Consider the following 56,029-nt stretch of genomic DNA (forward strand, 5'->3'; position numbering starts at 1 on the left):
TTTTATGAAAATCATTTTCTTTGTTATTTCTATTGGAGTCACTTTTAGACAGCAAAAAGCCGCCTCTTCCGAGAGCGGCTTCCTTCATGAGCAGATGCTTCAGATTCTGTTCCGGTCCAACACGTTTCTTTTTCCCATTTCCAGGATGATGAAATAAGCCATTCCCGCTCCGATGGCGGAACTGAGCGCGAAGCTCGGCAGGAAGAGCATCAATGCGGCTTCCATACCCATAAAAAACTGCGCAAGCAATGTACTCGCCAACGATCCCAGGATTCCGGTGCCTATCCACTCACCCAGTGCCGCGAAACCGATTTTTTGCGTTCTGGCGTAGAACAGACCTGCGCAAATAGCCCCGATCATGCTGCCCGGAAAGGCAAAGACGGTCCCTGTTCCCAACAGGTTGCGCAGCAAAGAAACACTGAAGGCCTGCAGGACGGCATACCCCGGTCCTAACCAGACAGCGGTCAATACGTTCAAAAGATGCTGCACCGGCGCTACTTTTGCAATGCCGATCGGAATGACGAAGATGCTGTTGCTGACCACCCCCATGGCGATGATCAAGGCAGTGGTGACTAATTTTTTTGTGTTCATAATGTTTTCCCCTTTTCAGTTTGATTTGTTCTTTTTGCAGCCTGATCTTTCCGAACCGTTTCCCTCCTCCAGAATTGAATGAAAATAAAAAGACACCTCCCCTGAGATGTCTTGGATATACGTACGGACTCCAGACCAAACTCAGTTCCCTCCGCCAGTACGAACTGGATCAGGTTTGAAGGGTTCCGACAGTGTCGGTCTCAGCGCTCGCGCGCACCCCTACTGAAATTAAAAAACGTTATATGATCTGATGCGAAAATCAGAAAATACAACGTTTTGATGTCTATTTATGCGAATAGTCAAACGCCACATTCCCTACGCTAGCATGAACTAGATCAGGTACAAAGAGTTCCGACAATGTCGGTCTCAGCGCAGTTGCGCACCCCCAGTGTTTCTCACTCAATTCTAACCAATAAGCTGCGGAAACGCAACCCTATTCTGAAGCTTGCTCTCCCGCAGCGCTCGGATCCAGCACGATGACTTTCCCGAAACTGTCCTGGCTCTGCAAAAAGGCATGGGCTTGGGCAACCTCTTCGAGCGTGAATACTTTCTCGGGCTCCACTGCAACGCCTTTCCCCTCAATGTAAGCCAGCAGTTCATTCAGCTTTTCGCCGGAGACGTCACTTGAATGGAAAGTAGTCAAATAGCTATTGTGCTTCAATTCCATGATGGGATCGAAATCCTCCAGGAACCATTTCCCGCCCAGTTGACCGGTGCTGCAGACAATGCCGGCTTCCCTGATATGGGAAAGGCTGTCCTTGAGCGTCGCAGGCCCGATCAATTCCAAAATCTTGTCGAAAGTCTCTTCCGTTTCCAACACGCCGTTGCGGTCTTCGATGTAGTCGGTGAAGCCGGCTTCCTTCAGTCGCTGACCTTTGTCGGCTTTCCGCGTGCTCCCGTAAATCCTGATATCCGGGAATTGGGCCCTGACCAACTTGGCAAAGGCAACCCCCACACCACTCGTTGCCCCCCGAACCAAAATTTGATCGGATGTTTGGATCCGCAGATTCTTCATGGAACCGAAAGCCGTATAGTAGGTTTCCGGAATGGCCGCCAGTTGGGACCAAGGTAAATTGGTGTGGATGGGGTAGATTTGGTCATTCGGCAACAGGACATATTCCGCATAACTCCCGTCGAAGGCTCTCCCCATCTCACCCATGATCGACACCACTTTTTGACCGAGCGGCAATTTTTCTTCGTCGCTCGTCCGTTCCACTATCCCTACACATTCAATCCCTAAAATACGGGGAAACGTGACCGAAGGGGATTTCCCCTCCCGCGTAAAGATTTCCGAATGGTTGATGCCGAAGCCCATGACTTTCACGAGCGACCAGCCTTCCCGTATTTCCGGAAGAGGAACTTCCTGATGCACCAGTTTTTCCGGTCCACCCGCTTCGTGCACTACGACTGCCTTCATTTCTCCGACATCCTTTCTTGTATTCACAACGACAGCATGCAGTTGGGTCTTCCCGATTGCATACCGCAAAATTTCTTGTAGGCACAGGAATCGCACAAAGTCACGGCATCGGTTTGAAAAAGCGGCACCGATTCGCCCTGGGCAACCCCTGTCAGGTGAACCGAAACCGCACGCCCTTCATAAAACAGTCCGGATTTCTTTGCTTGCTCCTGCTGCTTTCTTTTGTCCAAAATTTCATACTTCCGTCCGTTTTTCACGAATTGATTCCCGGTTTCGATGAATTCGAAATTCACATCATTTTTCACACAATCTTGATGCATCCTCTGCACCCATTCATAATGGCATTCCCTTGCCCCGTCATAGTTTTCCCCGCCGACGATGACGCGTTCGATTTTTCCGGAAGACAAATGCTGCGTCAAGTCGATTTCACCGATCAGCGGTGCCGCCATGATGCCTCTGTGTTTGAAAGGCAGATCCAGAAGTACCGGAATCCGCCTGTCGGCCATCTTTTGGTTTTCGGCTGAGACATTCATCCACACGTTCTCCCAACCATCCCCCCAATTTTCAGGCAGGCACTCTTTCACGCGCTTGATCCGTTTCGTCAGCAAGTAGAACAGCACGTCCGACCGCTTCTCGATCATCTTCCAGACTTCGCCGCGCCACTCGTCCGCTTCCTCAAGAAAGAAGTCCGAAGTCATGCAGACGCGTATCGTGGAACCGGGCGGTATGACGTAGTCGCCGCGCCGGTTCCTTTTCAGCGGCCGATCGAAGCTGCTTTGGACTTTATAAATATTCGCGCCAGCTTTCCCTCGTTGACTGTCCAAATGAAACATATAACAATTTTGGCATCCCGGGCTGACCTTTTTGCAGCCATGCCACGGGTTCCAGATATCACTCAAGCGATCACTCCTTTGAAAAGATCAGGCGTATCTCCGCCGCAAGGCATTTTCAAGAAAATACAAGACGACATTGACAAGCAGACACAACACCATCGACAGCACAGTGCCCCACAAAAGTTTTACGACGCTGAATGTCCGCAAGCCATCGAAAAGGACGGTTCCCAACCCGCCCGCATTGATCGTTGCGGCGATGGTTGCGATGCCGATTGTCGAGGTCGCGGCGATCCGTATCCCTGCGATGATGGAGGACATTGCCAATGGAAGTTGGATTTTTCTGAACATTTGATTCCTCGTCATGCCCATCCCGACAGCGGCTTCGATGATTGTCGGATCGATCTCTTTGATTCCTGCAGAAAAACTGCGCAACAGGACATATTGGCAATAAATCACCAATACGATGATGGCCGTAGTCCTCCCCAGTCCCGTCAACGGGATCAAGATGGCAAAAAGGGCCAGGCTTGGGATCGAATAAAGCAAAGAAGTCAGGTAAATCAAGCCGTTCATCACGCGTTCCTGATGCATGCAGGCCAAGATTATGCCACTTGCGATGAGGATGGCGATCGTCAGCGTCGTCCCCACTAGTTCGATATGCTGAAGCGTGGCGGTCAGCAGTTTTTCATAATAGGTATTCCAGTATGCAATCATTTCAACTCACTCCAAAATGCCTCTTGTTCCTTTACGGTGGCAATCAAATCCGCAACAAACTCTGTTTTCGGATTTCGCATGATTTCCCGCGGCGTATCAAATTGACAAATCTTACCTTTGTCCATTATCAGCACTCTCGTCCCCAGCTTAAACGCCTCATTGATGTCATGCGTGACCAACACAAAGGTTTTGTCGCCCAATTCTTTATGGATCTTTTGCAGTTCATTCTGCAGTTGCAGGCGCGTGATTGCATCGACCGCTCCAAACGGTTCATCCAACAGCATCACTTTCGGATTGGCGGCAAGTGCCCTTGCGACGCCGACACGTTGTTGTTGCCCGCCGGATAATTGTTTCGGCTTTCTGCCGGCAAACACTTCCGGGTCCAATTGAACAAGCTCCAACAATTCTTTGATGCGGGCTTGGATCGCCTTCTTGTCCCACTTCAGCAGTTCCGGTACTGTCGCGATATTTTGGGCAACAGTCATATGCGGAAACAGGCCGATTTGTTGGACGACATAACCGATTTTCCGCCTAAGATCTACTTCGTTCATTCCGCTGATGTCCTCCCCGAAGAAGGTTATGTTTCCTGTATCTTCGCGGATCAAGCGGTTAATCATTTTTAAAGTCGTCGTTTTGCCGGAGCCTGAAGACCCCAGGACAGTGATGAACTCGCCTTCCTTAATCTCAAAGGAGATATCATCGACTGCCTTCGTGCCCCCTTCCCCGTAGAGCTTCGTCACATTTTTGAATTCTATCGCGGTTTGCTCCATGCGGCCTCAACGCCTCCTTATTTTTTCGAATCAAAGTACTCTTTCGCTACCGCTTCATATTCTTCTCCATCGACATCCACTTTGGCATTCAATCCGGTCACCGTTTCTGTATCCAGCGTGCTGCTGATGTTGTTCAAAATTTCTGCAATCTCAGGATTTTCTTCCAACACTTCATTCCGGATCACTGGAGCCAAATTGTAAGGCGGCCAGAATTTCTTGTCATCCACCAAAACCGTGAATTCTTCTTTATTGGTCAGTTGTCCTTCTGTCGTATAGGCCGGGGCGACATCCGCTTCATCATTTTTTAAGACTTCGTATTTCAAACTGTTGTCGTAGACTGTCGAGCTCTTCCAGTTGAATTCACCGTATACTTTTGTCAAGCCAGGCAGGCCATCTTCCCGCTGATCGAATTCACCTTGGGAAGCAAAACGCAGCTCAGTTGCATGTTCCTGCAGATCAGAAACAGTCTCGATGCCGTATTTTTCGGCTACGCTCGTTTTGATGACCAGCCCCGCACTGTCATTGGCTTCGGCATAATCCAACCAAGTCAGATTAAACTGCTCTGCGTATTCTGCCTTGATTGTATCATAGACTTTCTGCGGGTCGGTTTCCATCTCCATTTCCAATATTACCAACAGACCTGTACCTGTATACTCCGGATAAAGATCGATTTCATCATTGGTGATCGATGTATGAACGACCGAACTGGCGATATTCGGGATCCGTTCAACCCCATACCCGGCATCTTCCAGAGCCAACGCATAAATTTCCGAAACAACCAAGTTTTCTGTGAAATCCTTCGATCCCACGCGGATGACTGTATCTTCCGTGCTGCCATCGCTTCCGCCAGTCAGGCCTGAACAACCTGAGACTATAAGTGTTACGGCCAACATTGCAATCGTACTGATGATATTTTTTCTTTTCATTTAATTTATGCTCCTTTTAATTATGTAATCAAGAAAGATGCTTGTCGTGAAGGCAATCATCGCTACTGATACCCCTCCAATGAGAAGCAGATCCATCCTGTTCAAACCCAATCCTGTAAAAATCAATGTTCCCAAACCGCCAGCACCGATGTATGTAGCCAACGTCGCACTCGATATGATTTCCACCAACGCCAGCTTCACACCGGTCATCACAAAAGGAAAAGCCAGCGGAATCTTCACCCTTTTTAAGAGCTCCCAATCGGTCATCCCCAAACCCTTTCCCGTTTCGATCATCACAGCAGAAACTTCCAGGAATCCGACCGTTGTATTAACCAAAATCGGCGGAATTCCCAATAACACTAAAGCGATCAACGCTGGAGCCCTTCCGACGCCTATGAAAGAGATCAATAAAAAGAGGACCGCCAAACTGGGGATAATCCTCAAGGCTTGAGAACTGAGGGTGATTATCTGACTGAGCTTCCGGTGCTTGTGGCTGATGTATCCTAGCGGAATGCCGATCAAACAAGAAATCCCGATTGCTTGGATACTCAATCCAAGGTGCTGATAAACGTAAATCCAATATTGACTAAAATTCTCTTGAAAGTATTGCAGTATGTCATCAACTAGCATTTTTGACCTCCTCTCATTTTAAGCAACGATCCGAAAAATCTGCTATCTCACTAAACACCTTCAAACTGGCTGTGCCGCTGCTCATCAAGGAGTAATAGCACTGTCTGTCCCCCTTCATCTGTTTGATGACGATCGTATCCGCCTGCAGCCGCCACAGACATCTGACCACATTTTCTTTTTTCTCGCCAGTCAATCGGACGATATCATTGCAGCTCATTGTCGGATAGTAAAGGAACAGGTACATAATGGCAATCTTAATGTCTGTATCAAAGATTGTTGCAAATACCAATACAGGATCTATCATTACACGCGTTCCCCCTCCTTCAACACATGCGCACCGAAAATCACCGCCGAGACAGCTTCTTCGTACAAGCAACGTAGTCAGGAATGGCATTCGTGCTGGCCTGACTTGCTTAACGCCTCACTGATATTTCTCCCTTTCCATACTTATGGACAGATTTCCATACTCTGACTATATCGTTAAAGATGCCCTTACAATAGTACGCACTTTTTTATCAGGTACTTACCTTTTTGTAACCTGCTGCTAGAAGGATACTTACACAAGGGAATGCAAAAAAAACTCCCTTTTGAAGCATTATAACGCTTCAAAAGGGAGTATGAAAATGATACAACTTTTGGCAGCCGCATCGGATTACAAAAAAGAGCGGATGCGCAATCCGGCCCCCTCCTTCCTATGCTGGCTTATTTTTGTTCCAATAGATTATTTTTGATATAATCCGTTCCCCAGTCACTCATGCTGTTGATGATAGGTCTTAAGGAATCCCCAAGATCGGTTAATGAATATTCCACTCTGGGGGGCACTTCAGCAAATACTTCCCGTTTCACAATCCCATCCGTCTCCATCTTCCGAAGATTTTCAGTCAATACTTTTTGGCTAATACCCTCAACCAATCGGTGCATTTCATTAAAACGCTTGGTTCCTGTCAACAATTCACGCATTATCAGCAGTTTCCATTTATTTCCGATCAGATCGACGGTTGTCGCAACCGGGCAAAATGGCAATTCTTCTTTAGTCAGCATCTTTTTCACCTCATAGATAGTAGGTTTCTTTTTGTAAGTTACCACGAATTATATACCTAAAAAGCGCTTATTTCAAATATTCCTTTCAGTTTCGTGTATAACTATGCAAAAAAACAGGCTCTCAACGATGATGTGATCGTTGAGAGCCTATTTTGTGTGATACCGGCGGCCGGGGTCGAACCGGCACGCCCTTGCGGGCACTGGATTTTGAGTCCAGCGCGTCTGCCAATTCCGCCACGCCGGCATGATATGAAGAATGCAATTTTCCATCTTACTTGTACTTATGGAAAGGCGGTAACCGGATTTGAACCGGTGATAGAGGTTTTGCAGACCTGTGCCTTACCACTTGGCTATACCGCCGAGGTGTTACTATTTGAAAAAACTGGGCTAGCTGGATTCGAACCAACGAATGACAGAGTCAAAGTCTGTTGCCTTACCGCTTGGCGATAGCCCAATAAAGAGGGCGACCGATGGGAATTGAACCCACGAATGCCGGATCCACAAACCGGTGCGTTAACCACTTCGCCACGATCGCCATAATAATAAGAATGGAGGGAGGCAGATTCGAACTGCCGAACCCGAAAGAGCGGATTTACAGTCCGCCGCGTTTAGCCACTTCGCTATCCCTCCATCATATAAAAAATGGTCCGAGACGGATTCGAACCGCCGACACCTTGAGCTTCAATCAAGTGCTCTACCAACTGAGCTATCAGACCAAAATAAAATTTAAAAAAACGGCTCCGACGGGATTTGAACCCGCGATCTCCTGCGTGACAGGCAGGCATGTTAACCCCTACACCACGGAACCAATGGAGGTTGACGGGATCGAACCGCCGACATTCTGCTTGTAAGGCAGACGCTCTCCCAGCTGAGCTAAACCTCCATAATGCTGGAAACAATGATCCGTACGGGAATCGAACCCGTGTTACCGCCGTGAAAGGGCGGTGTCTTAACCGCTTGACCAACGGACCATGCTTTTATTCTTTGCGATAAAGCTACGGAGAAGGAGGGATTTGAACCCTCGCGCCGCGTTAACGACCTACACCCTTAGCAGGGGCGCCTCTTCAGCCACTTGAGTACTTCCCCATAACAAGAAATTTTCTGTTAATATTGTTGCTTTATCAATGGGCCTAAATGGACTCGAACCATCGACCTCACGCTTATCAGGCGTGCGCTCTAACCAGCTGAGCTATAGGCCCTTCTTTAAAAAAGCGGGTGAGGAGAATCGAACTCCCGACATCAGCTTGGAAGGCTGGGGTTTTACCACTAAACTACACCCGCATGGCGGCTCCGACGGGATTTGAACCCGCGATCTCCTGCGTGACAGGCAGGCATGTTGACCCCTACACCACGGAACCATGCGTTAAAATTTTTTGAGGTTACACTGTGGGCTTGCGCCCAAGTGTATCATGCTTGTAAGCTGCTGAAGCAGCGACAATCATGACAATTGCGGGGACAGGACTTGAACCTGTGACCTCCGGGTTATGAGCCCGGCGAGCTGCCAACTGCTCCACCCCGCGATAATAATACAATGGCCTGAGGCCACTAAAGGAGGATAAGGGATTCGAACCCTTGCGCGCTTTTACACGCCTGACGGTTTTCAAGACCGTTCCCTTCAGCCGGACTTGGGTAATCCTCCATAAGCTGATAATTTTTTCATGGACCTTGCAGGACTCGAACCTGCGACCGGACGGTTATGAGCCGTCTGCTCTAACCAACTGAGCTAAAGGTCCGAAGCAAGGTATAATAGCGGCGAAGGGGGTCGAACCCATGACCTTCCGGGTATGAACCGGATGCTCTAGCCATCTGAGCTACACCGCCAAAAATGAAAATGGAGCCTAGCGGGATCGAACCGCTGACCTCCTGCGTGCAAGGCAGGCGCTCTCCCAGCTGAGCTAAGGCCCCGTGAAGATTGTTGAATCGGGAAGACAGGATTCGAACCTGCGACCCCTTGGTCCCAAACCAAGTGCTCTACCAAGCTGAGCTACTTCCCGGTGATAATTATGTGAAAAATGCACCCAACAGGAGTCGAACCTGTAACCGCTTGATTCGTAGTCAAGTACTCTATCCAATTGAGCTATGGGTGCAAAAGACAGTGCAAAGCACTATCTAAATTTGAAGCGGAAGACGGGGTTCGAACCCGCGACCCCCACCTTGGCAAGGTGATGTTCTACCACTGAACTACTTCCGCGAATGGTGCCGGCTAAAGGATTCGAACCCTCGACCCTCTGATTACAAATCAGATGCTCTACCAACTGAGCTAAGCCGGCGTATTAAATTATGCGGGTGGAGGGACTTGAACCCCCACGCCTTGCGGCGCTAGATCCTAAATCTAGTGCGTCTGCCAATTCCGCCACACCCGCAAATGAGTTATGCAGGGCTCGAACCTGCGACCCTCTGATTAAAAGTCAGATGCTCTACCAACTGAGCTAATAACTCATCTTAAGAAAAAACTCCGCAAGTAGGACTCGAACCTACGACATCATGATTAACAGTCATGCGCTACTACCAACTGAGCTATTGCGGAATAATTCTGTATACAAAAAAAAGCGCGGCAACGTCCTACTCTCACAAAGGGAAACCCTTCACTACAATCGGCGCTAAGAAGCTTAACTTCTGTGTTCGAGATGGGAACAGGTGTGACCTTCTTGCCATCGTCACCGCACATTTTTCAAGAGAACGTTGTTCTCTCAAAACTGAATCTACAAATTTAAAGGGAACCCGAAAACACCGCTTGAGTTTTCATCTTTTAAAAATTGGTTAAGTCCTCGACCGATTAGTATTGGTCCGCTCCATACATCGCTGTACTTCCACTCCCAACCTATCTACCTGATCATCTCTCAGGGGTCTTACTCACTTAAAGTGATGGGAAATCTCATCTTGAGGGGGGCTTCACGCTTAGATGCTTTCAGCGTTTATCCCGTCCACACATAGCTACCCAGCGATGCTCTTGGCAGAACAACTGGTACACCAGCGGTGTGTCCATCCCGGTCCTCTCGTACTAAGGACAGCTCCTCTCAAATTTCCAACGCCCGCGACGGATAGGGACCGAACTGTCTCACGACGTTCTGAACCCAGCTCGCGTACCGCTTTAATGGGCGAACAGCCCAACCCTTGGGACCGACTACAGCCCCAGGATGCGATGAGCCGACATCGAGGTGCCAAACCTCCCCGTCGATGTGAACTCTTGGGGGAGATAAGCCTGTTATCCCCAGGGTAGCTTTTATCCGTTGAGCGATGGCCCTTCCATGCGGAACCACCGGATCACTAAGCCCGACTTTCGTCCCTGCTCGACTTGTAGGTCTCGCAGTCAAGCTCCCTTCTGCCTTTACACTCTACGAATGATTTCCAACCATTCTGAGGGAACCTTTGGGCGCCTCCGTTACATTTTTGGAGGCGACCGCCCCAGTCAAACTGCCCGTCTGACACTGTCTCCCTGCTCGCTAAGAGCAGCGGGTTAGAGTGGTCATATCACAAGGGTAGTATCCCACCGTTGCCTCCTCCGAGACTGGCGTCCCGGTATCATTGGCTCCTACCTATCCTGTACATGTGATACAAACACGCAATATCAAACTGCAGTAAAGCTCCATGGGGTCTTTCCGTCCTGTCGCGGGTAACCAGCATCTTCACTGGTACTATAATTTCACCGAGTCTCTCGTTGAGACAGTGCCCAAATCGTTACGCCTTTCGTGCGGGTCGGAACTTACCCGACAAGGAATTTCGCTACCTTAGGACCGTTATAGTTACGGCCGCCGTTTACTGGGGCTTCAATTCAAAGCTTCGCTTGCGCTAACCTCTCCTCTTAACCTTCCAGCACCGGGCAGGCGTCAGCCCCTATACGTCATCTTTCGATTTTGCAGAGACCTGTGTTTTTGATAAACAGTCGCTTGGGCCTATTCACTGCGGCTGACCTTGCGGTCAGCACCCCTTCTCCCGAAGTTACGGGGTCATTTTGCCGAGTTCCTTAACGAGAGTTCTCTCGCACACCTTAGGATTCTCTCCTCAACTACCTGTGTCGGTTTGCGGTACGGGCAGTTACTTTCTCACTAGAAGCTTTTCTTGGCAGTGTGACATCAGGAACTTCGCTACTAAATTTCGCTCCCCATCACAGCTTGTCCTTAAGAGAAAAAGCATTTCACTCGTTCTCAGACTTGCTGCTTGGACACACATTTCCGATCGTGTGCATTCCTTAGCCTCCTGCGTCCCTCCATCGCTCAAACAAAAGCAACTGGTACAGGAATATCAACCTGTTGTCCATCGCCTACGCCTATCGGCCTCAGCTTAGGTCCCGACTAACCCTGGGAGGACGAGCCTTCCCCAGGAAACCTTAGTTATTCGGTGGACGGGATTCTCACCCGTCTTGCGCTACTCATACCGGCATTCTCACTTCTAAGCGCTCCACCAGTCCTCACGATCTGGCTTCGATGCCCTTAGAACGCTCTCCTACCACGGAACCCGAAGGTTCCATCCACAGCTTCGGTGATCTGTTTAGCCCCGGTAAATTTTCGGCGCAGGGTCACTCGACTAGTGAGCTATTACGCACTCTTTAAATGATGGCTGCTTCTGAGCCAACATCCTAGTTGTCTATGCAACCCCACATCCTTTTCCACTTAACAGATACTTTGGGACCTTAGCTGGTGGTCTGGGCTGTTTCCCTTTTGACTACGGATCTTATCACTCGCAGTCTGACTCCCGGATCTAAATCAATGGCATTCGGAGTTTATCTGAATTCGGTAACCCGAGAAGGGCCCCTAGTCCAAACAGTGCTCTACCTCCATGATTCGCATATCCGAGGCTAGCCCTAAAGCTATTTCGGAGAGAACCAGCTATCTCCAAGTTCGATTGGAATTTCTCCGCTACCCACACCTCATCCCCGCACTTTTCAACGTGCGTGGGTTCGGTCCTCCAGTGCGTATTACCGCACCTTCAACCTGGACATGGGTAGGTCACTTGGTTTCGGGTCTACGACCTCATACTTATTCGCCCTATTCAGACTCGCTTTCGCTGCGGCTCCGTCTTTGCAACTTAACCTTGCATGAAATCGTAACTCGCCGGTCCATTCTACAAAAGGTACGCCATCACCCATTAACGGGCTTTGACTACTTGTAGGCACACGGTTTCAGGTACTGTTTCACTCCCCTTCCGGGGTGCTTTTCACCTTTCCCTCACGGTACTGGTTCACTATCGGTCACTAGGGAGTATTTAGCCTTGGGAGATGGTCCTCCCGGATTCCGACGGAATTTCTCGTGTTCCGCCGTACTCAGGATACTGGTAGAGCTGATTTGGATTTCGCATACGGGGCTATTACCCTATTTTGCGCAACTTTCCAGTTGGCTTCTGCTATCCATTGCAGTCTCATGTCCCAGTCCTACAACCCCAAAGAGCAAGCTCTTTGGTTTGGGCTTTTCCCGTTTCGCTCGCCGCTACTAAGGGAATCGAATTTTCTTTCTCTTCCTGCAGGTAATGAGATGTTTCAGTTCCCTGCGTGTTCCTCGATACACCTATGTATTCAGTGTAACGTAATATCCTATCAAAGATATTGGGTTGCCCCATTCGGAAATCTCCGGATCAAAGCTTACTTACAGCTCCCCGGAGCATATCGGTGTTAGTCCCGTCCTTCATCGGCTCCTAGTGCCTAGGCATCCACCGTGCGCCCTTATTCACTTAACCTATGGTTAAGCTCGCCATTGCTGGCTTGCTAACTTATTTCGTTAAAAACTCATTTAAGTTAACTTAAAACGCGGTAAAATGTTTAGGTTTCTTACTTTATTTTTGTAGTATTCAGTTTTCAAAGAACAAATTGTCTTGCTTGAGAGATTGATCTCTCAAAACTGAACAAAGAATGATTGAACCAAGCAAGGATTCCATTATATTCCTTAGAAAGGAGGTGATCCAGCCGCACCTTCCGATACGGCTACCTTGTTACGACTTCACCCCAATCATCTGTCCCACCTTAGGCGGCTGGCTCCATAAAGGTTACCTCACCGACTTCGGGTGTTACAAACTCTCGTGGTGTGACGGGCGGTGTGTACAAGACCCGGGAACGTATTCACCGCGGCGTGCTGATCCGCGATTACTAGCGATTCCGGCTTCATGCAGGCGAGTTGCAGCCTGCAATCCGAACTGAGAATGGCTTTAAGAGATTCGCTTGACCTCGCGGTCTTGCTGCTCGTTGTACCATCCATTGTAGCACGTGTGTAGCCCAGGTCATAAGGGGCATGATGATTTGACGTCATCCCCACCTTCCTCCGGTTTGTCACCGGCAGTCTCATTAGAGTGCCCAACTGAATGCTGGCAACTAACAATAGGGGTTGCGCTCGTTGCGGGACTTAACCCAACATCTCACGACACGAGCTGACGACAACCATGCACCACCTGTCACTTTGTCCCCGAAGGGAAAGTCCTATCTCTAGGATTGTCAAAGGATGTCAAGACCTGGTAAGGTTCTTCGCGTTGCTTCGAATTAAACCACATGCTCCACCGCTTGTGCGGGTCCCCGTCAATTCCTTTGAGTTTCAGCCTTGCGGCCGTACTCCCCAGGCGGAGTGCTTAATGCGTTAGCTGCAGCACTGAAGGGTGGAAACCCTCCAACACTTAGCACTCATCGTTTACGGCGTGGACTACCAGGGTATCTAATCCTGTTTGCTCCCCACGCTTTCGAGCCTCAGCGTCAGTTACAGACCAGAGAGTCGCCTTCGCCACTGGTGTTCCTCCATATATCTACGCATTTCACCGCTACACATGGAATTCCACTCTCCTCTTCTGCACTCAAGTTCCCCAGTTTCCAATGACCTTCCACGGTTGAGCCGTGGGCTTTCACATCAGACTTAAGGAACCGCCTGCGCTCGCTTTACGCCCAATAAATCCGGACAACGCTTGCCACCTACGTATTACCGCGGCTGCTGGCACGTAGTTAGCCGTGGCTTTCTGGTCAGATACCGTCAAGGCTGGAGCAGTTACTCTCCAACTTGTTCTTCTCTGACAACAGAGTTTTACGATCCGAAAACCTTCTTCACTCACGCGGCGTTGCTCCGTCAGACTTTCGTCCATTGCGGAAGATTCCCTACTGCTGCCTCCCGTAGGAGTTTGGGCCGTGTCTCAGTCCCAATGTGGCCGATCACCCTCTCAGGTCGGCTACGTATCATCGTCTTGGTGAGCCATTACCTCACCAACTAACTAATACGCCGCGGGTCCATCCATAAGCGACAGCACAAAGGCCGTCTTTCCTTTCTCGATCATGCGATCAAGAAAACTATGCGGTATTAGCACCCGTTTCCGGATGTTATCCCCCTCTTATGGGCAGGTTACCCACGTGTTACTCACCCGTCCGCCACTATCTTCTCAGTGGAAGCAAGCTTCCATAGAAAAGACCGTTCGACTTGCATGTATTAGGCACGCCGCCAGCGTTCGTCCTGAGCCAGGATCAAACTCTCATGTAAATGTGGACTCTTGTACAGAAATCCTACACGTTAAGCTGATTGCTCTTGTTGTTTTGCTGACTTTATGTTTGCGATACTAAGTATCGTCTTCGTTTGCTTCGACCGAAGTCTAAGCTCCTTGCACATTTGGTTCGTTCATTCTTTATTCAGTTTTCAAAGGTCAATCGTATATCACTCGGTACGTGATAGCTTATTTATAATATCGCAACTTTCCGATTTCGTCAAGAACTTTTTTGAATTATTTATTCTTATTATTCCTGAATCAAAATCGCTCGAGCAGCAACTTTTATATGCTATCATTACGAAGCCTCACTGTCAACACATTATTTGCGTTTAATTGTTCGGCGCTTCAGATAACTTATTAATACTAACACTTGGCCCCAACCTTTGTCAATGCTTTTTGAACACAAAATTGACCAAAAAGAGATCGTCTCTCTCAGTATCATCGGATGCCCCATGTACACTCCTGAGAAAAAGGTGATCAGCTCTAGCGCATTCGACAAAAAAACTGCATCAGCAAGGCTTTCAAGGAGTCAGGAAGACTTGCTGATGCAGATGCTAAAGGAATATTCACACTGATAGAGGCACTTTCCTTGTCAACAGAAAGGCCCGGAAAGACGACTCGCCGGCATTTGCGATCAGTTTTTCTGTTTGCGAAATGGCTGTATCCAAATCCATCGGTTTGTTGATGATGTCCAAAATCAGGTCGATGCCTGTCGCATAGATTGGTCTGAGGTCATCATCGCTGCTGCCGACAACCGCGATGACCGGCAAGTGATATTTCTTCGCCAGTTGGGCGATGCCCACCGGCGCTTTTCCGTTCAATGATTGCGAATCCATTCTGCCTTCGCCAGTGATGACCAAATCTGCATCTTTGAAATGGGATTCGATTTCGAGGATGGACAGGACTTTCGAGATGCCGCTGTAGCTTTTCGCTCTACAAAAAGCCATCAAACCGGCTCCTAATCCTCCTGCCGCACCTGCTCCAGGCGCTTCAAGAACAGCTATCCCTAAACATTCTTCGATTTTTTCTCCATAGTGATGCAATAACTGGTCCAATTTACGGACATCCTCCGAGGGCGCCCCCTTCTGAGGCCCATAAATATAGGATGCTCCATTCTCCCCGCATAAAGGGTTCGTCACATCGGACAGGATCGTGAAGGTGACGTCATGGATGCGTGTATCCAAACCACTGTCATCTATAGAAGCAATGTCTCCCAACTTGCCTGCACCGAACGGAATTTCTTTCCCTTCGCTGTCCTTGAAAGAGACCCCCAGCGCCTGCGCCATTCCGACTCCCCCGTCATTTGTGGCGCTTCCCCCGACGCCGATGAAGATTTCTTTGACGCCGCAATCCAAAGCAGCACGGATCAATTCGCCGGTTCCATAAGTCGTCGCGCGATAAACGTCGTTATCCGCGAGGTCAACCAAGGTCAATCCCGACGCTTCAGCCATTTCGACGACAGCGATGTTGTCTTTGATGATGCCGAATTTCGCCTGGACTTTGTCACCCATCGGTCCCGTGACGTCAGCATAGCGGTATTCCCCCTTGCATCCGATCACCAAAGCATCCACGGTCCCTTCACCCCCGTCAGCAACAGGAACCTTGACGATTTCCACGTTGCGGTTCAGGCGCAGGATTCCTTGTTCGATATAGTCCTCCACCTGGATGGTTGACGCGCTGCCCTTAAAAGAATCGGCAGCAATGACTATTTTAAATTCCTTCTCCATTTATTTTGCCCCCTTTCATTCAGCCTCCGCAGCTGACTTAATATATACTATATCAGCTCTTGTTTACCCATAGGCTGCGCTGCATTAACGGTGGCTATATAGTGACAAAAAATTTATCAGTGTTTCTCCAAAGCGATTTCAACTTCTTCCACACTCAGCAAATCGCCAGGGATGCCCAAAGCCTGCGCGATTTTCATGGCTTGAGGCTGATCCAGATAGGCTTGCTGCAGGAGGTCTTTTTTGCTGAAGACTTCCCTCGCCTCGCCTTCAAGCAGCAATAGCCCTTGGCTGAAGACGACGACTCGTTCAAAAACTGCCGCCGCAAAGTCCATGTCATGCAGAATGCACACAACGGCTTTCCCTTCTTCTTGCAGGTTTTCGATTACTTTTTTGATGATTGCTTTTCCGGCCGCGTCCTGCCCCATCGTGGGTTCATCGAAAATGACGATGGGCGTGTCCATCGCCAAAATCGAAGCCAACGCCACCATCTTTCTTTGCGCTAAATTGAGGTCGTACGGATTCACCTTCTCGACGTCAACCAATTCTACTTGGGCCAATGCCGCGCGGGAACTGGCCCTCGCCTCATCCAAGGACTGTCCGATATTCAACGGACCGACCATCACTTCATCCAAAACCGTATTCTTGAAAATCTGATCATCCGGGTTCTGAAAAACCAGACCGATCTTCTTGGATATCTGGGCAACCGTCAAAGTTTTTAAGTCGATCCCGTCTAGCAGAATCCTGCCGGAATCGGGGCGCAAGAGTCCCTTCAGCAGTTTCACGAAGGTCGTTTTTCCTGATCCGTTCTGCCCGATGATGGCAGTTTTCCGGTCATCCAACCTCAGATCGATGCCTTTTATGACGGGTGTCGCTTTATCGTAGGCAAAATGCAGCTTCTCTATTTCCAGTTTATTCATGAGGGACACCTTCTTCCGCAAGCAAGCCTTTCAGCTCATCCAATTCCACAGGATAATGCCCATTGGCCTTCCGCCTGTTCAAATGGCGGGCGATCGCGGTCACAGCTGGCGATTGCACTCCTAGAGACGCCAGATCCTCGCGTGAAAAAACAGCTTCAGGTGTGTCATAAGCGATCAATTTGGCGTCATCCAAAAGCAGGACCCTGTCTGCGTACTGCGCGATCTTTTCCATCTTCTGCTCGGCCATGATGATTGTGATGCCTTCTTTCGTGAGGTTCTCCACCACTTTGAAGACCTCTTCCGACCCTTGCGGATCCAGTTGGGAAGTGGGTTCATCCAAAATCAGCACTTTCGGCTTCATCGCGACCACGCCGGCGATCGCAACACGCTGCATTTGCCCGCCGGAAAGATCGAACGGGTTCTTGTCCTTCACTTTGCGGATGTCCAGCAAGTCCAAGCTTTCTTCGATCCGCTTGATGATTTCTTCGCGCGGCAGTCCCATGTTCTCCAGACCAAAAGCGATTTCTTCATATACGGTAAAACGCGAGCCGGTGATCTGGGAAAACGGGTTTTCGAACACCAACCCGGCTGTTGCAGTGACTTCGCTCACATCCGTCGTGCGCACATCCAAACCGGCTATCATTACCGATCCGCCGTAGGCCCCTTTGAAGAAGTGAGGCACCAAACCGCTCAGCGCATAGCATAAAGTCGATTTGCCGGCGGTGTTCCTTCCGATCAGGCCGATGAATTCGCCCTCTTCGACCGAAAAGCTGATGCCGTCCAACGCCAATTTGGTCGTGTCGGGATAGCGATATTTCAGATCCTTCACTTCTATGATGCTCATCCCATCACCCTCCAAACGATCAAACCGGCCAGAATCAACAAGAGTAAAATATTCAACAAAGTACTGTAACGATAGGACTTCGCTTCATTCAGATAGGTTTTCGGCGTATCCCGATCGAAGCCGCGCACATCGAGCGCAATCGCTCTCTCCCGGGTATCGTTCAGGGCGTTCAGTATGACGGGTCCCAGTAACGGGAAGAATGCCTTTATCCGGACAAACAGGCTGCCCTCAGTCTCCATCCCGCGCGACCGTTGTGCATCCTGGATTTTGCCATAGGTGGCCCGAAGCTGCGGGATAATCTGCAGGACCGAAAGGATGACGTAACCGATTTTCGGCGACATGCCTTTCTGCTGCAGCCGTTCAACCAGTTCCGTCGGCGAAGTCGTCAGTACCAATACCCCAAAGGCGCTGACCATATTGATGACGCGCATGGTCAGACGCAAGGCAATAACCAGGCCCTCTTTGTAGAATTTTATCGGGCCCAATTCATAAAGCAACGTTTCATTAGCAGGATTGAAAAAACCCTGCACCACGACAATCGACAAAATCAATAAAAAACTGAGCGCGATTACCGGCAAAATATTGCGGAAAACTTTCCCCACCAACAAGATGCCCAAACTGGTCAGCATGACTGCCGCGACTTCCCACAAATTATCCAGTAAATAAGCAGCGGCAATACTCACGACGATATAAAGCATCTTCGTCAGTGGATCCAAACGATGGATCGGCGAGTTGCGCGGTACATACAAAGTCATAGCATCCATTCAAATCAGCCCCTATAGTTCTTCTATCGCGCCATCCTTCAGGAAGGTGTTCGTAAGTTTCTTCGGCAAGCCCCTGAAGATAAAATAACTGATCAGCACCGTCACTAGTTTATCCGGCACGTCCACAACGATGCTGTCCAGGAAAGAAGCCAGCCATTGCGGTTGCCCATTCGAAATCAGCACAGCATAGAGGGCATCCCCCCAGACATTCCCGGTCTGTCCGCCCCAAAAAAGGATGTTCAAAGGCGTCGAGACGGTGGCCGCAACCACACCGATGATCAAACCTGCCAACAGCACGGTCTTGATGTCCTTGAACCAGCCTTTAGCGGCAAACAGACCCGCCATCAAACCGATAACTGCGCTGGTGATCGCATACACTGTAGAAATCGGGTCGGCCGTCACACCATAGATGACGTTGTTGATGATCCCGGAAGCGGCACCGATCACCGGACCCGCCAACATACCGGACAATACCGTACCGATCGAGTCCAACCAAAGCGGCAGACGCAATACGCCCGCGATGTATTTGCCGAGATAATTGATCCCGATTGCGATCGGGATCAAAACGATGGAAGCCGTAGATAATTTGTAGCTCAGTTTGTTTTTTGTTTCTGCATTCATTTTATTCTCCTCCTTTTACCTGATGCCATGCATGGAAAGCGGATAATGCCAGTTTGATTTGATTCTGCTCCCCTTGCTTGGTGGCTGCTTCTCCGGAAACGAATTGACGGACGCCTTCTTCCATCCCTTCATCTGGACCAACGACGACATTCAGCAACGAAGCGGTCTTCAACCCCCTCAGTGCCCCAACAACGAACAAAGTAGCTGTTTCCATATCCGACCCGATGATGCCATGGCCGCTCCAATAAGCAGTAAGTTGCGCTTCACGGGCGGTGTAGAAACTGTCGTGGCTGCGGACAATCCCCAAACGGTGAGGGATCCGCTCCGTTTCCGCAATTTCCCGCAGCTGCATCAACAAATCCAGATCGGCAACGGCGGGATATCCGGAATCGACATAGGCCTTGCTGGCGCCATCATCCCGGACCGCTGCTGTCGCGATGATCACATCGCCCAAATGCACTTCCGGATGCAAGGAGCCGCAACTGCCGATCCGGATGATGCCTTCTATTCCGATCCTCGCCAACTCTTCGATGGCTATCGCTGTTGATGGCCCGCCGATCCCAGAGGAAATGACTAGGACTTTTAGCCCTTGATAGGTCCCCAGAACACTCTTGTACTCGCGATTGAACGCTAAATCCACAGCGTCCTCCAACAGCAGTTTCACTTTTTCCACGCGGGCTGGATCACCCGGCAACAGCGCATATTTCACATCCAAATCGGCTGGCAATTGAATGTGCGCCTGTAGTGTTTGTTCCATTTCTCCACCGTCCTTTTCGCAATGATCAACTCCGGAATGGCCCGACAAAACTTCAAGATACTGATACCCATTATGAGTTCAGTATAGCATAGAGCCCAACGTCTGGCATTGGATAACCCTTGATGGAAATACGGCTTTCCCGGTACACAAAAAGAAGCAGTCTCTTTTTTAATTAGAGCTGCTTCTTAGGTTTTCTCTTAGTTATTTGATTTACTGGACGAACAGCGCCGCAAGCGGGATCAACCCCACCATCATGACGCCCGATACGACCATCGCCAGGCTGCTCATGGCACCCTGCAGCTCGCTTGCTTTCAACGATTCCGCCGTCCCCATGGCGTGGGAAGCCGCACCCAAAGCCAAGCCTTTGGCAATCGGTTCTTCGATCCTGAAGATTCTGAAGATAAGCCCGGAAACCACAGTCCCGAAAATACCGGCGAAGATGACCCCAGCCACTATGATCCCTGAGACTCCGCCGATCAGTTCGGTCGTGTCCAGAGCGATGGCCATCGTGATCGAACGAGCCAAAGTGGAAAGGGTCGTGATTTCGCTCATCTGAAGAAACAGAGCCAAGCCGATGATCGTGACCAGACCGCTGATCATCCCCGCCAGACAACTGATCAGGACGACCCAGCTGTTCTCGCGCAAAATCTTGAACTGCCGGTAGACCGGAACGGCCAGGCAAATCGTGGCCGGCGTAAGGAGATCGGACAATACTTGCGCGCTTTTTTGAAAAACCGCGACTTCGATGTCCAGCCCAATGATCAAGACCATCACCAGGATCGTCCCGATCAGCAAGGGGTTCATGAAGGCGTAGGGATATTTTTTGTTCAGCTTCAAGCCGATCATGAAGGCGCCCAAACTGATGAACAGTCCGAGATATTTCGTCGTTTCCAGCAGATGATCAATCATTCCTGTCAGCCTCCTTCGCTTTCTTCCTTCTTATCATTCCTTGCGCCAAAAGCCCGGTCGTCACCAAAATCACGATGGTGGATCCGACGTTGACGGCTACCCAACTTGTAAAGTTTTCGGCGATCTGCCCATAGGAAGTGATGAGCCCTGCTCCGCTCACGACGAACAGCGCAGGCATGATGCCCAACAACAGATTGGCAGCATTTTCCACTTGTTGGAGTTTCAGCGCGCCCGTCATCAACAACAGGAACAGCAGCGACATGCCGTAGATGCTGGCTGGAATGGGCAGCGGAATGAAAAGGGCCAGCAATTCGCTTACGGCTGAAATAGCGATGATGACGGTAAATTGTTTTAAATAGTGCATGACGATAGGATGACTCCTTCCTTGTCCAAAGTAATCCGGACTTTCTCACTATCCAGTATACCGGCTTCCGATCCGAAACGATATATCCCACAACCCAAAATCCCGCTTTTCGATTCGGTTTAATCCTGTTACACGATACAGACGGCGGCTTAATGATGTATAATAAGCCGTGCAGCAAATGAACAAGAACAGAAAGAAGGCGAAAATAAATGAACTTAGAAAAATTGATTGAAAAGATTGCAGCGTTCAAAGCAAGCCATCCCGAAGGTACGTTTGAATTCTTCGTGCAACCGCAACGGGATTTGGATGATCTTTATGCCGAATTGCTGATACTGGATGTCGAAACAGATGCAGAAGGCAACGCAACAGCCCGCGCTGAGGAAGCATTGATTACATTGGAAAACCCGTCAAATGATGAATTGGCTATGCTTGAAGATATCGCTGAGTCCTTAAAACAATATCTATAAAAAGAAACTCCCTGAAGGAGCCCTGCATTTTGCAGGGCCTTCAGGGAGTTTCTTTATCTTCAATTAGTTATTCGGCTGCTACTGTTGCCGGTACTGCTTCAGCGGAAGCAAACGTTCCGATCGGCAGATGATCGTTCAACAGTTCCGATTCCGGATCCAATGCAGCTTTCTGTTTCACGCCGGTTGTCCAGTAAAGTGCCATGATCGCAACGGTTGAAATCAGTCCGACCAGGTAAGTGGCCGTCTGCAATCCCATCCGGAATCCGATCGGCTCGCTCAGGATATAGACGACACAGGCATATAGCATGAATGTTGCAGGCAATAAGGTAACCAAGTAATTTTTGTTTTTCAGATACAAGTAACGCGTCGACATCAGCAAAGCGATAACGGCTGTGACTTGGTTCGCCCAGTTGAAGTATCTCCAGATCAGGTTGAAATCCACTTTCGTCAAGAAGAACGAGATGACAAACAACGGAATCGTCATCATCAGGATCTTTTTCATTGAATCCTGTTTTATGTTCAGGTAGTCTGCCAAGATTGTGCGCAGGCTTCTGAAAGCGGATAGTCCTGATGAGATCGGCAAGACGATGACGCCGATGATGGCGACCGTACCGAAGACATTCCCTAATAACATAGTAGAAACTTGGTTGACGACGACTGACGGCGTACCGGCATCGATCATTTGGCTCAACGTTTGGCCGTCGAACAAGGCCATGGAAGCGCCAGCCCAGATCATGGCGATGACGCCTTCGGCAATCATCATGCCGTAGAAAAGGAAGCGGCCTTCCCGCTCGTTCGTCGACGTCCTAGAAACCATCGGCGCTTGGGTCGCATGGAAACCGGAAATGGCGCCACAGGAAATCGTAAAGAAGATTGCCGGGAAAATCGGTGTGCCTTTCGGATGGAAATTCTGCAAAGTGCCCATCGTCAATTCAGGCAGGTTATGTCCGCCCGTCAGCAAGCTGATTCCGATAGCGATCGTGCTGATGATCAGAATCGCGCCGAACCAAGGATAGACTTTCCCCATCGCCTTGTCAATCGGCAGGATGGTGGAGATGAGATAGTAAGCGAAAATCAGCATGGTGATGATGCCGATCGTCATCCAATCGGGTGTGATGCTGGCAATCAGATTGGCGGGTGACGTGACGAAGACAGTGGCTACCAGCATTAACAGCAGCATGGCGAAGATGTTGACGACGTGCTTGACCGGTTTGCCTAGGTATTTGCTGGCCAATTCCGGCAAGTGCGCGCCATCGTTCCGCAAGGAAATCATCCCGACCATGTAATCGTGGACAGCTCCTCCGAAGATGCAGCCGACGATGATCCAGATGTAGGCGACCGGACCGTAAAGCGCTCCCATAATCGGTCCGAAAATAGGACCCGTTCCGGCAATATTCAATAGTTCAATGATGGCATTTTTTGATTTTGACATCGGGACAAAGTCATATCCGTCCTTCAGTGCTTCAGCGGGAGTCGTTCTTTCCGGATCGATGGAAAAGTTCTTTTCGATGTAGCGCCCATAAGTAAAGTAACCTAGAATCAGTAAGGCGATTCCTCCAAGTAAAGTAAGCATCTAGTTTCCTCCTTCAAAATAACTGTGCGGCCAACACGTTCGTTCTATGGCTTTACTTTACTGGAGAAAGGAAGACTTTTGGGTCATTTGCGCCCGAAACGACAAAACTGCAGGCCGAGTTGCACGCCTGCAGTCCTGAAATTCATTCACTTTTTGATCAGATGCCTACTTTTTCTTTGAAGTCCTTCATATAAGAACGGCTGACGGGTATCTTCAAGCCGTTGCTCATCGTCAGTTGAAATGTATTGTTGAACCATGGCTGGATTTCCTTTATTTCCTTCAGATTGATGAGGAAGGCGCGGTGGACCCGCAGGAAAGGATGGCCGCCGATTTTTTTCTCGAGCGCACTGAGCGGCTCGTGGATGATGTACTCCATATTTTTCGTATAGATGGTCGTTTCGCCGTTCTCGACTCCGATGGCGATGATTTCCGGGACCTGCAGCATATAAATCCGCTCGTCCATCTGGATGGGCAGCACCTGCAATCCCGCATCCTGTCGCTTCGGTGGTTCCGGCTCTCCAATACGCTCTTGCTTTTGATGCTGTCCGTAGGCTTTTTTGACCGCTTGCTGGATCCGTTCCAGTTCAAAAGGCTTCAGGACGTAATCGGTCGCATTCAGTTCAAACGCTTTGATGGCATAGTCATCATAGGCCGTCGCAAAAATGATCAGCGGCGGGTTCTTCAGTTTATTGATTTTGCCGGCCAGCGAGAGGCCACTTTCATTCGTCAGGTGGATGTCCAAAAAAATCAGATCCACCGGGTCCGCGAGCATCGCTCCCAGCGCTTCTTCGATCGAATCCGCTTGGGCAATGGCGCTCACGCCTTCGCATTTCCCCAGCAGGTAGGCCAGTTCATCCCTTGCCAATGGTTCATCATCCACAATCAATACCCGCATTCTCATCCCTGCCTTTCTTGATAAGGTACCGTGCAATAGACGGTTGTTCCTGTTGGTGAAGATACGAAATGCAATTTGGCCGATTCGCCGAACAGGCTGATCAGCCGTTTATTCAGATTTTCCAATGCCGAGCCGGTCCCTTCAACCGAAGGCACAGCTTCTTTGCCCAATTTCTCCAAGCGACTGGAGTCGATGCCTTCGCCGTTGTCCCGGACGGAAATGAATACCCCGTCAGGACTGTTCTTCACATCGATCCATACCCGATTATCTGTTTTCCGGCTGCCAAAAGCATGCTTGAACGCGTTCTCCAATAGAATCTGGATCAGGAAAGGCGGCAATAGCACCTCTTCCATGCCTTCCTCGATGGAAATGTCGACTTGGTAGCGGTCCGGGAAACGGGCTTGCTCCAATGAACGGTAAGCTTCCACCTGCGTGAGTTCCTTCATCAACGGAATCAGGTTAGTGCGGGCGCCCTGCAGATTGGACCGGAAAAAATTGCTGAGTTGGATCAGCAGCCTGCGTGCCTGTTCGCTGTCGACCCGGATCAGTGCCGAGACGGTGTTGATGGCGTTGAAGAAGAAATGCGGATTCACTTGCGCCTGCAAGGATTTGATTTCCGCATCCTGGAGCAGTTTGCTCTGCAATTCGATTTCGCCCAATTCGATCTGGCTGGAAAAGATATTGCCGAGGCCTTCCGCCAACTGCCTTTCCACAAAAGTCAATTTCGCCGCATCCGTGAAATACAGCTTCAATGTGCCGATGGTTTTCCCTTGCGCTTTCAGCGGGATGACGAGCGCCGCTTGCAAAGGACAGTCCGGATGGTTGCAGCCGATTTCGTCATGGGAATGGACTTCCCTGATTCTCCCTGTCCGCAGCACTTCTTTTGATAATTCGGTCAATATTTCGTTCGAGGCGATGTGGTGGTCGCTTGCTGCGCCGACATAGGCTAAAATCCTTTCGGTGTTCGTGATGCTGACGGCGGATACCTTCATCAATTGTTGGATGATTTTGGCCGCTTCCGTGCACGAAGCTTCGTTCATGCCGGAACGGAAATAAGGCATCGTTCGGTTCGCCAATTCGAGCACATCATGCGTCTGCACCGCTTTCGTCTGTTCGACTTGGCGCAGCGTGGAGCCGATGATGGAAAGGAAAATGCCGGTCCCCATGCTGTTGACGAGGATCATTGGAAACGCAATGAATGTCACCAGATCCCAAGCTGCCTGAAGATTGCGGCTCAACACCAGGATGCTGAGCATTTGGACCGCTTCCGTCGCGGCTCCGATCATAAAGCCTTCCTTTATCGTCGGATAAGTATTTTTCCGCATCGTTTTGGTGCCGTACAGACCGGAAATGAGCCCGATCAAGATGGAAGAAATCACATAAATATAAGCCTCTTCTCCACCTTGGAAGAAACGGATGACGCCCGAGATGATGCCGACGGATGTGCCAACCAACGGCCCGCCGATCAGCCCGGCGACGCCGATTGTCAGCACTCGTGTGTTCGCCAAGGATGCTCCCTCAGAAAGCTTCATCAGCACTTGGTCGGATACGATGCGGTCCTGGCTGATCTCAACGCCCGTATAGTTCGAGATGACCGCGAAGAGGCCGAATACGACAATCAGCGCCACTTTAGTGCTCAAACGTTGGCGTTCCCTTAATCTGTCCCTGAAATAGTGGATATTCATCAGCAGATAAGCCAAAATGATGATCAGCCCGACCCGCTCCAATATCAAAATGAATAAATTAAACATGACCGCTCCTTTCAAGATAATGATTATCTTTAGTTTACACCAGAAATAACAAATTTGTGCACAAAAAACGATAGCCCAAGCTTCGCGCTTCAGGCTATCGTTCCTTTATCAAGCTATCAGAAATTATCCGCAATCCTCTGGAATTGGTGATGCAGCTCGTCCATCACGACGAAGCGGGCTTCGCGGATCATCTCTTTGCCTTCAACGAACAACAGCAATGCCGGAACGGTGAAGACGGTGAATTCGCCCGCGACTTCCGGGATGTCATCGGCGTTCGCTTGGATCGCTTTGATTGCCGGGAATTCTTCCAGCATCTCTTGCACTTGCGGTTGGACCGCGTGGCAGACACCGCAGTTCGTCCTGGAAATATAAACAAACGCCAATTTGTTATCAGCGATGAAATGACGGATTTCTTCTATTGAAGTTGCTTGTTGAAAATTATTTGGATAAAACACAATTTGACCTTCTTCCTCTTTCATTTTTTCGTCATTATAGCACGTGAATCGGAATAAGTCCGTTTTGCGGATTGGACAAGGAACGTCAAAAACCTGACCATTCAAAGATGATCAGGTTTCTTAACAGCATTTGCCTCACGTATTTTTCGGTCCTGGTGTCGACGCAATCAATTCCATTTCGCCAGACAATACCCACGCCTCGACCGGAGCAGGAAGAATGAAATGATCCCCTTTCTTCAAAGAATACACCTTATCGGCAACGGTGAGTTCCCCCGACCCTTCGATGACGCTGACAAGTGTATAAGGGGCTTCCTTCTTGAATTCCATGTGCGTTTGGATATCCCACTTATGCACGGTGAAATAATCGCTCTTGATAAAAGTTGTCAGCGTGTTGCCGTCTGTCGACTTGACTTCAAAATGATTGACAGGATCCCGATGAGGAATCATGGACACTTCAAGGGCTTGCTGGATATGCAGCTCTCGTTTGCAGCCGGTGTCATCCAATCGGTCGTAGTCATAGACACGGTAGGTCGTGTTGCTGCTTTGCTGTGTTTCCAGTGTCAGGATACCCGCACCGATTGCGTGGATGGTTCCGCTCGGCACATAATAGAAATCGCCCGCTTTCACCTTCACATTGCGCAGCAAGTCTTGCCAATCGCCCTCGTAGATCATTGTTTTGAATTGTTCTTTCGTCGTGGCATTGTGGCCGTAGATAATTTCGGCGCCTTCATCCGCATCAATGATATACCAGCATTCCGTTTTGCCCTGCTCCCCTGTATGCTTCAAGCCATAGTCATCGTCCGGATGCACTTGGACAGATAACTCTTGTTTGGCATCGATGATTTTGGCCATCAGCGGAAATACTTCCGCTGATGGATTTCCGAACAGTTCTGGGTGCTTTGCGTAAAGGGTATCCAACGGCATCCCTGCGTATGAGCCGTCCGCAACGGTTCCGGTTCCGTCCGGATGTGCGCTGATCGCCCAACATTCCCCAGTGTGTTCGGAAGGTAGCTCGTAACCATAGATATCCCTCAGTTTCGTACCTCCCCAAATTTTTCCCTGCAATTTTGGGTTCATGAATAATGGTTCCTGCATCTTCTTCCTCCTAAATTCATTCACTGTTCTTCCATTTTGAAATAGCTTAAAAATTTTAATCGATCCTGTTCCTTCAGCATTTTTTCATACAATAGCGGGTTCTCCATCAACCGATTCATAAACACGAAAAACTGCTTCATGTTCGCATTTTTCAGTTCCTCTTTTTTCACTGCCAATAAAAAGACCAACGAAACATTTTCGTTTCCCCATTTGATTGGCTGTCTGAATGTGAGACAACTGATGCTGGACTGACGGATGTAGCGCGGATCCCCGTGCGGCAATGCGATCCCCATTCCGATCCCGGTTGAAGAGTGGCTTTCCCGCCCCAAAACTGTCTCCAGGTATTCTTTCTCGACATATCCCTTACTGAATATTTGCTGCACAATGAAAATCAAAGCAGCTTCTGGAGTCGTAAAGGATTGCCCCAAATGCACCAGAAACGGCTGGGTATAACGCAGGATGTCCCATTGCTCGTTTTTTTCTGCCTGCTTTGCCGGTTGTTTTCTGATGAAACGGGCAATTTGCCGTACTTCTTCATCGTTCAGCAACGGGGAAATGAGCAATGTTGTTACACCACTATCCGGAAGCGGTTCTGTCGTCACCACTAGATCAAGCTGATGACTTTGCAGATACGTTTTCAATTCAGCCGCAGAAAGGATAACGGTTTCCTCAATTTCGGGGAAATGCCGTTCGATTTTTGCTTGTAAAAATGCAGAAACGCCTATGCCGAAATGGCAGACGATTCCGACAATGAGCTTCTTGGGCAGCTGCATATGCACCCGCTCCAAAGCTGCTTGGAAATGGACCGTCAGATAACCGACTTCGTCTTCCGGGATGGAAATCCCAATCCTTTCATTATATTCCTCGACTACTGTCAGGATGAAATAAAATAGATGGGGGTATTCCTTCTTTATCTCGCTCAGAAGCGGGTTGGAAACGGCAAGTCCCCCTTCGATCCGGTTGGCGGTCGTCCGAAGATGGATCTGCAGATTGGTCAGCAATGCTTTATCCTCCACAAGCGGAAGATTTTCAAAATCACTGACTTCCTCCAGCAGCTCCCGCACCAATTCATCCACCCAATCAGGCCCTGCTTTGAGATCCGTCTCCGCTGATTTCAGTTGATGTTCTATTCTGGATCCATGGAAATGAAGCGCCAGATAGGCCTTTTCATTGACCGGAAAAACAAGATTCAGACGTTTTTCGACCCAACGCGAAACCGTTTCGCTCCAATCGAAAGATTCGGTTCCGTCGATTGCGCGAAGCTCCTTATCCGAGAGTTCGATAGGTTGATTCAAATAGATCCGTTTGATCGTAAAAAGGATATGGATGACCAGACTTTCCAGTGTTTCGGGATTGATACTGATTTCGTATGTAGCCTGCAGAGCTTTCAAAGCATCTTGGACAATCTTGATTTCACTGGGATCAAAAAATTGGAGTAACGCTTTTTCTTTTGTCGATAGATCTTTCAATCTTTTCGCTGTCTTCGCCAGAACGCCTCTTTTATCTTTTTCCCTACCTTCAACGACCGTTCCGTAATTCTGCCTCGTCATGAGTGTCAGACCGTAAGGCGCAATCTCTTTGTCCAGCCATTCCAGATCCTCCTTGATGACTGCTTTATTGACATAGTATTTCTCTGCCAACGAAGTAAGTGTAAGTGGTGCATCAGCCATCAACAAGTGATAGAGAATCAGTAGCCGGCGCCCCATGTCCTCCTTATAAGAGCTGTCCGAATCAGAAGCATGGACAATCTCCATCAGTTTTTTGACATTCCGTTTTTCTGCTCTCAGGCTGACACCGATCCCCGGTCTTCTTTCCAATTTCCCCTCATGGAGTCGCCCTTCCAGCAGTTGCTCTATTTTATCCAAATCATTCCGGATAGTCCTTACCGAACAATCCTGTTCCACCGCTAATTCTCCGATTGTCCGAAACTCATTCAAGTGGGCCAGCAGGCTTCGCAATAAGTTCAATTGCCGCTCATTCATTTTTTCACCTCCTAAAAAAACCATTCCTCGCATCCGAAAGCCTTTCCATCCATTATACGGGGAATGATTCTTAGGTTCAATTTATGCTGCTATTGCCATGATCCATTCAAACTAGGAGACCGTTCTAAGCATCTCATATGCCTTTTCTGTTGTCTCGACTGACATAAGGTCGTTTCTGAATGCATCATCCATCAATCTTCTGGATAACATTTGCAGAATCTTCAGATGCGCATCGTTTTGATTTTCGGCAGGTACCGCAATCATGAAGATCAGTTTTGCGGGGCTGCCGTCCAGGCTGTCCCAGTCCACGCCTGCTTTTTTTCTGCCGAATACGACGCAAGGCTCTGAGACCGCCGCTGACTTTCCGTGAGGGATTGCAATGTTCATGCCGATGCCGGTCGTGCTTTCTGCTTCCCGTTCCAGGATGGCTTTCTTGAACTCGCTGCGTGACGTTACATTGCCGTGTGTTGCCAGTGCATCAACCAATTCGTCCATCGCACTGTCTTTTGAGTCGCTTTCCAAGTCCAAAATGATCAAGTCTCTTGTCAAAATATCCGTCAGTTGCGAAACTGGCTTACTGCCCGTTGCTTTCTTAACCACAACTGGAGCAGCCTCAGGCATTTTTGTCGTGGCTGGCGCAACAGCAACTGCGATCAGTTCCCCAATTATCACATCTTTTTTCAGGATTTTCAGCATCATGACCGTTACAGCAACACCCACCGCAACCGCAACGAAGAACATAAGTACATTATCGACTGCACCAAGGAGGGCAACAATCGGTCCTCCATGTGCCACTCGATCGCCTACATTCCCTAGTGCCGCAACAACTGAACCGGCCATCGAACCAACGACGATGCTCGGAATGACACGCAACGGATCTTGCGTTGCAAATGGGATAGCTCCTTCAGTGATTCCGAACAATCCCATCGTGAAGCTGGCCTTCCCTGTTTCTTTTTCCGTCTGCGTAAACTTATCTTTCAAAAGGAACGATGCGACTCCCAAACCGATGGGAGGGATACAGATAGCGACAGCGATTGGCCCCATGATTTCATAATTGCCTTGCGCAATCATACCCGAACCGAAGAGGAAGGCTACCTTATTGAATGGGCCGCCCATATCGACAGCTATCATCGCACCCATGATCAATGCCAGGACGATTTCACTGGACCCTTGCATTCCTGCCAGCCAGTTTGTCAACATCTCAAAAAATGATGCAACCGGCTGTCCGATAACGAAGATGAACAATAATCCCACTACGAGTGTGGCTATGATCGGGATGAAGATGATCGGCATGACTGCCTGCATCGCCTTCGGAACCTTCACTTTTTTCAGCGCCAGCGCCACATACCCTGCCAGGAAACCGGTGATGATACCACCGATGAATCCAGCATTCGCTTCGCTTCCGTAGAAACTTCCGTTGGCTGCAACAAGTCCACCAATCATACCCGGAACAAGACCCGGTCTGTCGGCGATGCTGTAGGCGATGTATCCGGATAGGATCGGGATGATTAAGCCCATCGCCGCACCACCCAGAGCGATTACGGTCGACCAAATGGAATCTTCCGGAATGACGATTCCTGTAGCGGTTGGCTCACCGCCCAACGTCAAGGCGATCGCAATCAGTAATCCTCCGACGACAACGAACGGAACCATATAGGAAACGCCGTTCATCAAACTTTGATAGATTGGATTTTTCCTTTTCTCGGAGTTGCTCTCTGAGCCCGTCCGAACGGCTGAGGCGCTGCCATAAACAGGTGCATGCCCATCAATGATCTGTTGGATCAATTTTTCGGGATTACGGATACCTTCCTGCACGCCTACAGTCACCATCGGTTTGCCTTGGAAACGTGATTTGTCCAATACGGTATCTGCAGCTATGATGACGCCATCCGCTTCACGGATTTCCGCATCGGTCAATGCATTTTCAATACCGATCGATCCATGTGTTTCGACTTTGATTTCCACTCCCATTTTTTCCCCGGCTTTTTGGATATTCTCTGCTGCCATGTAGGTATGGGCTATGCCGACAGGGCACGCTGTTAAAGCGATGATTTTCTTTTTCCCAGTATTCATTTTTTTATCCACCTCTGTAGTTATTTGTTGTCCTTATTGTATCCCCTTTCCTGAGGAAATAAATCCCGATTTTTTTCTGGGATGTGGCAAAAATCAGATTATTTGCCGCATAACGTCCTCGCCCAACCCGTAGCACCCCTTCTTATTTGAACTCGCCCTATGAAACCGTTATACTGAAAATAAAAAAGGTGGTTTTTCAAATGATGTTCGAACTCAGGGTTACGCTTTTGGATGTCGGCATACCGGTTTGGCGGGATATACAATTGGATGACGACACGACCTTCTCCGATCTGCATTTCATTCTCCAAAGTGCATTCAACTGGTCCGATCTCCACCCGCATACTTTCAGGTTTGCCTCGCCGCATAAAGACACATTGGCAGAAACCGATCGTCTGCGGGACCATGTCCAAGGAAAAGACGACAAAATCATCTACACTTACAATATGGAAGATAACTGGGAACATGAAATCATCCTGCAAAAAGCCTTTGAGGCGAAGGCGGACGTTCTCTATCCCCGTTGCGTGCGCGCCGAGAATCTGACGCCGGAGGAAGACCATACCCGCCTCGATATCACGGATGGCACACTGGACCTCGCGTATAAAGATTCCGGGGAAATTGTGAAAGCAATCAATGAGGAATTGGCTTATCTGAACGTCAGCGGCCTAGGCGAAGGCCTGCCGGGGCTTGATGAGGACGAGTGGATAGCTTTGGATGATGACGAAGATGAATGGGAAGATGACGGCGGACATCTGTGAAAAGCTGACAACAACAAAAGGCAAGCATTCGGGCTTTTATGGAGCCGCATGCTTGCCTTTTGTTGTCGGATATATCGCGCGTCCGGCTGGGTTGTCCGATATCCCGCAACTATCGGACAACCTACAAGCAAAAACACCTCCTGCGCCTGAAATCAGACGTAGGAGGTGTTTTACATTAATCAGGATTGCTTATTGAGCAGTTTCTGTGATCGATTTCGTTGCTGTTTTTTTCTTGTAAACAAGATCCAGGATCAGACCTGCAGCCGCAACCACGATAGCAACATAGAAAGCTTTGGTGAAGTCACCGTTGTTTGCAGCAGCGATTCCTGCTGTTACTTTAGGTGCAACGAAAGCGGATGTCGAGTAACCGATGAACACGATACCGTAGTTGACGCCTTGGAATTTCGGTCCGAAGTTATCCATGACTAACGATGGGAACACGCCCATCACACCGCCGAAGCATAGGCCTAAACCAATTATCCCGAGTGTAAAACCGAACATGGATTTGACAAAAATAAGGATCAAGAAAGTAAGAATGATGACACTATACATGATGCTGATAGTCGTGGGTTGGCCCAATTTATCGGAAACAGCGCCCCAGATAACGCGACCCATAGTATTGCTAAGAGAATACACGCTGACATATACGGCTGCCGCTGCTGCGGATAGGCCGAACATGGATTGTCCGATCGGAGAAGCGTTTGAAGCGATCATCAAGCCTGAGAAAGCACCCATGGCGAACATCAGGATGATCATATAGAATTTCGGATCCTGCAGCATTTCTTTCCAGTTCTTGTTTACGACCGGTTTATTCGCTGCTGCAGTAGCCGCTGCGTTCATATTTTTTGGCATATAATCTTTCGGAGCAACCTTGATGAAGAGGCTGCAAGTGAAGCTGATGATGGCATAGGCGATACCCATCCGCACGAAAGTATCGGCAACGCCAATACTTTGGATCAGTTGGTTTGCGATCGGAGCTGCGATGATGGCCGCTCCGCCCATACCTGCTGTGATCAATCCGGAAGCCAAACCTTTTTTATCCGGGAAGAAACGGATTGTGTTGCTTAGGCAACCTGAGTAAGCGAAGCCTTGTCCGAAACCAGCCATCAAACCGTAATAAATGTACAATTCAGTCAAAGTAGTTGCCGTACCCGCCAAAGCAAAACCGACACCGAACAATACCGCTCCGGCCATCGTGCTCCATTTCGACCAACCTTTGTCGGTCAAGAAGCCGCCCAAGATCATCGGAATCGGCCCTAAAGCCGCGTTGATCGCGAAGGCTACCATGACCTCAGCCATTGTCCAACCTCTTGCGGCAGACAACGGTCCCGCCAACACGCTGAAAGCATAAACTGCACCCGTACACATCAAGATACCCATAGAGCTGACCAAGACAGCCCAACGATTAATTTCCTTTTTCATCAACAACACTCCCTTATTTTCCATTCGCCATAACGATGTTTTTTAGTTCTCCCCAATTTTCGCGGAACATGCCTTCGTTCATTACTTTCAGATTTTCAGCAATGACCGGTTTGAAGCCCATTTGTCCCAAAATATCTTTTTCAAGATCGACGCCCGGGGCGATTTCGATCAGGCGCAATTTGCCTTTCTCGAGGTCGAATACCGCACGTTCTGTTACGTACAATACTTCCTGTTCCACTTCGGACGCGTATTCCCCGCTGAAAGTGACTTGTTCGACTTCAGCTACGAATTTCTTCGCTTTGCCTTCCTGGATGATCGTCAAACGGCCATCTTTGACTTCCTGCTGCAAGCCACCGGCAGTAAAGGTTCCTGCAAACACCAATTTTTTGGCAGCTTGGGAAATATTGATGAATCCGCCGCAACCAGCGACACGATTGCCGAACTTGGATACATTCACGTTTCCGTATGCATCGGTCTGAGCCAACCCCAACACGGATAAGTCCAAGCCGCCGCCATCATAGAAATCGAATTGCGCATGATGATCCATGATCGCTTCGCTATTGAAGGCATGCCCGAAATCCCGCAATCCTGCCGGAACGCCGCCGATCGATCCAGCTTCGGTCGTCAACACCAATTGATCGCTGATTCCTTCCTCAGCACCGACTGTCGCGACATTGACAGGAATCCCTACGCCAAGGTTCAGGATAGCGGACGGAACCAACTCCATCGCTGCACGGCGGGCGATAACTTTACGTGCGTCCAATGGAAGTGCCGTTACAGCATCCATTGGTACTTTTGTATCGCCGGAGAAAGCCGGATTGTACTCAGTGTTTTCTGTCTGGAACTGATTGCCTGGTTGTGCCACGACAATGTAATCGACCATGATACCCGGTACTTTGACGTCTTTAGGATGCAGCGTGCCTGCTGCTGCTAATGTTTCCACTTGTGCGATCACGATGCCGCCTGAGTTTTTGACAGCCTGTGCGACCGGCAGCACTTCCATGTGCAAACCTTCTTTTTCAAGCGTCAAGTTGCCTTTTTCATCGGCTACCGTTCCGCGGATCAGGCCGACATTGATCGGGAAAGTCGGGTAGAATAACCATTCTTCATTTTCGATTTCAACCACTTTGACGATATCTTCGGTCGTGCGCGGGGAAAGCTTGCCGCCTTCCAGACGCGGATCGACGAAGGTACGCATGCCGACTTTTGTGAACAAGCCCGGACGTTTTGCGGCGATTTCACGGTACAGTTGGGTAATGACCCCTTGCGGAAGGTTGTAGGCTTCGCATTTGTTTTCGACAATCAGGTCACTGAGTTGCGGAGAAGCACTGACGATGCCGCCGATCCAACGTTTGATCAAGCCTTCATGGGCAAGATGGCTCATCCCTTTTGTGCGGCGATCCCCTACAGCGCTCGCGTGGATGACTGTCAGGTTGTTCGGATGGCCTTCCGCTTTAAAGCGATCTTCGATGGAAATGGCCATCTCTTCGTTCACACAGGCCATACCGAATCCGGTTAATGCCACTGTGCTGTTGTCTTTGATCAATTTTGCCGCTTCTGCAGCTGTGATTACTTTTGTCATAAGTGTACCCTCCTATTTGCTCGTTCATTCACATAAGTAAGTAAGAAAAAAGCTCAGTCTTACTCTGAGCTTTTCAGTTTTGATTAATAAGCGATCTTCAATGATGCTGCGATTGCTTCAGCGTCCTTGAACAATGTTTCGATGATTTCTTTGGCAGGACGGATATCACGGACCATACCGGTGATTTGGCCGGCCATGACCGATCCATTCTCGACATCGCCTTCGAAGACGGCTTTGCTCAATGAACCCAATGATAATTCTTCCAATTCATCACGGGATGCATTGTTGTTTTCCAGTTCCTGGAACTTCGCAAGCATCTTGTTTTTGATGGAACGGACAGGTGCTCCGTTGCGGCGTCCTGTAACGATTGTAGCTGTATCATCAGCATCCAGTACGGCTTGCTTGAATGTAGCTGGAACCGGGCATTCTTCAGCAGACAAGAAAAGTGTTCCTACTTGGATCCCTTGAGCACCCATCGCGTACATCGCAACGACTCCGCGGCCATCACCGACTCCGCCGGCTCCCAATACAGGGATGTTGACTGCGCTGACTACTTGCGGCACTAAGCACATGGTTGTTGTTTCGCCGACGTGTCCGCCCGCTTCTGTTCCTTCAGCTACGATTGCATCAGCGCCCAAGGCTTCCATTTTCTGTGCATGTTTCACGGAAGCTACTACTGGAATGACTTTGATGCCAGCTTCTTTGAATTTCGGCATGAACGGTTTCGGTGTTCCTGCTCCAGTTGTTACGACTTTGACGCCCTCTTCAATCACGACATCAACCAATTCTGGGCAATTCTTCATCATCAACATCAAGTTAACGGCAAAAGGTTTGTCTGTCATGGTTTTGCATTTTTGGATTTCTGCGCGCAATTGATCTGCTGTCATCCCACCTGAAGCAATGATGCCTAGTCCGCCTGCATTTGAAACGGCAGAAGCGATATCAGCTGTTGCGATCCGTGCCATCGCTCCTTGAAAAATAGGATATTCTATTCCTAGCATTTCGCATAATGTTGTCATTTCGTTTTTCCTTCTTCCTTGAATTGTGAGTGATGAGTCTACAAGATTGGCTGAAATTGCCGTCCCACTTGCTCACCTTTTCTCTTGATAGTTGCATTATAGAATTGATCAGATTAATTGTGAAATAGTAATCTTCACCGGTTTATCATAACTGTTTGGTTATACGAAATAATTTGATTCGGAATGGAAAGCTCGTCATTAGTGAGTTTATGAACAAATATAATACACCTCTTTTTTGAGATAATGTATTTTGTCCATATCTTTTTTGTTCTGAATAGATATCATCTCCATAACTCTTCTGTTATAATTGTGATTATTTTATCTTTCACAATCGAAAATGCGTTAAAATAACTTCTGTGATACCCTATCGTTCTCTATTTCAAACAGAAATAAAGCCACCCATCGAAAGGATGACTTAAAATGCTGCAACAGACCACTATCATTGCCTACCTGGATGCTATCGTCAGTGAAGGGACCTTCACCCAGGCGGCAAAGTCTCTATATATTTCCCAACCTTACCTCAGCAAAACCATCACGAAACTGGAAGAGGAACTGCAAACCCAATTGGTCGAGCGCAATCGGACTCCGATGGAATTGACCTATGCCGGCGAAAGGTTCCTGACGCACATGAAAAAGATGCAGAACCAGTACGAGGATATGGTCAACGAATTGACCCTGATCACAAAACTGAAATACGGCCGGATCCGCATCGGTGTCCATCCGATCATGGGTTCCTTCCTTCTTCCGCTGATTTTGCCCAAGTTCCATGAAAAATATCCCGGCATCGTTCTGAAGATCATGGAACAGGACGCCAAGACGACAGAGATGGACCTGTTAGAAAACAAAGTCGATCTCTACTTGGGCATGCTGCCGATCCATAACGAACAGCTATCCTACACGATGCTTGCGGATGACAAATGGTGTGTCATTGTACCGGACACGAGCCCGCTGCACCAACCCGGGCTAAAGGAAATTGAAAAATTTCCGTACCCATTGAACTTATTGAAGAATGAAAAGTATGTGCTGACCACTTCCCAATCCGGGATCCGCAAACAGGCAAACGAATTCCTGAAGCATCTGGACATCAAAGCCGATATCGTCATGGAATCACAGAACATTTCTACAGCAGCAGCGCTTGCGCGAAAAGGAATGGGACTGACTTTTCTGCCGAAGAGTGCGCTCAACAACAGTGAATTGATGGACAGCTACAATATTTTTTATATCGAAACCAGCATCGTCCGCACCCGTTATTTCATCGCCTACAGCAAAGAAAAGACCCTTTCGTCCGTCGACTTGGCCCTGATCGATATGGCGAAAGAGCTGATGAAAGCCTACAGCGATTCCATCTAAAAAAATAGACAAAAAAGGAGCAGGAGAGTGCGTCATTTGCGCATTCCCTTGCTCTTTTTTTTGCATCACATATATAAAAAAAACACCAGAGCTCAGTCTGGTGTCCCAACATTCGCTGCTTTCAAGTTCTTGATTTCCAAAAACTTTTGGCAGAGTTTATCCAATTCCTGCTCCATCACAGCGCTCGTCTCAGGTGAATAACTGAGCATTTTTGCCGGATTGGATACCAAATCCAGAACGGAATCGGGAACCACCTTGTCGCCTTCGACATGGACAGCAATCTGTGGGAAGTAGTTCGTTGTCCCGCAGCAGGCTGAGACAAGATAGGCGATTTCATAATGCTCATTGCCTTTGTCGCGGATGCGGAAATAGCCATCGCCAATGAATTCCTTTTCCGGTCCGAAATTAGCCAATATCAGTTCCAAATCCTTCTTTTCCATTGAGAAAACCCCTTTTCTTCATGAATCAACCAAGATGATTATTTGCCTAAAAAACGTGAATATAGGCTTGTACTTCAACACTTGCCCGCACTTTTCCTTCAAAGATAGTATACCACTCTCGGACGGTTTTGGACATCCACTGTGCAACAGATGAGAGCAATATTTCTGGTATTTCCCCGAGCCACCTTCCTCGTGTGGAAGGAGTGCTTCTGGTAAGTTTATCCTTCACCGCTGTGATAAAATAAACTTGTAAGCGCTGACTGAACAAATCATAGAAACGGGGTTATCCAGATGACAGAAACAAAATTAGCGAAACTGAGAATCACTGGCCAATCACACCAAGGCATCACCACTACAGTAAAAGTCCGCAATCTGCCTGAATTTTTTGTGGATGAATCGGAACGGATGGGCGGCGACAACAAAGGGCCGAATCCGCTGGAATATCTTTTGAGTTCCTTGGCAGGCTGCACATCGATCATAGCCTATTATGTAGCCGAACAACAGGGGCTCGCCTACAGAGGACTGTCGTTCACCGTCGAAGGCACCTTTGATCCGCGCGGTTTTGCCGGGGAGGATGATATCCGGACCTACTTCCAGGAAGTCACGCTCATCAATCATATCGAAACTGATGAGACCGACGAAGCCATTGAGAAGCTGGCGGCTGAAGTCGAAAGAAGATGCCCCGTCTATAACCTCATGTTGGATGCTGGCGTCGACATGTCGACCCAATGGATTCGGACCAATTAAAAGAAACAAAAAAAACCCGTCAGGCCGCCTTATTTGGTCGGCTGATGGGATTTTTTTGCGTTGCATCACTTGAATTCCCTCAGCTTGTTTTCGCTCGGAACCATGTGGCTCGTATAATTTTCGATTTTGAATGTCAGTCGATCCATCGCTTGCTGCATGACATCGATCCGTTCCTGGAGTTCGCGCTGTTGTTCAACCAACAGATCCATTCTTGCCGGAACGGTCTCTTCGCCACTGCGGAAGAGTGCAAGATATTCGATCAAGGATTCGATCGATAAACCTGCATTGCGCATCTGGCGGCTGAAGACGATCCACTTCAGATCTTCTTCATCGAACTCACGGACCCCATTTTCATTCCTTTTTATTGGAGGAATCAGACCGATCCTCTCATAGTAGCGGATCGTATCAGCCGATACACCCGTTTGTTCGCTGGCCTTCTTTATGTTTATCATCTCGTCCATCCTTTCGGCATCAAAATCTATCCTGACAGTAAGCCTCAGTTACATTCTATACCTTGGAGTGGACTCCAAGTCAATTGGAAATTTTCGAGGATCGGAGATGCCCTTGCTTTAAATAAAGTGCTATTCTTGCAACGCAAGCAACTGGAGAATTGTGTGCGACACCGCATCCTCATCATTTGTCCTGCCCGTGATGAAAGCCGCCGTGTCCTTGATGATCGGATAAGCATTCCGCACAGCGAAACTGTATCTGCCGCTCTCCATCATTTCGATGTCGTTCATCCCATCCCCGAACACCATCGTTTCTTCCGGGGTGACCTGCAGCAGCTCCTGCAGTCGGGCGACCGTACTCCCTTTATGCACGTTGAAGTCGGTGATGTCCAGCCAGGCCTTCTCCGAAGCGACGATATGCGCCCGGTCGCTGTAATCGATTAATTTTTCAGCAGTTTGGATGCAGCGCTCTTGCATATCGCGGACTGTGATTTTGATAAAATCGTCCGCGATGGCCCCAAAATCAGCCACCGTAATCACTTTCTTGTACGATTTCCTGACAGCTGCGGATTCCTCGGGCGACAAATCACTTTTAATCATGGCGGCTTCTTTCGTGCAGGCAATCAACGTATGCCCAAGCTGCATCTCTTCCAGTTCGCGCAGGATGGCAAGGCCTGTCCCATTCTCTAACAACGATTCGTAAACGACTGCGCCGTTGCGTTTGATCCGCGACGCACTGTCCCCCAGGATCCAAAAATCAGCCGCATCCTCGCCGAATATTTCTTCGACGCGCTCGCTCTGCTTGCCGGTGCATGGCGCGAAAACGACTCCTTTTTCCGTCATCAACTGCTTGACCTGCTTGAAAAGTTCTCTATTGAAATCCCCTTTGTTGTTCAAGAACGTCCCGTCCATATCCGTCAAAATCAATTTGATCATCCGATATCCTCCGTTCCGATTGTCTTCTCGCTCCCATTATCGCATATTTCTCCGCTTCTGACCGTTAAATGACCCAAAAATGGCATCGGCAGTGCATTTCCCGTATAATGGATATTGAAATCATTCGTAAAGAAGGTGCAAATATATGATAACAGTTACCGGCATCACAGCCGACAATCTCGTCCACACAGACATCGATTTGGATACAACCGACTTGTCAGCCTACAAATGGATCTGGGCCGACTTCAATGAGCCTAGCCCATCCGAAGTAAAATATCTCGAGAAGACCTTCCATTTCCATCCACTTGCTATAGAAGACTGTCTGCAAATACTGCAGCGTCCGAAGCTAGATTATTATGAAGATTACACGTTTTATGTGACGCATCACGTTCGCAAAGAAGGCAGAGACCTCTTCAAAGAAGAATTAGATTTCTTTGTCAGCGAAAAACTAATCGTCACTTTTCAGCTCGCCCACTCAAAAGAAGTGGCCTATATCCAGAAACAATTGTTGGCTCAATATAATGCCGAAAACTGGGACCCGTATTTTATTTTTTACAGAATCCTTGATCAGATTGTGGATAATTATTTCCCTTTAATCCACGACATCGAAGATCGGCTTGCTCAACTTGAAGAGGATAACCTGAACAAAACGACTGCCGCATTCATACCTGAATTGATGGAGTCTCGGCATCTTCTGCTGGGTCTGCTGCAGACCGTCACTCCGATGCGGGATCTGCTTTACCGCATGCTGAATTCCCAACACCTGGAAGGCGTCAGCAAAAGACGGAGTTATTTTTCGGACATCCATGATGACCTGCTGAAGGTATCCGAGATGATTACCTCAAACCGTGAAGTGACGACAGATATGCGCGATAGTTACCTATCGCTGAATTCCCATCAGACCAATAATGTGATGAAGGTCCTTACAATCATTACTTCAATTTTCTCGCCTTTGACATTGATTGCAGGCATCTATGGGATGAACTTCGAACATATGCCCGAATTGACTTGGAAATACGGCTACTTTTTGGCTATCGGCCTGATGTTTGGAATCGGTTTGGCAATGTATCGCTGGTTCAAAAAAAGCGGCTGGTTCTGATTACCGGCCGTTTTTTTTGTAATATGTGGCGACAGGATATTTCAATTTCCCTGTCTCCAGATAGATGCTGAAATCATTCACCGCAAACAGATCACCTGGCTCAAGCAAAAAGAAATAGAGGCGGGTAGGATAACGTTTGCTTTTGGCCAAAATATGATTGTTGCCCTCATAAACGTACCACCAGATTTCGAACAACTCTCTTCTGACGGAAAGATTATCCTCTAACAGAGTAAACTCATAACAGCCCTTTCGTTCCAACAGATCGGCGACATCCAGTTTTTTTCTCCAGGTTCCTTTTTGCATCAGCCTCATTTTCCTCACCCTATCCATCAGCTATCATTTTTGATTTACATGATATTTCTGCACCACGACTTGATTGCGCTTGTTCTTCCTACCGTAGATCACGATCGCGTTTCCTTCGGTGACCTGATACAGAAAATCCAATGAATGCGCACGGATCAAGCAATTCTGCTTCTCTTCCTTGTCCACCGTCAGCGTGAAGCGGATCAGCGGTGTTTCCTCCAGTTTGAGGATTTTGATTTTTTCAACTGAACCTTTCAAGCAAATCCCATTTTCCATATCAGTCACATCCTTTAACCTTATAATACGAACGCACGTTCTTTTTGTCAACTGTTTCCTTCTCGGAAAAACCGCTGAAGGCATTCTTTTCATCTTGGGAAAAGTAAGGAAACGTGTTAAGATGTTGTAAACATAAGCGGATGCTCAAAACTGGCGGCTCCAACCGGGTTGTTTTTGCATCCGACGAAAGGAAGATTCGCCATGCCCATCAAACTGATCGCCGTCGATATGGACGGGACTTTCCTGGACAGCCGGAAGGAATTCAACAAGGAGCGCTTCGCGGCCCTGTACGAACGCATGCTCGAAAAGGATATTCGTTTTGTCGTGGCCAGCGGAAACCAATACTATCAACTGCGTTCTTTTTTTCCTGAAATACAGGATGATATTGCTTTTGTCGCGGAAAACGGAGCCTTTGTCGTGGACCGTAACAAAGAGCTGTCCGTCGGTGAGATGACGCAGGATACGATCGATAAAGTGCTCCGGATTTTCAAGGAATTGGATGCCTATTCGAAATTGGTCGTTTGCGGCAAAAACAGTGCCTATGTCGACAACTCCGTTTCCGATTACTTTTACCATAATACGAAACGCTTCTATCATCGCTTGAAGCGTGTTGATTCTTTTTCCGAAATAGATGACATCATCTTCAAATTTGCATCCGGATTTGGTGAGGATGAAGTACCCGCACTCTTGGAACACTTCACACGCGAAGTAGGCGATGTCGTTTCCCCTGTACCGACCGGCCATGGCTCCATTGACCTCATCATTCCCGGCATGCATAAAGCTTCCGGCATCCAATTGCTGCAGAAACTGTGGGGCATCTCCGATGAGGAGACCGCCGCATTCGGCGACAGTGGGAATGACATCGAAATGCTCCAGCATGTGGCTTACAGTTTCGCGATGGCCAATGCATCCGACGACGTCAAAAAAGCCGCCAAATACCATGCCCTTTCGAACAATGAAGAAGGCGTGTTGGCTGCAATCGAACAGCTGCTCGAAATGGAATAGACGAAAAAAGGAAGATGCCCACGCCTCATATTGAAGCGGGTTGCATCTTCCTTTTCTATTCTTACTAGGAAATCAAGCCTGTCAAAAAGGCCAATAATTCATACTTTTTCTCTTCGGGCATTTTTTTGATTTGAGCGGTAAGTTTCTTTTCCACTGGGCTCATTTCCGCATTGAAGAATTCCGCCAAGGTAACCCCAAGCACCTCGCAGATATGGTTGAGCGTCTTCAGGGACAACTTAGTCGAATTATGTTCAATGGCCGAAATGAAGGAAGGCGAGACGTCGATCTGCTCAGCCAATTCTTTCGCCGTCATTTTGTTCAGTTTGCGTAATTCTTGAATGCGACTGCCTACTTCCATCTGATTCGCTCCTCTTTTCTTGAATTCAACTTTTCTTTTTACATACTAACACACCGCAGTCTAAAATTTAAATCTTTTCCCACTTTTATTAAACTTACCACCCAAAATATATACTCGGGAATAACTTTTTATCCATTTTTGTTCAGTTATGTGTTAATATGTTTTTTGCAAGTATGTCTAATGATTTTGAAAATCAAATAAACGCTATTTTTTCAAGAAGGAAGGTATTTATGCAACAATACAAACAAGAATGGTTCAGTAATATCAAAGGGGATATCCTGGCAGGTATCGTTGTCTGTTTGGCTCTATTCCCTGAAGTCATCGGCTTCATGATCGTCGCAGGAGTACCCCCAGTCGTGGGAGTCTACGCCACTTTCTTCATCACGGCCATTGCAGCATTTTTCGGTTCCAGCAAGGGCATGATTTCAGCAGCCGCTGGGTCTGTGGCCTTGGTGCTGGCTCATCTGGTCTCCGAATACGGAATCCAGTACCTTTTTGCCGCGACGATTCTGGCAGGTGTCCTGCAAGTCGTCTTGGGATTCCTCAAAATCGGTACCTTGATGCGTTACATTCCGAAGCCTGTCATGATCGGTTTTGTCAATGGCTTGGGAATCATGATGTTCATTTCGCAATTGGACCATTTCCAAGGCAGCCTGCTTTTGCCGCTTCTGGGACTGTTGGGAATCGCGATCATTTTCCTGTTCCCTCGGGTCACGAAGAAAATCCCTGCACCTATCGTTGCGATCTTCGTAATCACCGCGATTGTGCTGGGCTTTGGCTTGGATGTAAAAATGTTGGGTGACATGGGTTCCATCTCAACCGATTTGCCGCGCTTCGGCATCCCGGCTGTTCCGATGACACTGGAAACTTTGCGGATCATTTTCCCAACCGCGCTCTCCGTTGCCATCGTCGGATTGGTTGAGTCCTTGTTGACTGCACAATTGGTCGATGAAATCACTGAGGAGAAGAGCGACAAAAATCAAGAAACCTTGAGCCAAGGCCTGGGAAATCTCGTTTCCGGCTTCTTCGGCGGAATTGCCGGTTGTGGCATGATCGGTCAGACAATCATCAACTTGAATTACGGCGGCCTTGGCCGTTTTGCAACTTTCCTATCCGGATTCTTTATGTTGTTGTCCGTTGTTCTTTTGAACGGCGCCGTTGTCCAGATTCCTGTTATCGCTTTGGCAGCCGTCATGGTCGTCGTTTCTATCGAAACCATCAACTGGGACTCGATCAAAAGACTGCGTACGAATCCTAAAAACGAAACCTTTGCTATGGTCCTCACCGTCGCCATCGTTATCGGAACGCATAACTTGGCTTACGGTGTCGTAGCCGGCACTTTGGTCAGCGCCATCTTCGCCGCTTTCAAAATGTCCCATCTCCATGTTGAAGCCGGGACTGCCGAGGATGATCACCACTATAAAGTGGATGGCCACCTGTACTTCGCTTCCGCCGAAAAATTTCTGGACTTTTTTGCTGAAGAAATCGAACACGAGGAAGAAGTCGTCATCGACATCAGCGCCATGACGCTGTGGGATTCCACTGCTGTCGAAGCGATCGATAAACTTATTACCCGCAACAAAAAACGGGGCGTGAAAACGACGCTTACCGGTGCGAATCCGCAAAGCTCAGCCCTATTCAAACGGATTTCCATCCACAACAAAAAATAAGAAAAATCACGGGCTGCCTCCTCCGGCGAACGCAGTCCTCGACGGAGGTCGGTTATCATTCTGGTTGCGTTCTCCGATAAGCCAGGCTTGATCGGAGGTGAGGGCGATTGTTACCGGTGTCCTCCTGTGAAGGGAGCCTTCACAGGAGCTGCGCACGCATTTCGGCATCCTGCTCCACAGTCAGCAACAGGATTCAATACAATAAAGACAGGCTGCCCTAATGAGGCAGCCTGTCTTTATTGTTGCTGAACGAAAGCTTGTCTACACTTCCACCAAGTCGAAACGCGTGATGATGCCGAGCAAATTCTCTGTATTTTTGCCGCTGTCCGTCACCAACAGCGCATCAATCTTTTGGTTATCGAACTGTGCTTCGGCTTCATAGATGGTAGCATCCTTCTTGATGAAGGCAAAATTATTTTTGTTCTCGTCCAACACAAGTATATCTCGCGCAAGCGTTCCGCCGATCGAAATGCTGGCTTCATGCGCATGTTGGGAAAGCCAGTGCGTGATGCCATTCTCGGTCAACAACCCAATCACTTTTCCGTTTCCATCCTTGATTGGAAATTGGGTCAGATCAGTGTTTCGGATAGTTTCAAGGACTGCAGGAAGCGGGGTCGTTTCCTTGAAAAATTTCACATCATTCGACTTGATATCAAAAGTGGTTTTCGGTTTCAACAGTTGGTTGTGGATTGCTTTAATCATATTCAGCGCCGCCTCGTTGACGAGCACCAGATCGCTCTGGTTTCCATGGCTCAAGAAGTTGCGCAGATCCCCTAATATCTGGAAGTCATCCCGTACCCTTTTCACATAGCTGTCGTAGCGCGCGGCGTTATCCACCAACTCGTAAAAGCTGTAGTAGGATTTCCCGCGGTCGGGCTTGTATTCCTTGTTGAAGAAACTCTCGATATCATTGAAATAACCCATAAACGCTTCGTTATTGCTCTTCAATTGCCTTCACCTCTCTCAAACTGCTCTCGTTATGCTTATATTCTAACAATTCGCAGCGGGAAATACGAATCCAAAGCCTTTCATCCAAAAAAGCCTGCTGCAAAAGTTCCTCACGTTGGCCTCCGAATAATTCCCGGCGTATAATGAGCATATGACCGAAAAGAACGGAGGAAATAATATGACAACAGCGAATATCATGCTTTATGTAGAGGATGTAGAGGCGAATGCCGATTTTTGGAAACAATATCTCGCTTTCAAAGAAGTCGACCGCTTTGACTTTGGGGATTCCATCAGTATTGTGCTTGCCGTGAATCCTACGTGCAATCTGCAGCTGTTCGACATTGATTTCATCAAAAAGAATTCACCGGAAGTGGCATCCAACAAGCCTTCCTTGTTATTCGACATCTCTGATTTCGAAGGGCTGTACGCGCGTTTCAAGGAAAACGACGAGACAGTCGGCGAAATCATCGAAATGGGCGGCGTCAGGACCTTCAACTTCCCCGACAGGGACGGCAACTACTACGCCGTTCGGGAAGCGGCTGAATAAACGGACCAAGCCATCAATATAAACAACCACCAGATCCGAGGGCAAAATGCCTTGAATCCGGTGGTTATTTCGTTATTCAGGACCCTCGTTTCACTCCGAAAGATAAATCAGCCGGATGCCATCCGGATTGATCCGTTCGAATGTATCCAATCTAAACTTCCGGATTCGCTGATCCGGACTGCTCCCGAACTCGAAGAGTGAAACAGAATTGGAAACGCCTTCGACAAGCGGGGCGATGATAAGGCTGATTTCATCGACTAATCCTTCACTCGCGAACGATCCATTCACGAAGCCGCCACCGACCAGCATGAAGGTCTGAATGCCAAAATGTTTATGAAGCTTATCCAAGGCAACCGTTATCGACAACGGTTTAATCTCCCCCGCAAAAATGTAGGAAACCCCCACTTTCCTGAGATGGGCCAGATACCGATCAGAGACCACCTCGCTCAAGATTGTGACGATGTGATCGCCTTTTCTTTCCGGGTACTCGTCACCGATTACATTCGTTTCCCAGCCGAGTTTCCCTTCCGGATCGACCGCAACCGCATAGGAACTGAATGTAGTCGGATGAATATAGTCTTCCCTCGGGATAGCTTCATCCGGGTATGCGGACAGGTCCACTTTATTCCCGAATGTGATGTGCTGCTCGAACGTGATTCGCCCGCAGATCCAATTGTCCGAACCGTAAGTTTGTAGCGTCCCCTCATAGGCATTCCCGTACGGCCCGAACTCTGGCGCACCCAAATAATGCCCCGCCGCACGCCCGTCTATCGACATCGCCATATGACAAATCACTCTGTAAGGTCTGTTCATTTTATTTTCCTCCGTTCCGAATCTTCATTGCTGATTCCATCATACCCCCTTGAAGTAAGGTCAAGTCAAGAAGAAAGCAATCAGATACCGCTAGAATCGGTAGCCCCTCCAAAATGTATCCTCAGCTCCGGGGAGGCTCCCCTCGCCGGAGGACAACGGTAACTTTCGGCACCTTCTCCGGCGAGGATATCCTCATCGGAGAACAACTAAAAACGCAAGCCGAACTCCGGCCAAGCCTCCGCTCGCCGGAGCTGAGAGTCGAAAAGCCGTTCACAAATATTTTTCCGCCATACAAAAGTTTCCAAATGAAAAAGCCGCCTCAAATGAGACGGCTCCCATACTTATTTATGCTTATTCCCCGATCAACGCGATGATTTCATCCAATACAGCTTCCCCGTCCAGGATCTCGTAATTTTCCTTCGAAATCAGCTTGTAAGGTACTGCTTTATAGGTCAGAAAATCCTTCAGTCGCGCGATTTCGTATTTGGATTGAGGGCCGATCATCAGGGCATCGATCGATTGGCTTTGGATCGCTTGCTCGGCGATGATCGCCGGCGCAGAGTAGACATGGATGTCCAGTCCTCTTTCATCCGCTGCGTTCTGCACATTCTTCACCAGCAAGCCGGTCGTGATGCCTGCCGTACAAATCAATAAGGCTGTCTTTTTTTCGGTCATCTGCTTCAACCCCTTATGCTGCTTTCTTTTTCTTGTTGTAGATGTCCAACACGACGGCCAGCAACAAAATCAGACCTTTGATCGCTTGCTGCCAGTCGACACCGACACCGAGAATGGACATCCCGTTATTCAAGACACCCATAACCAAACCGCCGACGATTGTGCCCACGATGGTTCCGATCCCGCCTGAAGTGGAGGCTCCGCCGAAGTATACGGCTGCCATCGCATCCAATTCCATGGAATTACCCGCTTGCGGTGTGGCCGCATTCAGACGCGCAGCCAAGATAAGGCCAGCCAAAGCAGCCATCGCACCCATGTTCACGAATACCCAGAAAGTGATTTTTTTCGTTTTGATACCAGACAATTCTGCCGCTTTACGGTTTCCGCCGGTTGCGTAGATTTGGCGTCCCGCAACGGTTTTGTTCGTCAAGAACGCATAGGCTGCTACGATGACTCCCAAGATGACTAAAATGACAGGATAGCCTTGGTAAGATGCGAAGATGTAAGTCACTCCGATCATTACCACTGCTGTCATGACTGCTTTCAGCGTGAAAGCGTTCATCGATTCCACTTCGAACAGATTATTTTTGCGTTTTTCACGTGTGCGCCATTGGCCGAAAACGAGCGCTGCGGCGATGAGGACGCCCAGGATCATCGTCAGTAGATGGATACTGCTGTCCGTCAGATCAGGCAGGTAGCCTGTAGAGATTTTTTGGAATATTTCCGGGAAAGGCGCTAATGATTGCCCTCCGAGCACGACCTGTGTCAGGCCACGGAACATTAACAGTCCCGCCAACGTGACGATGAAAGCCGGGATGCCAAAGTACGCTACCCAGTACCCTTGCCAAGCGCCGATGATCGCTCCGATCGCGATGCAGAGTGGCACCGCCAACCAAGGGCTAATGTTCCAATTCACCATCAAGATGCCGGAGATGGCGCCTACGAAAGCCATCACAGAACCGACAGAGAGATCGACATGTCCCAATAAAACTACTAACAACATGCCCGCTGCCAACACCAGAATATGACTGTTCTGAAGCACGATATTCGTGATGTTCAACGGTCGCCAGAAGATGCCGTCCGTCATGAGCTGAAAAGCAATCAGCAGGCCGATCAGAATAATGACCATACTGTATTTACTGAAAATATCAAGCGCCTTTGTTTTTAGATTTATTGTTTGCTTTTCTTTTTTAATACCGTTTGTCGTTTCCATCTATAGCACACCTTCTTCTTCCCTAGTCATTAGATTCATCAACGATTCTTGGTTTGCATGTTCGCGTAAAACCTCACCTGTGAATTTACCGTCATTCATCGTGTAGATGCGATCGCACATTCCCAAGATTTCAGGCAATTCGGACGAGATGATGCAGACGCATTTGCCTGCAGCCGCCATCTCCTCGATGATCGTGTAGATTTCGTATTTGGCACCGACGTCGATTCCGCGTGTCGGTTCATCCAGGAACAGGACATCAGGCTCCGTCATCAGCCATTTGGCAAGGACGACCTTCTGCTGGTTCCCCCCGCTGAGGCTGCTGACTTTTTGGTAAATGGAGCTCGTCTTCGTTCGCATTTTTTTGCGGTATGCCTCGGCTATCTGGACTTCCTTTTCTTTATCCAGGACGCCTTTTTTGCTGATTTTCCCTAAGCTTGCGATTGTCGTGTTCTCGCGGATGTCCATCAAGAGATTCAATCCCAGTGCTTTCCGGTCCTCGGATACATAAGCAAGCCCATTTTCGATGGCTGCCGGCACATCCTTGACCGAAATTTCCTGTCCTTCTTTAAAAACTTTGCCGGAAATGTTGCTGCCGTAGGAACGTCCGAAGACGCTCATCGCAAATTCGGTCCGGCCTGCCCCCATCAATCCGGCAATCCCGACGATTTCGCCCTTGCGGATCTTGAAATTAATTTTGTCGTTCATGACGCGGTGGGCATCAATCGGATGATGGACCGTCCAATCCTTCACTTCAAAGTAAACGTCGCCCAAGTTCGGATGGCGTTCGGGATAACGGTTCGTCAAGTCCCTTCCGACCATACCGCGGATGATGCGTTCCTCGTTGATGGCCTCTTTTTCCAGCGTTTCGATCGTTTTGCCGTCGCGCAGGATGGTGATGCGGTCGGCCACGTTGACGATCTCATTCAACTTATGGGAAATGATGATGGATGTGATCCCTTGTCTTCTGAATTCCTTGATCAGCTCCAATAAATTGGCACTCTCTTCCTCATTCAGTGCGGCTGTCGGCTCATCCAAAATCAATAGGCGTACTGATTTCGAGAAGGCTTTCGCGATTTCGACCAATTGCTGCTGCCCAACCCCAATCTGGGAAACGAGCGTATTGGGATTCACTCTCAATCCGACTGTCTTCAGCAGATTGGTTGTCTTCTTTTCCGTCAAATCCCAGTCGATGATGCCGTACTTCGCCTGTTCATTACCGAGGAAAATATTTTCACTTACAGACAGATACGGGCTGAGCGCCAACTCCTGATGGATGATGACGATGCCTTCATTTTCGCTGTCCTTGAGATTTTTGAATTTGCAGGGCTCGCCGTTGTAGACGATATCCCCTTCGTAGCTCCCGTAAGGATACAACCCGCTCAACACATTCATCAGCGTTGATTTCCCTGCGCCATTTTCGCCGCATAGGGCATGGATTTCGCCACGCTCAATTTTCAGATTTACATCACTCAAAGCCCGGATGCCAGAAAATTCTTTGACGATATTCCGCATCTCCAATATATAATCCGCCATGATACCCCTCCTCTATGGAAGAGACCTCCTTGGCGTCGCAAAGGAAGTCTCGATTATTCACCTTTTTATAAGCCTAAATCTTTTTCAGAATAGTAGTCTGTATCGATCAATTCCGCTTGGTAATTTTCTTTATCGACTGAGACCGGATTAGCCAGATAAGTCGGTACGATTTTCACGCCGTTGTCATACGTTTCTGTATCGTTTACAGGCACTTCTTCCTCGTTGAAGATTGCTTCAATCATTTCGATTGTGTTTTGAGCCAAGATACGCGTATCTTTGAAGATCGTTTGTGTCTGTTCGCCGGCAATGATCGATTTCACACCTGCTTGTGTTGCATCTTGACCTGTGATGACCGGCAGTGGTTTGTCGTCTGAACCATAACCTACACCTTTCAAGGAAGAAATGATTCCCAAGCTGATCGGATCGTAAGGAGACAAGACCGCATCCAATGTTTTGTCGGTGTAGTTGGCGCTCAATAAGTTATCCATCCGCGCTTGTGCAGTCGATCCATCCCAACGCAGGGTTGCGATCTGGTTGAATTTCGTTTGTTCGGAAGGGATGACCAATTGGCCGCTGTCGACGTATTGTTGGAACACGGACATCACGCCGTTGTAATTGATCAAGGCGTTGTTGTCATCCGGAGAGCCGCCGAACAATTCGACATTGTACGGGCCTTCGCCTTCGCTCAAGTTCAATGCATCTTCAATATAGGAAGCCTGAAGCACACCCACTCCGAAATTATCGAAAGTTGCATAATAATCCACGTGTTCGGAATTCATCAACAAACGGTCGTAAGCGATGACTTCGATACCTTCGTCCGCTGCTTTTCCAAGCACATCCGTCAAGGCGGATCCGTCAATGGAAGCGATTACCAAAACATCCACGCCTTTTGTGATCATGTTTTCGATTTGGGCTACTTGGTTTTCTACTTTGTCCTCACCGTATTGAAGGTCCGTTTTATAGCCCAGCTTCTCCAACTCGGTAACCATGTTGTTTCCGTCCGCAATCCACCTCTCGGCTGACTTAGTCGGCATCGCGATTCCTACATAACCGGCATCCCCTGTAGATGCTTCCCCGTCGCCGCAAGCACCTAGCGCTACTGCGGATAATAACGTTGCTGCTGTAAGAAAACTTTTCTTCCAATTTAATTTCATCCCTGATTCCTCCACTGCTGTTTTATTTGATATACGTATTGTACCGTTATCGGATACCGCTTACATTCACTATTTTTTCCACTTTCTTGGTATTTTTACTGATTTGTATCCGTTTCCATATGGATTTTTTCCGATTTTCTTTGTTTTTTTTCGAAGGCCCCATAAACTGTGCTAAACTATTCGATGGTAGCGTTTCATTTTGGTTATATAATAGGAAGGAAGTTCCCGCCATGAAGTATCTATTGCATTTGCTCCTCCTGCTCTTTATTGTCGGCGGCTGCGCGAACAGCCCTGATGCGGAAGAAGATCCAGGGAACATCGTCATCGGATTCTCGCAATCCGGAACGGAGAGCAATTGGCGCAAGCGCCACACAGAATCTATAAGAGAAGAATTGGATAAAGAAGGCTACGAAGTGCTGTACCGGAACGGCTTCATGAACCAAGACCGCCAAATCCAGGACATACGGACCTTCATTGCCTATAAAGTGGATATGATTGTCTTCACGCCGATTGTGGAAGATGGTTGGGATGCTGTTCTGTTGGAAGCAAAAGATGCGGGCATACCCGTTATCGTTGTCGACCGCCATATCCGCACAGCGGAAGAGAATCTGTTTCTGACGCACATCGGTTCCAGCTTCAAGGCTGAAGGAAACCGAGCGGGACTCTACATCACCAATCATTTCCAAAACAGCTCCCAGTCCTCCGTGAAGATTTTGGAAATGAAAGGGCTTGCGAATACTTCGCCAACCAATTTCCGCAGTGAAGGGTTCATGGAAGTGATCAGCCGCGATTCGCGGATATCCATCGCAGCCTCCTTGGAAGGGGACTTTATCCGTTCCAAGGCGAAGGATGTCTTCCGGCAATACATCGAGGAGAACGGTTGGGAAGACATCGATGTCCTCTACAGCCATAACGACGAGATGACACTCGGCATGCTGGAAATCATGGAAGAAAACGGCATCGTCCCCGGTCAGGACATCCTCATCGTCACGATTGACGGCCAAGCCGAGATGATCGAAAACCTGCGCGCCGGCAGGGTCAATTGCGTCGTCGAATGCAATCCGAATGCCGGCTGGTATGTCCGCAACACCATCAAGCGTTATTTGAACGGCAATACCATCCCCGATGAAATCTATATGCCCGAAACGGTCTTCTCCGATAAAGGGAATCTCGACAGTATTCCGCCAAGGGACTATTAGGGAGGCCATATGATGGAAAAAATAGCCAGCATCAAAGATATTTTTCAGCAGACCAATCGACTGCTCTTCAGCATCACCCTGATTCCTTTGCTGGTGATCAGCATCTTTTACACACGCAATATTTTGATTTACCGCAATGCACTCGCAAACGTCGAAGAGGCGAATACCGTTTCCACCACCGTTCAGGAAAATGTTTTGGAGGAACTATGGGACTTGGTCTTCGGCCTCATCCAGGTCACCGATTACGAGTCCGGCAACGAGCTGGGAAAGGTGCGCCTGGCCATCGAAGAAATTCAGGCCAACACCACCACCGCAAAGGAAGCCGCCACACTGGATGTCGCTTTGCGGACCTTGGATACGTTGGATAATTACATTTCCGAGATGGAAAGCAATATCGCCAATGAACGGCCGTTCGCTGAAAATGAAGCCATCATGGTCCAAGTCGATGCCGTCACAGTGCTGCTTTATGCTATCCTGCAGGACTTTGTGCGCGTCGAAATCGAACTTGCGGGTAAAACCAGCGATGATATGCTTGTGTCGCTTTATTATCTGATCCTCTTTGAGCTCGTCATCGTCCTGATAATCGTCTACTATGCCCGGAAAAACAACCGCTTTTTGACGCAGCAGATCCAAGAGCCGTTGAACGACCTGATCGTCCTTTCCGAGGAGCTGTCGCAAGGCCATCTCGATTACCGGGCAGAAGAGCCGGAAGTCGCGGAGCTGCGCGTCGTAACAGAAAGCATGAATGACATGGCGCGGAATCTGCATGTGCTGATCGAAGAAAACGCCGTGAAGCAATTCGATCTGGCCCAGAGCGAGCTGCGTGTCCTGCAGGCGCAGATCACGCCCCACTTCATCTACAATACGCTGGATGCCATCCTGTCCTTGGCCGAGCAAGGCAACAGCGAGCAGGTGAAGACGATGACCTACGCCCTCTCCGATTTCCTGCGCATTTCCTTAAGCAAAGGTCAGGACTGGATCACAATCGAGAAAGAAATCCGCCACGTCGAAGATTACCTGACGATTCTGCAAATCCGCTACGGGGCCATGTTGACATTCGCCATCGACATCCCGGATGCCATCCTCCAGACGGAAGTGCTGAAGATGATCCTGCAGCCGTTGGTGGAAAATGCGGTCTACCATGGAACCAAGCATGTCCGCCGCGCCGGAAAAGTGACCGTTGCGGCGACCTATACGAATGACACGATCCAATTCTTCGTGACCGACAACGGCATCGGCATGGAGACGGAGCGGCTCCATGAAATCCAGGAACGCCTTGCTCAAGCCACCGTTGATGACTCCGGTGAAGGCGGGTATGGCCTTTACAACGTCCGGAAGCGACTGCTGTTGTATTACGGCAACACCGCTTCCCTCGCTATCGATAGCACCTACAGAAAAGGCACGACCGTCACAGTGACAGTACCGAAGATTACCTAAAAGGAGCGATCAAGCATGTATAAAGTCTTTATAGTCGAGGATGAACACCTGATCCGGGACAGCCTGCGGAACCAACTGCTGTCCCTCGCCGAAACACACCCGCTGATTTTTTCGGGGGAAGCCTCAGACGGGGAAATGGCATTGGCCTCGATCATGGATGTCAAGCCGGATATCCTGCTGACCGATATCCGGATGCCCTTCATGGATGGCCTCAGTCTGGCAAAGGAAGTACGGAAGATCTTCCCCTGGATCCGCATCATCTTCATCAGCGGCTTCGATGATTTCGAATATGCGCGCACCGCCATCCAAGTGCAGGCGGACGCCTATCTTCTGAAGCCGATCAAAGACACCGAACTGGTCCAAACGCTGGAGGCTGTCATCGCGGTATTGGACAAACAAAAAGAACCCGTCACGGAACGGGATACGCATGCGGATAATTTCATCTTCGAGCTGAAAAAAAATCATTTCCTGAACGGCATCTTCCGCGGTGACTTATCGGTTCCGGAAGTGCTGCAGGAATCCGCCGCCTTGAAGCGTTCGGTAGTCGGAAAAAAGACCTGCGTCGTGTTGGCCACCAATCATTACGACAAAAATTTCGACGATTATTTCCGCTTCAGCAATTATCTGCATTTCCTTTTCGGAGCGGATGAGAGCATCATTTTCTCCAGCATCTCTTCGCGCTTCATCAAGTTTCTGTTGATGGACAGCGATACGGACAGGTTGTTGGAAAAAAGTTACCAGCTGGCCCAGACATTAGTCCATGAACTGAAGGACGAAGAAGCTGATGATTTGATTGTTTCAATCGGACCGATAGTCGAACGGCTGAGCGAAATTCCGCAAGCCTATCGCTACACGCAGAACATGCTCCAGACTTACGGCGTGCTGCGGACTGAACGGATCATCAGCTACGAGGATGACATCAAGGACGGCGAAGTTTCCCCGACGAATCCTTTCAAACTCGATTTGGCCCAAAAAATTGCCCAGACCGAAGCCGATGAACTGGAGGAACTGGTACTGGAGCTTCAGGGAACGCCCGGTGATACCGAAGAACGCAACCGCCTCTTCCGCTTTTTCGTGCTGACCGAGCTGGGCCATCTTGTCCAAAAAAAGAAACCCGGTTCGGAGCAACCTTTGCTTGAAAAGATGAACGACCTGGATCAACTGGCGGCGGTGGCGGCCGATGCAGCGGAATACACCCAAATCATTGAAAAGCTGTTGGCGTTTCTGATGGCGGCCCACATTAACCCTTCAATGGTGAAGTATCAGAGCGTCATCCAAAAAGCCTTGGGATTCATCAAGGAGAACTTCACCGATCCGGATATCTCCCTGAATGTCGTGGCCGATGCCGTAAACTTGAGTCCGTCGCATTTCAGCACCATCTTCTCGCAATCTTTGGGGCAGACTTTCATCGACTTCTTGACCGAATGCCGCCTGCAGCACGCGAAAGAGTTGTTGATCGGGACGGATGACAAGCTGTCCACCATCGCGATGGACATCGGCTACAACGATCCCAATTATTTCAGCTACCTCTTCAAAAAACGAG

At 48.8% G+C, this 56,029-nt stretch carries 51 protein-coding genes, 25 tRNA genes, 3 rRNA genes and 2 riboswitches (2 of these 81 running past the window's edge); of the genes, 11 read left to right on the top strand and 68 right to left on the bottom strand.

Annotation, left to right across the window (positions count from 1 at the left end):
• The 46 genes from AC0J5I_RS02845 to AC0J5I_RS03070 form a co-directional block, all read right to left on the bottom strand.
• On the bottom strand, positions 1–88 hold the 5' end (the start) of the coding sequence (locus AC0J5I_RS02845) for a hypothetical protein (protein ID WP_475303454.1). 170 nt of this gene lie to the left of the window's left edge; only the first 88 of its 258 coding nucleotides appear in the window; it begins with the start codon at positions 86–88; the stop codon falls past the left edge of the window.
• Between the two features lie 11 nt (positions 89–99).
• On the bottom strand, positions 100–591 hold the full coding sequence (gene thiW / locus AC0J5I_RS02850) for an energy coupling factor transporter S component ThiW (protein ID WP_475303458.1): 492 nt from the start codon (positions 589–591) through the stop codon (positions 100–102).
• A 129-nt stretch (positions 592–720) separates the two neighbouring features.
• A riboswitch (TPP riboswitch) is annotated at positions 721–822 on the bottom strand.
• A gap of 63 nt (positions 823–885) precedes the next feature.
• Positions 886–988: riboswitch (TPP riboswitch) on the bottom strand.
• A 36-nt stretch (positions 989–1,024) separates the two neighbouring features.
• Positions 1,025–2,008 (bottom strand): zinc-binding dehydrogenase, encoded by a 984-nt coding sequence (locus AC0J5I_RS02855; RefSeq protein WP_475303463.1) that lies wholly within the window; start codon positions 2,006–2,008, stop codon positions 1,025–1,027.
• A 23-nt stretch (positions 2,009–2,031) separates the two neighbouring features.
• Positions 2,032–2,907: a DUF5131 family protein gene (locus AC0J5I_RS02860; protein ID WP_475303467.1), complete on the bottom strand. Its 876-nt coding sequence runs from the start codon at positions 2,905–2,907 to the stop codon at positions 2,032–2,034.
• Between the two features lie 21 nt (positions 2,908–2,928).
• Positions 2,929–3,552 (bottom strand): ABC transporter permease, encoded by a 624-nt coding sequence (locus AC0J5I_RS02865; RefSeq protein WP_475303471.1) that lies wholly within the window; start codon positions 3,550–3,552, stop codon positions 2,929–2,931.
• Positions 3,549–4,322 carry an ABC transporter ATP-binding protein gene (locus AC0J5I_RS02870; protein ID WP_475303473.1) on the bottom strand — a complete coding sequence of 258 codons (774 nt, stop codon included), beginning with the start codon at positions 4,320–4,322 and terminating at the stop codon, positions 3,549–3,551. The genes AC0J5I_RS02865 and AC0J5I_RS02870 overlap by 4 nt, the downstream gene beginning before the upstream one ends.
• 17 nt (positions 4,323–4,339) lie before the next feature.
• On the bottom strand, positions 4,340–5,248 hold the full coding sequence (locus AC0J5I_RS02875; protein WP_475303475.1) for a glycine betaine ABC transporter substrate-binding protein: 909 nt from the start codon (positions 5,246–5,248) through the stop codon (positions 4,340–4,342).
• Positions 5,249–5,878 (bottom strand): ABC transporter permease, encoded by a 630-nt coding sequence (locus tag AC0J5I_RS02880; protein ID WP_475303479.1) that lies wholly within the window; start codon positions 5,876–5,878, stop codon positions 5,249–5,251. It lies immediately after the preceding gene.
• 13 nt (positions 5,879–5,891) lie between these two features.
• Positions 5,892–6,182 (bottom strand): hypothetical protein, encoded by a 291-nt coding sequence (locus AC0J5I_RS02885; protein ID WP_475303483.1) that lies wholly within the window; start codon positions 6,180–6,182, stop codon positions 5,892–5,894.
• Between the two features lie 398 nt (positions 6,183–6,580).
• Positions 6,581–6,919 carry a winged helix-turn-helix transcriptional regulator gene (locus AC0J5I_RS02890; RefSeq protein ID WP_475303488.1) on the bottom strand — a complete coding sequence of 113 codons (339 nt, stop codon included), beginning with the start codon at positions 6,917–6,919 and terminating at the stop codon, positions 6,581–6,583.
• 160 nt (positions 6,920–7,079) lie between these two features.
• Positions 7,080–7,163, bottom strand: a tRNA-Leu gene (locus AC0J5I_RS02895).
• A gap of 45 nt (positions 7,164–7,208) precedes the next feature.
• Positions 7,209–7,279 (bottom strand) — tRNA-Cys (locus AC0J5I_RS02900).
• 22 nt (positions 7,280–7,301) lie between these two features.
• A tRNA-Gln gene (locus tag AC0J5I_RS02905) sits at positions 7,302–7,373 on the bottom strand.
• A gap of 8 nt (positions 7,374–7,381) precedes the next feature.
• A tRNA-His gene (locus tag AC0J5I_RS02910) sits at positions 7,382–7,454 on the bottom strand.
• Between the two features lie 14 nt (positions 7,455–7,468).
• A tRNA-Tyr gene (locus AC0J5I_RS02915) sits at positions 7,469–7,549 on the bottom strand.
• A 13-nt stretch (positions 7,550–7,562) separates the two neighbouring features.
• A tRNA-Phe gene (locus AC0J5I_RS02920) sits at positions 7,563–7,635 on the bottom strand.
• A gap of 19 nt (positions 7,636–7,654) precedes the next feature.
• Positions 7,655–7,727 (bottom strand) — tRNA-Asp (locus AC0J5I_RS02925).
• 2 nt (positions 7,728–7,729) lie between these two features.
• A tRNA-Val gene (locus AC0J5I_RS02930) sits at positions 7,730–7,802 on the bottom strand.
• Positions 7,803–7,818: 16 nt separating this feature from the next.
• Positions 7,819–7,890 (bottom strand) — tRNA-Glu (locus tag AC0J5I_RS02935).
• Between the two features lie 27 nt (positions 7,891–7,917).
• Positions 7,918–8,005 (bottom strand) — tRNA-Ser (locus AC0J5I_RS02940).
• A gap of 39 nt (positions 8,006–8,044) precedes the next feature.
• Positions 8,045–8,118 (bottom strand) — tRNA-Ile (locus AC0J5I_RS02945).
• 11 nt (positions 8,119–8,129) lie between these two features.
• Positions 8,130–8,200 (bottom strand) — tRNA-Gly (locus AC0J5I_RS02950).
• Between the two features lies 1 nt (position 8,201).
• Positions 8,202–8,277, bottom strand: a tRNA-Asp gene (locus AC0J5I_RS02955).
• An 89-nt stretch (positions 8,278–8,366) separates the two neighbouring features.
• A tRNA-Met gene (locus AC0J5I_RS02960) sits at positions 8,367–8,439 on the bottom strand.
• 29 nt (positions 8,440–8,468) lie between these two features.
• Positions 8,469–8,558 (bottom strand) — tRNA-Ser (locus tag AC0J5I_RS02965).
• 20 nt (positions 8,559–8,578) lie between these two features.
• Positions 8,579–8,652 (bottom strand) — tRNA-Ile (locus tag AC0J5I_RS02970).
• A gap of 14 nt (positions 8,653–8,666) precedes the next feature.
• A tRNA-Met gene (locus AC0J5I_RS02975) sits at positions 8,667–8,740 on the bottom strand.
• A gap of 11 nt (positions 8,741–8,751) precedes the next feature.
• Positions 8,752–8,824 (bottom strand) — tRNA-Ala (locus AC0J5I_RS02980).
• Positions 8,825–8,839: 15 nt separating this feature from the next.
• Positions 8,840–8,913: transfer RNA gene (locus AC0J5I_RS02985), tRNA-Pro, on the bottom strand.
• Between the two features lie 19 nt (positions 8,914–8,932).
• A tRNA-Arg gene (locus AC0J5I_RS02990) sits at positions 8,933–9,006 on the bottom strand.
• Positions 9,007–9,038: 32 nt separating this feature from the next.
• A tRNA-Gly gene (locus tag AC0J5I_RS02995) sits at positions 9,039–9,110 on the bottom strand.
• 3 nt (positions 9,111–9,113) lie between these two features.
• Positions 9,114–9,189 (bottom strand) — tRNA-Thr (locus tag AC0J5I_RS03000).
• An 11-nt stretch (positions 9,190–9,200) separates the two neighbouring features.
• A tRNA-Leu gene (locus AC0J5I_RS03005) sits at positions 9,201–9,282 on the bottom strand.
• 3 nt (positions 9,283–9,285) lie between these two features.
• Positions 9,286–9,358, bottom strand: a tRNA-Lys gene (locus AC0J5I_RS03010).
• A gap of 14 nt (positions 9,359–9,372) precedes the next feature.
• Positions 9,373–9,446 (bottom strand) — tRNA-Asn (locus tag AC0J5I_RS03015).
• Between the two features lie 22 nt (positions 9,447–9,468).
• Positions 9,469–9,584 (bottom strand): 5S ribosomal RNA (rrf, locus tag AC0J5I_RS03020).
• Between the two features lie 91 nt (positions 9,585–9,675).
• Positions 9,676–12,589 (bottom strand): 23S ribosomal RNA (locus AC0J5I_RS03025).
• A gap of 210 nt (positions 12,590–12,799) precedes the next feature.
• Positions 12,800–14,358 (bottom strand): 16S ribosomal RNA (locus tag AC0J5I_RS03030).
• Together the 16S, 23S and 5S rRNA genes with 25 tRNA genes alongside form the textbook arrangement of a ribosomal RNA operon.
• A 570-nt stretch (positions 14,359–14,928) precedes the next feature.
• Positions 14,929–16,089: a glycerate kinase gene (locus tag AC0J5I_RS03035; protein WP_475303492.1), complete on the bottom strand. Its 1,161-nt coding sequence runs from the start codon at positions 16,087–16,089 to the stop codon at positions 14,929–14,931.
• 116 nt (positions 16,090–16,205) lie between these two features.
• Entirely contained in the window at positions 16,206–17,006 is an 801-nt protein-coding gene (locus tag AC0J5I_RS03040) for an energy-coupling factor ABC transporter ATP-binding protein (protein WP_475303496.1), read from the bottom strand.
• A complete protein-coding gene (locus AC0J5I_RS03045) occupies positions 16,999–17,850 on the bottom strand; it encodes an energy-coupling factor ABC transporter ATP-binding protein (protein WP_475303500.1) in 852 nt (283 codons plus the stop codon). Before AC0J5I_RS03045 ends, AC0J5I_RS03040 begins: the two co-directional genes overlap by 8 nt.
• Positions 17,847–18,614 carry an energy-coupling factor transporter transmembrane component T family protein gene (locus tag AC0J5I_RS03050; RefSeq protein WP_475303505.1) on the bottom strand — a complete coding sequence of 256 codons (768 nt, stop codon included), beginning with the start codon at positions 18,612–18,614 and terminating at the stop codon, positions 17,847–17,849. The genes AC0J5I_RS03045 and AC0J5I_RS03050 overlap by 4 nt, the downstream gene beginning before the upstream one ends.
• Before the next feature lie 12 nt (positions 18,615–18,626).
• Complete coding sequence (locus AC0J5I_RS03055; RefSeq protein WP_475303509.1) at positions 18,627–19,235, bottom strand: ECF transporter S component; 609 nt, start codon at positions 19,233–19,235, stop codon at positions 18,627–18,629.
• 1 nt (position 19,236) lies between these two features.
• Positions 19,237–19,992: a nucleoside phosphorylase gene (locus AC0J5I_RS03060; RefSeq protein WP_475303513.1), complete on the bottom strand. Its 756-nt coding sequence runs from the start codon at positions 19,990–19,992 to the stop codon at positions 19,237–19,239.
• 210 nt (positions 19,993–20,202) lie between these two features.
• Complete coding sequence (locus AC0J5I_RS03065; RefSeq protein WP_475303517.1) at positions 20,203–20,901, bottom strand: LrgB family protein; 699 nt, start codon at positions 20,899–20,901, stop codon at positions 20,203–20,205.
• Entirely contained in the window at positions 20,894–21,265 is a 372-nt protein-coding gene (locus tag AC0J5I_RS03070; RefSeq protein ID WP_107996426.1) for a CidA/LrgA family protein, read from the bottom strand. Before AC0J5I_RS03070 ends, AC0J5I_RS03065 begins: the two co-directional genes overlap by 8 nt.
• A gap of 209 nt (positions 21,266–21,474) precedes the next feature.
• Between AC0J5I_RS03070 and AC0J5I_RS03075 the strand changes: the two genes are divergently transcribed.
• Positions 21,475–21,732 (top strand): hypothetical protein, encoded by a 258-nt coding sequence (locus AC0J5I_RS03075; protein ID WP_107996424.1) that lies wholly within the window; start codon positions 21,475–21,477, stop codon positions 21,730–21,732.
• A gap of 67 nt (positions 21,733–21,799) precedes the next feature.
• Here the strand turns inward: AC0J5I_RS03075 and AC0J5I_RS03080 are convergent, their stop codons facing one another.
• The 7 genes from AC0J5I_RS03080 to AC0J5I_RS03110 form a co-directional block, all read right to left on the bottom strand.
• Positions 21,800–23,305 carry a carbon starvation CstA family protein gene (locus AC0J5I_RS03080; RefSeq protein ID WP_475303524.1) on the bottom strand — a complete coding sequence of 502 codons (1,506 nt, stop codon included), beginning with the start codon at positions 23,303–23,305 and terminating at the stop codon, positions 21,800–21,802.
• Between the two features lie 157 nt (positions 23,306–23,462).
• Positions 23,463–24,200, bottom strand: coding sequence for a LytTR family transcriptional regulator DNA-binding domain-containing protein (locus tag AC0J5I_RS03085; RefSeq protein ID WP_107996472.1), 738 nt, complete (start codon positions 24,198–24,200; stop codon positions 23,463–23,465).
• 2 nt (positions 24,201–24,202) lie between these two features.
• Positions 24,203–25,951: a LytS/YhcK type 5TM receptor domain-containing protein gene (locus AC0J5I_RS03090; RefSeq protein WP_475303532.1), complete on the bottom strand. Its 1,749-nt coding sequence runs from the start codon at positions 25,949–25,951 to the stop codon at positions 24,203–24,205.
• Positions 25,952–26,067: 116 nt separating this feature from the next.
• A complete protein-coding gene (locus AC0J5I_RS03095; protein WP_475303537.1) occupies positions 26,068–26,406 on the bottom strand; it encodes a thioredoxin family protein in 339 nt (112 codons plus the stop codon).
• Positions 26,407–26,541: 135 nt separating this feature from the next.
• Positions 26,542–27,501, bottom strand: coding sequence for a mannose-6-phosphate isomerase, class I (gene manA, locus AC0J5I_RS03100; RefSeq protein WP_475303541.1), 960 nt, complete (start codon positions 27,499–27,501; stop codon positions 26,542–26,544).
• A gap of 20 nt (positions 27,502–27,521) precedes the next feature.
• Complete coding sequence (locus AC0J5I_RS03105) at positions 27,522–29,483, bottom strand: BglG family transcription antiterminator (RefSeq protein WP_475303545.1); 1,962 nt, start codon at positions 29,481–29,483, stop codon at positions 27,522–27,524.
• 111 nt (positions 29,484–29,594) lie between these two features.
• Positions 29,595–31,556: a fructose-specific PTS transporter subunit EIIC gene (locus tag AC0J5I_RS03110; RefSeq protein WP_475303549.1), complete on the bottom strand. Its 1,962-nt coding sequence runs from the start codon at positions 31,554–31,556 to the stop codon at positions 29,595–29,597.
• 200 nt (positions 31,557–31,756) lie between these two features.
• Here AC0J5I_RS03110 and AC0J5I_RS03115 point away from each other — a divergent pair, with 200 nt between their 5' ends.
• Entirely contained in the window at positions 31,757–32,311 is a 555-nt protein-coding gene (locus AC0J5I_RS03115) for a plasmid pRiA4b ORF-3 family protein (RefSeq protein WP_107996412.1), read from the top strand.
• A 189-nt stretch (positions 32,312–32,500) separates the two neighbouring features.
• On the opposite strand, the gene AC0J5I_RS03120 is transcribed toward AC0J5I_RS03115, so the two are convergent.
• The 3 genes from AC0J5I_RS03120 to AC0J5I_RS03130 form a co-directional block, all read right to left on the bottom strand.
• Positions 32,501–33,733 (bottom strand): L-lactate MFS transporter, encoded by a 1,233-nt coding sequence (locus AC0J5I_RS03120; RefSeq protein ID WP_107996468.1) that lies wholly within the window; start codon positions 33,731–33,733, stop codon positions 32,501–32,503.
• 13 nt (positions 33,734–33,746) lie between these two features.
• Positions 33,747–35,315, bottom strand: coding sequence for an acyl CoA:acetate/3-ketoacid CoA transferase (locus AC0J5I_RS03125; RefSeq protein ID WP_107996410.1), 1,569 nt, complete (start codon positions 35,313–35,315; stop codon positions 33,747–33,749).
• 83 nt (positions 35,316–35,398) lie between these two features.
• Complete coding sequence (locus AC0J5I_RS03130) at positions 35,399–36,358, bottom strand: nitronate monooxygenase (RefSeq protein ID WP_475305473.1); 960 nt, start codon at positions 36,356–36,358, stop codon at positions 35,399–35,401.
• Between the two features lie 396 nt (positions 36,359–36,754).
• On the opposite strand from AC0J5I_RS03130, the gene AC0J5I_RS03135 reads away from it, so the two are divergent.
• Positions 36,755–37,684, top strand: coding sequence for a LysR family transcriptional regulator (locus AC0J5I_RS03135; RefSeq protein ID WP_475303560.1), 930 nt, complete (start codon positions 36,755–36,757; stop codon positions 37,682–37,684).
• Between the two features lie 92 nt (positions 37,685–37,776).
• Here AC0J5I_RS03135 and AC0J5I_RS03140 read toward each other — a convergent pair whose 3' ends face one another.
• Positions 37,777–38,124, bottom strand: a complete 348-nt coding sequence (locus AC0J5I_RS03140; RefSeq protein ID WP_107996404.1) for a hypothetical protein — start codon at positions 38,122–38,124, stop codon at positions 37,777–37,779.
• 291 nt (positions 38,125–38,415) lie between these two features.
• Here AC0J5I_RS03140 and AC0J5I_RS03145 point away from each other — a divergent pair, with 291 nt between their 5' ends.
• Positions 38,416–38,871 (top strand): OsmC family protein, encoded by a 456-nt coding sequence (locus AC0J5I_RS03145; RefSeq protein WP_475303568.1) that lies wholly within the window; start codon positions 38,416–38,418, stop codon positions 38,869–38,871.
• Positions 38,872–38,936: 65 nt separating this feature from the next.
• Here the strand turns inward: AC0J5I_RS03145 and AC0J5I_RS03150 are convergent, their stop codons facing one another.
• Together AC0J5I_RS03150 and AC0J5I_RS03155 are read right to left on the bottom strand one after the other, a co-directional pair.
• On the bottom strand, positions 38,937–39,320 hold the full coding sequence (locus tag AC0J5I_RS03150) for a MerR family transcriptional regulator (protein ID WP_199903016.1): 384 nt from the start codon (positions 39,318–39,320) through the stop codon (positions 38,937–38,939).
• A 132-nt stretch (positions 39,321–39,452) separates the two neighbouring features.
• Positions 39,453–40,256 (bottom strand): HAD-IIB family hydrolase, encoded by an 804-nt coding sequence (locus tag AC0J5I_RS03155; protein WP_107996398.1) that lies wholly within the window; start codon positions 40,254–40,256, stop codon positions 39,453–39,455.
• A 145-nt stretch (positions 40,257–40,401) separates the two neighbouring features.
• Here AC0J5I_RS03155 and corA point away from each other — a divergent pair, with 145 nt between their 5' ends.
• Entirely contained in the window at positions 40,402–41,355 is a 954-nt protein-coding gene (gene corA / locus AC0J5I_RS03160) for a magnesium/cobalt transporter CorA (RefSeq protein WP_107996396.1), read from the top strand.
• On the opposite strand, the gene AC0J5I_RS03165 is transcribed toward corA, so the two are convergent.
• Both AC0J5I_RS03165 and AC0J5I_RS03170 read right to left on the bottom strand, forming a co-directional pair.
• On the bottom strand, positions 41,356–41,667 hold the full coding sequence (locus tag AC0J5I_RS03165) for a hypothetical protein (RefSeq protein WP_475303579.1): 312 nt from the start codon (positions 41,665–41,667) through the stop codon (positions 41,356–41,358).
• Between the two features lie 24 nt (positions 41,668–41,691).
• Positions 41,692–41,934: a hypothetical protein gene (locus AC0J5I_RS03170; RefSeq protein ID WP_068561522.1), complete on the bottom strand. Its 243-nt coding sequence runs from the start codon at positions 41,932–41,934 to the stop codon at positions 41,692–41,694.
• Positions 41,935–42,135: 201 nt separating this feature from the next.
• Here AC0J5I_RS03170 and AC0J5I_RS03175 point away from each other — a divergent pair, with 201 nt between their 5' ends.
• Complete coding sequence (locus AC0J5I_RS03175; RefSeq protein ID WP_475303587.1) at positions 42,136–42,939, top strand: Cof-type HAD-IIB family hydrolase; 804 nt, start codon at positions 42,136–42,138, stop codon at positions 42,937–42,939.
• 64 nt (positions 42,940–43,003) lie between these two features.
• Here the strand turns inward: AC0J5I_RS03175 and AC0J5I_RS03180 are convergent, their stop codons facing one another.
• Complete coding sequence (locus tag AC0J5I_RS03180) at positions 43,004–43,297, bottom strand: helix-turn-helix domain-containing protein (protein ID WP_107996387.1); 294 nt, start codon at positions 43,295–43,297, stop codon at positions 43,004–43,006.
• 230 nt (positions 43,298–43,527) lie between these two features.
• Here AC0J5I_RS03180 and AC0J5I_RS03185 point away from each other — a divergent pair, with 230 nt between their 5' ends.
• Complete coding sequence (locus tag AC0J5I_RS03185; protein WP_475303589.1) at positions 43,528–44,967, top strand: SulP family inorganic anion transporter; 1,440 nt, start codon at positions 43,528–43,530, stop codon at positions 44,965–44,967.
• Positions 44,968–45,228: 261 nt separating this feature from the next.
• On the opposite strand, the gene AC0J5I_RS03190 is transcribed toward AC0J5I_RS03185, so the two are convergent.
• Positions 45,229–45,915, bottom strand: coding sequence for a CBS domain-containing protein (locus tag AC0J5I_RS03190; protein ID WP_159072214.1), 687 nt, complete (start codon positions 45,913–45,915; stop codon positions 45,229–45,231).
• Positions 45,916–46,093: 178 nt separating this feature from the next.
• On the opposite strand from AC0J5I_RS03190, the gene AC0J5I_RS03195 reads away from it, so the two are divergent.
• Positions 46,094–46,462: a VOC family protein gene (locus AC0J5I_RS03195; protein ID WP_475303592.1), complete on the top strand. Its 369-nt coding sequence runs from the start codon at positions 46,094–46,096 to the stop codon at positions 46,460–46,462.
• 90 nt (positions 46,463–46,552) lie between these two features.
• Here AC0J5I_RS03195 and AC0J5I_RS03200 read toward each other — a convergent pair whose 3' ends face one another.
• The 5 genes from AC0J5I_RS03200 to chvE all read right to left on the bottom strand — a co-directional run bounded on the left by AC0J5I_RS03200 (position 46,553) and on the right by chvE (position 51,850).
• Entirely contained in the window at positions 46,553–47,275 is a 723-nt protein-coding gene (locus AC0J5I_RS03200; RefSeq protein ID WP_475303594.1) for a RibD family protein, read from the bottom strand.
• A 351-nt stretch (positions 47,276–47,626) separates the two neighbouring features.
• Positions 47,627–47,950 (bottom strand): PTS sugar transporter subunit IIB, encoded by a 324-nt coding sequence (locus tag AC0J5I_RS03205; RefSeq protein ID WP_475303596.1) that lies wholly within the window; start codon positions 47,948–47,950, stop codon positions 47,627–47,629.
• A 13-nt stretch (positions 47,951–47,963) separates the two neighbouring features.
• Positions 47,964–49,163, bottom strand: a complete 1,200-nt coding sequence (gene mmsB / locus AC0J5I_RS03210; RefSeq protein ID WP_475303598.1) for a multiple monosaccharide ABC transporter permease — start codon at positions 49,161–49,163, stop codon at positions 47,964–47,966.
• Positions 49,164–50,696, bottom strand: a complete 1,533-nt coding sequence (mmsA, locus tag AC0J5I_RS03215) for a multiple monosaccharide ABC transporter ATP-binding protein (RefSeq protein WP_107996373.1) — start codon at positions 50,694–50,696, stop codon at positions 49,164–49,166.
• Between the two features lie 65 nt (positions 50,697–50,761).
• Entirely contained in the window at positions 50,762–51,850 is a 1,089-nt protein-coding gene (gene chvE / locus AC0J5I_RS03220; protein WP_475303600.1) for a multiple monosaccharide ABC transporter substrate-binding protein, read from the bottom strand.
• A gap of 230 nt (positions 51,851–52,080) precedes the next feature.
• On the opposite strand from chvE, the gene AC0J5I_RS03225 reads away from it, so the two are divergent.
• The 3 genes in view from AC0J5I_RS03225 to AC0J5I_RS03235 are tightly spaced (at most 15 nt apart) and all read left to right on the top strand, a layout consistent with a single transcriptional unit that may run on beyond the window.
• A complete protein-coding gene (locus AC0J5I_RS03225) occupies positions 52,081–53,049 on the top strand; it encodes an ABC transporter substrate-binding protein (RefSeq protein ID WP_107996369.1) in 969 nt (322 codons plus the stop codon).
• Positions 53,050–53,061: 12 nt separating this feature from the next.
• The gene (locus AC0J5I_RS03230) at positions 53,062–54,486 is read left to right on the top strand and encodes a sensor histidine kinase (protein ID WP_107996367.1); all 1,425 of its coding nucleotides are present in this window, start codon (positions 53,062–53,064) and stop codon (positions 54,484–54,486) included.
• 15 nt (positions 54,487–54,501) lie between these two features.
• Positions 54,502–56,029, top strand: the 5' portion of a protein-coding gene (locus AC0J5I_RS03235; protein ID WP_475303603.1) for a response regulator transcription factor. 47 nt of this gene lie beyond the right edge of the window; the window shows 1,528 of its 1,575 coding nt (coding positions 1–1,528); the start codon lies at positions 54,502–54,504; its stop codon lies off the right edge, out of view.

The sequence above is a fragment of the Trichococcus sp. TS_SC_9 genome (assembly GCF_056156325.1).

What these genes read in the sequence shown, in the direction of transcription:
- mmsB (WP_475303598.1), bottom strand. Translation starts at nt 49,163, where the DNA reads ATGGAAACGACAAACGGTATTAAAAAAGAAAAGCAAACAATAAATCTA.
- AC0J5I_RS03170 (WP_068561522.1), bottom strand. Translation starts at nt 41,934, where the DNA reads ATGGAAAATGGGATTTGCTTGAAAGGTTCAGTTGAAAAAATCAAAATC.
- AC0J5I_RS03185 (WP_475303589.1), top strand. Translation starts at nt 43,528, where the DNA reads ATGCAACAATACAAACAAGAATGGTTCAGTAATATCAAAGGGGATATC.
- AC0J5I_RS02870 (WP_475303473.1), bottom strand. Translation starts at nt 4,322, where the DNA reads ATGGAGCAAACCGCGATAGAATTCAAAAATGTGACGAAGCTCTACGGG.
- AC0J5I_RS03120 (WP_107996468.1), bottom strand. Translation starts at nt 33,733, where the DNA reads ATGAAAAAGGAAATTAATCGTTGGGCTGTCTTGGTCAGCTCTATGGGT.
- AC0J5I_RS03125 (WP_107996410.1), bottom strand. Translation starts at nt 35,315, where the DNA reads ATGACAAAAGTAATCACAGCTGCAGAAGCGGCAAAATTGATCAAAGAC.
- AC0J5I_RS03165 (WP_475303579.1), bottom strand. Translation starts at nt 41,667, where the DNA reads ATGAGGCTGATGCAAAAAGGAACCTGGAGAAAAAAACTGGATGTCGCC.
- AC0J5I_RS03085 (WP_107996472.1), bottom strand. Translation starts at nt 24,200, where the DNA reads ATGCGGGTATTGATTGTGGATGATGAACCATTGGCAAGGGATGAACTG.
- AC0J5I_RS03230 (WP_107996367.1), top strand. Translation starts at nt 53,062, where the DNA reads ATGGAAAAAATAGCCAGCATCAAAGATATTTTTCAGCAGACCAATCGA.
- mmsA (WP_107996373.1), bottom strand. Translation starts at nt 50,696, where the DNA reads ATGGCGGATTATATATTGGAGATGCGGAATATCGTCAAAGAATTTTCT.
- AC0J5I_RS03090 (WP_475303532.1), bottom strand. Translation starts at nt 25,951, where the DNA reads ATGTTTAATTTATTCATTTTGATATTGGAGCGGGTCGGGCTGATCATC.
- AC0J5I_RS02875 (WP_475303475.1), bottom strand. Translation starts at nt 5,248, where the DNA reads ATGAAAAGAAAAAATATCATCAGTACGATTGCAATGTTGGCCGTAACA.
- AC0J5I_RS03140 (WP_107996404.1), bottom strand. Translation starts at nt 38,124, where the DNA reads ATGGAAAAGAAGGATTTGGAACTGATATTGGCTAATTTCGGACCGGAA.
- AC0J5I_RS03110 (WP_475303549.1), bottom strand. Translation starts at nt 31,556, where the DNA reads ATGAATACTGGGAAAAAGAAAATCATCGCTTTAACAGCGTGCCCTGTC.
- AC0J5I_RS03065 (WP_475303517.1), bottom strand. Translation starts at nt 20,901, where the DNA reads ATGATTGATCATCTGCTGGAAACGACGAAATATCTCGGACTGTTCATC.
- AC0J5I_RS03135 (WP_475303560.1), top strand. Translation starts at nt 36,755, where the DNA reads ATGCTGCAACAGACCACTATCATTGCCTACCTGGATGCTATCGTCAGT.
- AC0J5I_RS03180 (WP_107996387.1), bottom strand. Translation starts at nt 43,297, where the DNA reads ATGGAAGTAGGCAGTCGCATTCAAGAATTACGCAAACTGAACAAAATG.
- AC0J5I_RS03195 (WP_475303592.1), top strand. Translation starts at nt 46,094, where the DNA reads ATGACAACAGCGAATATCATGCTTTATGTAGAGGATGTAGAGGCGAAT.
- AC0J5I_RS03055 (WP_475303509.1), bottom strand. Translation starts at nt 19,235, where the DNA reads ATGAATGCAGAAACAAAAAACAAACTGAGCTACAAATTATCTACGGCT.
- AC0J5I_RS02885 (WP_475303483.1), bottom strand. Translation starts at nt 6,182, where the DNA reads ATGATAGATCCTGTATTGGTATTTGCAACAATCTTTGATACAGACATT.
- AC0J5I_RS03115 (WP_107996412.1), top strand. Translation starts at nt 31,757, where the DNA reads ATGATGTTCGAACTCAGGGTTACGCTTTTGGATGTCGGCATACCGGTT.
- AC0J5I_RS03205 (WP_475303596.1), bottom strand. Translation starts at nt 47,950, where the DNA reads ATGACCGAAAAAAAGACAGCCTTATTGATTTGTACGGCAGGCATCACG.
- corA (WP_107996396.1), top strand. Translation starts at nt 40,402, where the DNA reads ATGATAACAGTTACCGGCATCACAGCCGACAATCTCGTCCACACAGAC.
- AC0J5I_RS03080 (WP_475303524.1), bottom strand. Translation starts at nt 23,305, where the DNA reads ATGCTTACTTTACTTGGAGGAATCGCCTTACTGATTCTAGGTTACTTT.
- AC0J5I_RS03035 (WP_475303492.1), bottom strand. Translation starts at nt 16,089, where the DNA reads ATGGAGAAGGAATTTAAAATAGTCATTGCTGCCGATTCTTTTAAGGGC.
- thiW (WP_475303458.1), bottom strand. Translation starts at nt 591, where the DNA reads ATGAACACAAAAAAATTAGTCACCACTGCCTTGATCATCGCCATGGGG.
- AC0J5I_RS03070 (WP_107996426.1), bottom strand. Translation starts at nt 21,265, where the DNA reads ATGCACTATTTAAAACAATTTACCGTCATCATCGCTATTTCAGCCGTA.
- AC0J5I_RS03060 (WP_475303513.1), bottom strand. Translation starts at nt 19,992, where the DNA reads ATGGAACAAACACTACAGGCGCACATTCAATTGCCAGCCGATTTGGAT.
- AC0J5I_RS03050 (WP_475303505.1), bottom strand. Translation starts at nt 18,614, where the DNA reads ATGGATGCTATGACTTTGTATGTACCGCGCAACTCGCCGATCCATCGT.
- AC0J5I_RS03175 (WP_475303587.1), top strand. Translation starts at nt 42,136, where the DNA reads ATGCCCATCAAACTGATCGCCGTCGATATGGACGGGACTTTCCTGGAC.
- AC0J5I_RS03045 (WP_475303500.1), bottom strand. Translation starts at nt 17,850, where the DNA reads ATGAGCATCATAGAAGTGAAGGATCTGAAATATCGCTATCCCGACACG.
- AC0J5I_RS02890 (WP_475303488.1), bottom strand. Translation starts at nt 6,919, where the DNA reads ATGCTGACTAAAGAAGAATTGCCATTTTGCCCGGTTGCGACAACCGTC.
- AC0J5I_RS03225 (WP_107996369.1), top strand. Translation starts at nt 52,081, where the DNA reads ATGAAGTATCTATTGCATTTGCTCCTCCTGCTCTTTATTGTCGGCGGC.
- AC0J5I_RS03200 (WP_475303594.1), bottom strand. Translation starts at nt 47,275, where the DNA reads ATGAACAGACCTTACAGAGTGATTTGTCATATGGCGATGTCGATAGAC.
- AC0J5I_RS02855 (WP_475303463.1), bottom strand. Translation starts at nt 2,008, where the DNA reads ATGAAGGCAGTCGTAGTGCACGAAGCGGGTGGACCGGAAAAACTGGTG.
- AC0J5I_RS03075 (WP_107996424.1), top strand. Translation starts at nt 21,475, where the DNA reads ATGAACTTAGAAAAATTGATTGAAAAGATTGCAGCGTTCAAAGCAAGC.
- AC0J5I_RS02880 (WP_475303479.1), bottom strand. Translation starts at nt 5,878, where the DNA reads ATGCTAGTTGATGACATACTGCAATACTTTCAAGAGAATTTTAGTCAA.
- AC0J5I_RS03155 (WP_107996398.1), bottom strand. Translation starts at nt 40,256, where the DNA reads ATGATCAAATTGATTTTGACGGATATGGACGGGACGTTCTTGAACAAC.
- AC0J5I_RS03040 (WP_475303496.1), bottom strand. Translation starts at nt 17,006, where the DNA reads ATGAATAAACTGGAAATAGAGAAGCTGCATTTTGCCTACGATAAAGCG.
- AC0J5I_RS02865 (WP_475303471.1), bottom strand. Translation starts at nt 3,552, where the DNA reads ATGATTGCATACTGGAATACCTATTATGAAAAACTGCTGACCGCCACG.
- AC0J5I_RS03145 (WP_475303568.1), top strand. Translation starts at nt 38,416, where the DNA reads ATGACAGAAACAAAATTAGCGAAACTGAGAATCACTGGCCAATCACAC.
- chvE (WP_475303600.1), bottom strand. Translation starts at nt 51,850, where the DNA reads ATGAAATTAAATTGGAAGAAAAGTTTTCTTACAGCAGCAACGTTATTA.
- AC0J5I_RS03105 (WP_475303545.1), bottom strand. Translation starts at nt 29,483, where the DNA reads ATGAATGAGCGGCAATTGAACTTATTGCGAAGCCTGCTGGCCCACTTG.
- manA (WP_475303541.1), bottom strand. Translation starts at nt 27,501, where the DNA reads ATGCAGGAACCATTATTCATGAACCCAAAATTGCAGGGAAAAATTTGG.